The sequence below is a fragment of the Arthrobacter sp. UM1 genome (genome assembly GCF_020483305.1).
Classification (GTDB): domain Bacteria; phylum Actinomycetota; class Actinomycetes; order Actinomycetales; family Micrococcaceae; genus Falsarthrobacter.
Map to the genome: position 1 here is coordinate 567,608 of NZ_JACWAB010000001.1, position 57,047 is coordinate 624,654.

47 protein-coding genes (1 of these 47 cut by a window edge) are annotated in these 57,047 nt (G+C 70.4%); 14 read left to right on the forward strand and 33 right to left on the reverse strand.

Going from position 1 to position 57,047, the window contains the following annotated elements; translation table 11 throughout:
- The first annotated feature begins 266 nt into the window (after nucleotides 1–266).
- Together H9I38_RS02605 and H9I38_RS10910 are read left to right on the forward strand one after the other, a co-directional pair.
- Nucleotides 267–629, forward strand: coding sequence for a BlaI/MecI/CopY family transcriptional regulator (locus tag H9I38_RS02605; protein ID WP_226337059.1), 363 nt, complete (start codon nucleotides 267–269; stop codon nucleotides 627–629).
- A complete protein-coding gene (locus H9I38_RS10910) occupies nucleotides 626–1,498 on the forward strand; it encodes a M56 family metallopeptidase (protein WP_226337060.1) in 873 nt (290 codons plus the stop codon). The genes H9I38_RS02605 and H9I38_RS10910 overlap by 4 nt, the downstream gene beginning before the upstream one ends.
- Before the next feature lie 43 nt (nucleotides 1,499–1,541).
- Here H9I38_RS10910 and H9I38_RS02615 read toward each other — a convergent pair whose 3' ends face one another.
- Complete coding sequence (locus tag H9I38_RS02615) at nucleotides 1,542–3,647, reverse strand: DNA gyrase/topoisomerase IV subunit B (protein WP_226337061.1); 2,106 nt, start codon at nucleotides 3,645–3,647, stop codon at nucleotides 1,542–1,544.
- A gap of 169 nt (nucleotides 3,648–3,816) precedes the next feature.
- Between H9I38_RS02615 and H9I38_RS02620 the strand changes: the two genes are divergently transcribed.
- Nucleotides 3,817–4,035, forward strand: a complete 219-nt coding sequence (locus tag H9I38_RS02620) for a hypothetical protein (RefSeq protein WP_226337062.1) — start codon at nucleotides 3,817–3,819, stop codon at nucleotides 4,033–4,035.
- Between the two features lie 104 nt (nucleotides 4,036–4,139).
- On the opposite strand, the gene H9I38_RS02625 is transcribed toward H9I38_RS02620, so the two are convergent.
- Together H9I38_RS02625 and H9I38_RS02630 are read right to left on the reverse strand one after the other, a co-directional pair.
- Nucleotides 4,140–5,744, reverse strand: a complete 1,605-nt coding sequence (locus tag H9I38_RS02625; protein ID WP_226337063.1) for an RNA polymerase sigma factor — start codon at nucleotides 5,742–5,744, stop codon at nucleotides 4,140–4,142.
- Nucleotides 5,745–5,992: 248 nt separating this feature from the next.
- The gene (locus tag H9I38_RS02630) at nucleotides 5,993–7,411 is read right to left on the reverse strand and encodes a hypothetical protein (RefSeq protein WP_226337064.1); all 1,419 of its coding nucleotides are present in this window, start codon (nucleotides 7,409–7,411) and stop codon (nucleotides 5,993–5,995) included.
- A 186-nt stretch (nucleotides 7,412–7,597) separates the two neighbouring features.
- On the opposite strand from H9I38_RS02630, the gene H9I38_RS02635 reads away from it, so the two are divergent.
- The 3 genes from H9I38_RS02635 to sucB all read left to right on the forward strand — a co-directional run bounded on the left by H9I38_RS02635 (nucleotide 7,598) and on the right by sucB (nucleotide 12,541).
- Nucleotides 7,598–9,112 (forward strand): leucyl aminopeptidase, encoded by a 1,515-nt coding sequence (locus H9I38_RS02635; protein ID WP_226337065.1) that lies wholly within the window; start codon nucleotides 7,598–7,600, stop codon nucleotides 9,110–9,112.
- 174 nt (nucleotides 9,113–9,286) lie between these two features.
- Entirely contained in the window at nucleotides 9,287–10,666 is a 1,380-nt protein-coding gene (lpdA, locus tag H9I38_RS02640; RefSeq protein WP_226337066.1) for a dihydrolipoyl dehydrogenase, read from the forward strand.
- Nucleotides 10,667–10,744: 78 nt separating this feature from the next.
- Entirely contained in the window at nucleotides 10,745–12,541 is a 1,797-nt protein-coding gene (gene sucB, locus H9I38_RS02645) for a 2-oxoglutarate dehydrogenase, E2 component, dihydrolipoamide succinyltransferase (RefSeq protein WP_226337067.1), read from the forward strand.
- Between the two features lie 230 nt (nucleotides 12,542–12,771).
- Here sucB and H9I38_RS11045 read toward each other — a convergent pair whose 3' ends face one another.
- On the reverse strand, nucleotides 12,772–14,454 hold the full coding sequence (locus H9I38_RS11045) for a protein kinase domain-containing protein (RefSeq protein ID WP_226337068.1): 1,683 nt from the start codon (nucleotides 14,452–14,454) through the stop codon (nucleotides 12,772–12,774).
- A gap of 141 nt (nucleotides 14,455–14,595) precedes the next feature.
- On the opposite strand from H9I38_RS11045, the gene lipB reads away from it, so the two are divergent.
- The 3 genes from lipB to H9I38_RS02665 are packed head-to-tail and all read left to right on the forward strand — an operon-like array spanning nucleotide 14,596 to nucleotide 17,198.
- On the forward strand, nucleotides 14,596–15,309 hold the full coding sequence (gene lipB, locus H9I38_RS02655) for a lipoyl(octanoyl) transferase LipB (protein ID WP_226337069.1): 714 nt from the start codon (nucleotides 14,596–14,598) through the stop codon (nucleotides 15,307–15,309).
- Nucleotides 15,306–16,337, forward strand: a complete 1,032-nt coding sequence (lipA, locus tag H9I38_RS02660) for a lipoyl synthase (protein WP_226337070.1) — start codon at nucleotides 15,306–15,308, stop codon at nucleotides 16,335–16,337. The genes lipB and lipA overlap by 4 nt, the downstream gene beginning before the upstream one ends.
- A 12-nt stretch (nucleotides 16,338–16,349) precedes the next feature.
- A complete protein-coding gene (locus H9I38_RS02665) occupies nucleotides 16,350–17,198 on the forward strand; it encodes a DUF4191 domain-containing protein (RefSeq protein WP_226337071.1) in 849 nt (282 codons plus the stop codon).
- 78 nt (nucleotides 17,199–17,276) lie between these two features.
- Here H9I38_RS02665 and H9I38_RS02670 read toward each other — a convergent pair whose 3' ends face one another.
- On the reverse strand, nucleotides 17,277–17,732 hold the full coding sequence (locus H9I38_RS02670; RefSeq protein WP_226337072.1) for an RDD family protein: 456 nt from the start codon (nucleotides 17,730–17,732) through the stop codon (nucleotides 17,277–17,279).
- A 173-nt stretch (nucleotides 17,733–17,905) separates the two neighbouring features.
- Here H9I38_RS02670 and glnA (H9I38_RS02675) point away from each other — a divergent pair, with 173 nt between their 5' ends.
- Nucleotides 17,906–19,330 (forward strand): type I glutamate--ammonia ligase, encoded by a 1,425-nt coding sequence (glnA, locus tag H9I38_RS02675; protein WP_226337073.1) that lies wholly within the window; start codon nucleotides 17,906–17,908, stop codon nucleotides 19,328–19,330.
- 97 nt (nucleotides 19,331–19,427) lie between these two features.
- On the opposite strand, the gene H9I38_RS02680 is transcribed toward glnA (H9I38_RS02675), so the two are convergent.
- Nucleotides 19,428–22,421, reverse strand: a complete 2,994-nt coding sequence (locus tag H9I38_RS02680; protein ID WP_226337074.1) for a bifunctional [glutamine synthetase] adenylyltransferase/[glutamine synthetase]-adenylyl-L-tyrosine phosphorylase — start codon at nucleotides 22,419–22,421, stop codon at nucleotides 19,428–19,430.
- Between the two features lie 38 nt (nucleotides 22,422–22,459).
- Entirely contained in the window at nucleotides 22,460–23,800 is a 1,341-nt protein-coding gene (gene glnA / locus H9I38_RS02685; RefSeq protein ID WP_226337075.1) for a type I glutamate--ammonia ligase, read from the reverse strand.
- A 78-nt stretch (nucleotides 23,801–23,878) separates the two neighbouring features.
- Between glnA (H9I38_RS02685) and panB the strand changes: the two genes are divergently transcribed.
- A complete protein-coding gene (gene panB, locus H9I38_RS02690; protein ID WP_226337076.1) occupies nucleotides 23,879–24,718 on the forward strand; it encodes a 3-methyl-2-oxobutanoate hydroxymethyltransferase in 840 nt (279 codons plus the stop codon).
- A 17-nt stretch (nucleotides 24,719–24,735) separates the two neighbouring features.
- On the opposite strand, the gene H9I38_RS02695 is transcribed toward panB, so the two are convergent.
- A complete protein-coding gene (locus H9I38_RS02695; protein ID WP_226337077.1) occupies nucleotides 24,736–24,918 on the reverse strand; it encodes an SPOR domain-containing protein in 183 nt (60 codons plus the stop codon).
- Between the two features lie 104 nt (nucleotides 24,919–25,022).
- Between H9I38_RS02695 and map the strand changes: the two genes are divergently transcribed.
- Together map and ppgK are read left to right on the forward strand one after the other, a co-directional pair.
- Nucleotides 25,023–25,916, forward strand: a complete 894-nt coding sequence (map, locus tag H9I38_RS02700) for a type I methionyl aminopeptidase (protein WP_226337078.1) — start codon at nucleotides 25,023–25,025, stop codon at nucleotides 25,914–25,916.
- A gap of 44 nt (nucleotides 25,917–25,960) precedes the next feature.
- Nucleotides 25,961–26,800 (forward strand): polyphosphate--glucose phosphotransferase, encoded by an 840-nt coding sequence (gene ppgK / locus H9I38_RS02705; protein WP_226337079.1) that lies wholly within the window; start codon nucleotides 25,961–25,963, stop codon nucleotides 26,798–26,800.
- A 195-nt stretch (nucleotides 26,801–26,995) separates the two neighbouring features.
- Here the strand turns inward: ppgK and nrdR are convergent, their stop codons facing one another.
- Genes nrdR through dnaE form a run of 3 tightly spaced genes read right to left on the reverse strand, consistent with a single transcriptional unit; the run spans nucleotide 26,996 to nucleotide 32,354 of the window.
- Nucleotides 26,996–27,493 (reverse strand): transcriptional regulator NrdR, encoded by a 498-nt coding sequence (nrdR, locus tag H9I38_RS02710; protein WP_226337080.1) that lies wholly within the window; start codon nucleotides 27,491–27,493, stop codon nucleotides 26,996–26,998.
- 2 nt (nucleotides 27,494–27,495) lie between these two features.
- Nucleotides 27,496–28,851, reverse strand: a complete 1,356-nt coding sequence (gene hisD, locus H9I38_RS02715; RefSeq protein WP_226337081.1) for a histidinol dehydrogenase — start codon at nucleotides 28,849–28,851, stop codon at nucleotides 27,496–27,498.
- Nucleotides 28,852–28,874: 23 nt separating this feature from the next.
- Nucleotides 28,875–32,354 carry a DNA polymerase III subunit alpha gene (dnaE, locus tag H9I38_RS02720; protein WP_413463509.1) on the reverse strand — a complete coding sequence of 1,160 codons (3,480 nt, stop codon included), beginning with the start codon at nucleotides 32,352–32,354 and terminating at the stop codon, nucleotides 28,875–28,877.
- A 126-nt stretch (nucleotides 32,355–32,480) separates the two neighbouring features.
- Between dnaE and H9I38_RS02725 the strand changes: the two genes are divergently transcribed.
- Nucleotides 32,481–32,912, forward strand: coding sequence for a pyrimidine dimer DNA glycosylase/endonuclease V (locus tag H9I38_RS02725; RefSeq protein ID WP_226337083.1), 432 nt, complete (start codon nucleotides 32,481–32,483; stop codon nucleotides 32,910–32,912).
- Nucleotides 32,913–32,976: 64 nt separating this feature from the next.
- Here the strand turns inward: H9I38_RS02725 and H9I38_RS02730 are convergent, their stop codons facing one another.
- The 22 genes from H9I38_RS02730 to dinB form a co-directional block, all read right to left on the reverse strand.
- Entirely contained in the window at nucleotides 32,977–33,885 is a 909-nt protein-coding gene (locus H9I38_RS02730) for an RluA family pseudouridine synthase (RefSeq protein WP_226337343.1), read from the reverse strand.
- A gap of 68 nt (nucleotides 33,886–33,953) precedes the next feature.
- Nucleotides 33,954–34,562 (reverse strand): signal peptidase II, encoded by a 609-nt coding sequence (gene lspA / locus H9I38_RS02735; RefSeq protein ID WP_226337084.1) that lies wholly within the window; start codon nucleotides 34,560–34,562, stop codon nucleotides 33,954–33,956.
- A gap of 89 nt (nucleotides 34,563–34,651) precedes the next feature.
- On the reverse strand, nucleotides 34,652–35,383 hold the full coding sequence (locus H9I38_RS02740) for a DivIVA domain-containing protein (RefSeq protein ID WP_226337085.1): 732 nt from the start codon (nucleotides 35,381–35,383) through the stop codon (nucleotides 34,652–34,654).
- A 122-nt stretch (nucleotides 35,384–35,505) separates the two neighbouring features.
- Nucleotides 35,506–35,796, reverse strand: coding sequence for a YggT family protein (locus H9I38_RS02745; protein ID WP_319002164.1), 291 nt, complete (start codon nucleotides 35,794–35,796; stop codon nucleotides 35,506–35,508).
- Between the two features lie 2 nt (nucleotides 35,797–35,798).
- On the reverse strand, nucleotides 35,799–36,458 hold the full coding sequence (locus H9I38_RS02750) for a cell division protein SepF (protein ID WP_226337086.1): 660 nt from the start codon (nucleotides 36,456–36,458) through the stop codon (nucleotides 35,799–35,801).
- A gap of 52 nt (nucleotides 36,459–36,510) precedes the next feature.
- A complete protein-coding gene (locus H9I38_RS02755) occupies nucleotides 36,511–37,287 on the reverse strand; it encodes a YggS family pyridoxal phosphate-dependent enzyme (protein ID WP_226337088.1) in 777 nt (258 codons plus the stop codon).
- Complete coding sequence (locus tag H9I38_RS02760) at nucleotides 37,284–38,063, reverse strand: polyphenol oxidase family protein (RefSeq protein ID WP_226337090.1); 780 nt, start codon at nucleotides 38,061–38,063, stop codon at nucleotides 37,284–37,286. The genes H9I38_RS02755 and H9I38_RS02760 overlap by 4 nt, the downstream gene beginning before the upstream one ends.
- 214 nt (nucleotides 38,064–38,277) lie before the next feature.
- Nucleotides 38,278–39,735 carry a cell division protein FtsZ gene (ftsZ, locus tag H9I38_RS02765; protein ID WP_226337092.1) on the reverse strand — a complete coding sequence of 486 codons (1,458 nt, stop codon included), beginning with the start codon at nucleotides 39,733–39,735 and terminating at the stop codon, nucleotides 38,278–38,280.
- Between the two features lie 192 nt (nucleotides 39,736–39,927).
- Nucleotides 39,928–41,046 (reverse strand): cell division protein FtsQ/DivIB, encoded by a 1,119-nt coding sequence (locus H9I38_RS02770; RefSeq protein ID WP_226337094.1) that lies wholly within the window; start codon nucleotides 41,044–41,046, stop codon nucleotides 39,928–39,930.
- Nucleotides 41,046–42,608: a UDP-N-acetylmuramate--L-alanine ligase gene (gene murC, locus H9I38_RS02775; protein ID WP_319002165.1), complete on the reverse strand. Its 1,563-nt coding sequence runs from the start codon at nucleotides 42,606–42,608 to the stop codon at nucleotides 41,046–41,048. The genes H9I38_RS02770 and murC overlap by 1 nt, the downstream gene beginning before the upstream one ends.
- Nucleotides 42,601–43,761 carry an undecaprenyldiphospho-muramoylpentapeptide beta-N-acetylglucosaminyltransferase gene (murG, locus tag H9I38_RS02780; RefSeq protein ID WP_226337096.1) on the reverse strand — a complete coding sequence of 387 codons (1,161 nt, stop codon included), beginning with the start codon at nucleotides 43,759–43,761 and terminating at the stop codon, nucleotides 42,601–42,603. The genes murC and murG overlap by 8 nt, the downstream gene beginning before the upstream one ends.
- Nucleotides 43,758–45,071, reverse strand: a complete 1,314-nt coding sequence (ftsW, locus tag H9I38_RS02785) for a putative lipid II flippase FtsW (RefSeq protein WP_226337097.1) — start codon at nucleotides 45,069–45,071, stop codon at nucleotides 43,758–43,760. Before ftsW ends, murG begins: the two co-directional genes overlap by 4 nt.
- On the reverse strand, nucleotides 45,064–46,620 hold the full coding sequence (gene murD / locus H9I38_RS02790) for a UDP-N-acetylmuramoyl-L-alanine--D-glutamate ligase (RefSeq protein ID WP_226337099.1): 1,557 nt from the start codon (nucleotides 46,618–46,620) through the stop codon (nucleotides 45,064–45,066). Before murD ends, ftsW begins: the two co-directional genes overlap by 8 nt.
- Nucleotides 46,621–46,637: 17 nt before the next feature.
- On the reverse strand, nucleotides 46,638–47,747 hold the full coding sequence (gene mraY, locus H9I38_RS02795) for a phospho-N-acetylmuramoyl-pentapeptide-transferase (protein ID WP_226337100.1): 1,110 nt from the start codon (nucleotides 47,745–47,747) through the stop codon (nucleotides 46,638–46,640).
- On the reverse strand, nucleotides 47,744–49,234 hold the full coding sequence (locus tag H9I38_RS02800; protein WP_226337101.1) for a UDP-N-acetylmuramoyl-tripeptide--D-alanyl-D-alanine ligase: 1,491 nt from the start codon (nucleotides 49,232–49,234) through the stop codon (nucleotides 47,744–47,746). The genes mraY and H9I38_RS02800 overlap by 4 nt, the downstream gene beginning before the upstream one ends.
- A complete protein-coding gene (locus tag H9I38_RS02805) occupies nucleotides 49,231–50,829 on the reverse strand; it encodes a UDP-N-acetylmuramoyl-L-alanyl-D-glutamate--2,6-diaminopimelate ligase (protein WP_226337102.1) in 1,599 nt (532 codons plus the stop codon). The genes H9I38_RS02800 and H9I38_RS02805 overlap by 4 nt, the downstream gene beginning before the upstream one ends.
- A 68-nt stretch (nucleotides 50,830–50,897) precedes the next feature.
- On the reverse strand, nucleotides 50,898–52,739 hold the full coding sequence (locus H9I38_RS02810) for a peptidoglycan D,D-transpeptidase FtsI family protein (protein WP_226337103.1): 1,842 nt from the start codon (nucleotides 52,737–52,739) through the stop codon (nucleotides 50,898–50,900).
- Nucleotides 52,739–53,365, reverse strand: coding sequence for a hypothetical protein (locus H9I38_RS02815; protein ID WP_226337104.1), 627 nt, complete (start codon nucleotides 53,363–53,365; stop codon nucleotides 52,739–52,741). Before H9I38_RS02815 ends, H9I38_RS02810 begins: the two co-directional genes overlap by 1 nt.
- A gap of 82 nt (nucleotides 53,366–53,447) precedes the next feature.
- Entirely contained in the window at nucleotides 53,448–54,437 is a 990-nt protein-coding gene (gene rsmH, locus H9I38_RS02820) for a 16S rRNA (cytosine(1402)-N(4))-methyltransferase RsmH (RefSeq protein ID WP_226337105.1), read from the reverse strand.
- 138 nt (nucleotides 54,438–54,575) lie between these two features.
- On the reverse strand, nucleotides 54,576–55,007 hold the full coding sequence (mraZ, locus tag H9I38_RS02825; protein WP_226337106.1) for a division/cell wall cluster transcriptional repressor MraZ: 432 nt from the start codon (nucleotides 55,005–55,007) through the stop codon (nucleotides 54,576–54,578).
- A gap of 442 nt (nucleotides 55,008–55,449) precedes the next feature.
- A complete protein-coding gene (locus H9I38_RS02830) occupies nucleotides 55,450–55,905 on the reverse strand; it encodes a DUF3040 domain-containing protein (RefSeq protein ID WP_226337107.1) in 456 nt (151 codons plus the stop codon).
- A gap of 8 nt (nucleotides 55,906–55,913) precedes the next feature.
- Nucleotides 55,914–57,047 carry the 3' portion of a DNA polymerase IV gene (gene dinB, locus H9I38_RS02835; RefSeq protein ID WP_226337108.1) on the reverse strand. 135 nt of this gene lie beyond the right edge of the window, so the window shows 1,134 of its 1,269 coding nt (coding positions 136–1,269); its start codon lies beyond the right edge, outside the window; the stop codon is at nucleotides 55,914–55,916.

Sequence of the window (57,047 nt, forward strand, 5' to 3'; positions counted from 1 at the left end):
GGATTCCTTCAGGGGGACGTGACGGGAGGGGAGACTTCTACAGTCCGTAGAAGTCAGTCGAATTCTACTCGTGTTCTCTGGGACAACCTAACGAGGTGCTGGTAACCGAAACAACCGTTCGCCGAAGGCGGATCGGCAGGCGTCCTCTCTACACCGCGTAGAAGATCGCGTATACTGTCGTGACCCATTGTTTTCCCAGCGGACCGCAGCCGCCCCTGCCGTCGGATTCCCCCGCTGTCGGTTGACCACAGGCAAGGAGCTTGGCCATGGCCGGTCTCGGCGATCTCGAGCGCGACATCATGAACCACCTCTGGGAGGCGGACTCCGCGCGCTCTGCCTCGGAGATCCGCGACGCCCTCGCGGTGGACGCCGTCCGGGACGTCGCCGTCACCACGGTGCTGACGGTCCTCTCCCGCCTGGAGAAGAAGAAGCTCGTGGAGCGGGAGCGGTCCACCCGCCCGCACCGGTATGCCCCCACGCAGTCCCGGGCAGATCACACGGCGTCCCTCATGGCCGAGGCGCTCGACTCCTCGGAGGACCGGGAGGCCGCGCTCGCCCGCTTCGTCGGCAGCGTCTCCGCCGGCGAGGCCGAGCTCCTGCGGCGTCTGCTCGAGCCGAACGGACAGTGACCCCCGCAGCCTGGATTCTCGCCGGGCTCGCCCTCGCCCTCGCCTGGCCGGTCCCCATCGCGCTCTCCCGCGCCGCGTGGCCGCAGCGGCATCCCGTCCGAGCGCTGGTCCTCTGGCAGACGGTCGCCCTCGCCGGCGGACTCGCCATGATCGGATCCCTCGTCTGCTGGGGCCTCGCCCCGTTCGGGTCCAGGCCCGCTGATGCGGCCGCCGCCGTCGTCGGGCTCTTCGCACACGGCGCCTACATCTCCACGAGGGGACTGGCCCACCTCTTCATCCTCAGCTGCGCGCTGCTGCTCTTCGCGCACCTCGTGTCCATTCTCGCGCTCACCGGGGTCCGCATGTCCCGCCGGCGCCGCCGCCACCTCGAGGCGCTCAAGCTCGTGGCCCACGAGGACCCGAGCCGGAGGAACCGGCTCATCCTCGACTCGAACCTGCCGCTCGCCTACTGCCTGCCCTCGACGACGGGCTCGGTCACGGTCGTGACGGAGGGCATCCTGACGGCGCTCTCCCCTGACGAGCTGGACGCCGTGCTCGAGCACGAGCGCGCCCATGTGGCCCAGCGGCACGACATCCTCGTGTGGGCGTTCTCCGCGTGGCGAGCGGCTCTTCCCTGGCTCCCCACCGCCCGTCTGGCGCTCGGCGCCGTGTCCGAGCTCATCGAGTTCCTCGCGGACGACTTCGCCGCGGGCCGGCACGCCCCGAAGACAGTGGCTCGCGCGCTCGTCGTCGTCGCCGAAGCGGGGGCTGCCGGGCAGGCGGGCGAGGAGAACCGGTCGGCGTTCGGTCTGCCCGCGGCCGACGACGAGCGGGAGAGCCCGGGCGGCGGCAGGACGCTGCGGAGGGCGCTGCGGCTCGCGCGCCGCTGACCGTCTCGCTGCTGATCGCCTCGCCGGCGACGGCGGGACCGGGTCAGGCGTCGATCTGCTCGCGGTCCAGCTGCGCGGCCCCGGAGATGATGAAGTCCTTGCGCGGTGCCACGTCCGAGCCCATGAGGAGCTCGAAGGCGCGCTCCGCGGCCTCCGCGTGCTCGATCCGCACGCGGCGCAGAGTCCGGTGCTCGGGGTCCATCGTGGTCTCCGCGAGCTGGTCCGCGTCCATCTCGCCGAGGCCCTTGTAGCGCTGGATCGGCTCCTTGATGGACTCCCCCGCGGCGCGGAGCTCGGCGAGGCGCGCGTGGAGCTCCTTCTCCGAGTAGGTGTACACGTACTCGTTCGGCTTGCCGCGACGGATGACCTCGATGCGGTGCAGCGGCGGAACCGCGGCGTAGACCCTGCCGTCTTCGACCATGGGCCGCATGTAGCGGAAGAACAGGGTCAGGAGCAGCGTGCGGATGTGGGCGCCGTCCACGTCCGCGTCCGTCATGAGGACGATCTTCCCGTAGCGGGCCGCCTCGAGCGCGAAGGAGCGGCCGGATCCCGCGCCGACCACCTGGATGAGGGCCGCGCACTCCGCGTTGGAGAGCATGTCCGCGATGCTGGCCTTCTGGACGTTGAGGATCTTGCCGCGGATGGGCAGCAGCGCCTGGGTGTCCGAGTTGCGGGCATGCCGTGCCGTGCCGAGCGCGGAGTCGCCCTCGACGATGAAGAGCTCGGAGCGCGAGACGTCGTCCGTCCGGCAGTCGAGGAGCTTGGCCGGCAGCGAGCTCGTCTCGAGCGCGTTCTTGCGGCGCTGCGTCTCCTTGTGCTGCCGGGCCGAGATGCGGGACTTCATCTCGGAGACGACCTTCTCGAGCAGCTGCGAGGCCTGTGCCTTCTCCGCCCTCGCCGTCGAGGAGAGCTTGGCCGTCAGCTCCTTCTCGACGACGCGGGAGACGATCTGCCGCACCGCCGGCGTGCCGAGGATCTCCTTGGTCTGGCCTTCGAACTGCGGCTCAGGCAGCCGGACGGTGAGCACGGCGGTGAGTCCGGCGAGGACGTCGTCCTTCTCCACCTTGTCGTTGCCCGCCTTGAGCTTGCGGGCGTTCGCCTCCACTCCCTTGCGGAGGACCTTGAGCAGGGCCTGCTCGAAGCCGGTCAGATGGGTGCCGCCCTTCGGCGTGGCGATGATGTTGGCGAACGAGCGCACCTTGGTGTCGTATCCGACGCCCCAGCGCAGGGCCACGTCCACCTCGCAGTCCCGCTTGACGTCCGTCATGACGGAGCTGCCGTCCTCCCCGAGCACCGGGATGCGCTCGGTGAAGGAGCCGTGCCCCGTGATCCGCCAGACGTCCGTCACGGGGCCGTCATTGGAGAGGTACTCGGCGAACTCGGTGATGCCGCCGTCGTGCTGGAACGTCTCCTCGACGGGACCGCTCTCCCCCGGCGTGCCGGGGATGCGGCGCTCGTCCACGATGGTGAGGCGCAGACCGGGGACGAGGAAAGAGGTCTGGCGGACTCGCGTCACGAGCTCCTCGAACTGGAACTGCGCGTCAGGGGTGAAGACGTGCTCGTCGGCCCAGTACCGCACGCGGGTTCCGGTCACGCCGCGCTTGGCCTTCCCGACGACGTCGAGTCCGCTCCCCTTGGTGTATGGGGAGAAGGGGGCGTCGCTGCGCGGGCGGCCGCCGTCCTCGAACCGGCCCGGCTCGCCGCGCCGGAACGACATCTGGTAGGTCTTGCCGCCGCGGTCCACTTGGACGTCGAGGCGGGAGGAGAGGGCGTTGACCACGGAGGCGCCGACGCCGTGCAGGCCGCCGGAGGCCGCATAGCCGCCTCCGCCGAACTTTCCGCCGGCGTGCAGCTTGGTGAAGACGACTTCCACGCCGCTGAGGCCCGTCCGCGGCTCGATGTCCACGGGGATGCCGCGGCCGTCGTCGTGCACCTCGACGCTGCCGTCCGCGTGGAGGATGACCTTCACGGACTGGGCGTAGCCTCCGAGCGCCTCGTCCACCGAGTTGTCGATGATCTCCCAGAGGCAGTGCATGAGGCCCCGCGAGTCCGTGGACCCGATGTACATGCCCGGGCGTTTCCGGACGGCCTCGAGCCCCTCGAGGACAGCGAGATGCCGAGCGTCGTAGTCAGAGGTCTTGGGGGTCACGTGCACTTTCCTGGTCAGGTCGTCCTCGCGGTCTACGCGATGAGCAAAATGAAGGCACCCGACACGAGAATCGGAGGGCGCCCGTGGTTCCATGGTATCTATTGCATCGGCGTCGGGCCGGAATCCCGGTGCCGGGGCCGCTGATCGAACACGACCCCAGGAGGACAAGATGAGCGTCGCTGTCGCCCCCAAGACCCTGACTGCCGCTGACCGCTGCGATCGCTGCGGGGCCCAGGCCTACGTCCGGGCCGTCCTCGCCTCCACGGGCGGCGTGCTCCTCTTCTGCGCCCACCACGGCCGGGACGTCGAGCCGAAGCTCCGCCCGCAGGCGTCCGAGTGGGTGGACGAGTCCGAGCGCCTCGAGGCCGGCCCCTCCGCTGAGGACTGACCGGCAGAGCCTCTGACCGGCAGCGAAGGAGGGCGGCCACCCGATCGGGTGGCCGCCCTCCTTTCGCGTGCGCCTCCGGACGGAGGCGCAGCCCTTCCCGGGGATCAGTCCAGGTAGTCCCGCAGAACCTGCGAGCGGGACGGGTGCCGGAGCTTGGACATCGTCTTCGACTCGATCTGGCGGATGCGCTCGCGGGTCACCCCGTAGACGCGACCGATCTCGTCTAAAGTCTTCGACTGCCCGTCGGTCAGGCCGAAGCGCATCGCGACGACGCCGGCCTCGCGCTCCGAGAGCGTGTCCAGAACAGAGTGCAGCTGCTCCTGGAGCAGCGTGAAGCTCACGGCATCCGCCGGCACAACGGCCTCCGAGTCCTCGATGAGGTCTCCGAACTCCGAGTCCCCGTCTTCTCCCAGCGGGGTGTGCAGGGAGATCGGCTCGCGGCCGTACTTCTGGACCTCGACGACCTTCTCGGGCGTCATGTCCAGCTCCTGGCCGAGCTCCTCCGGCGTGGGCTCGCGACCCAGGTCCTGGAGCATCTGCCGCTGGACGCGGGCGAGCTTGTTGATGACCTCGACCATGTGGACCGGGATGCGGATGGTGCGGGCCTGGTCAGCCATGGCGCGCGTGATGGCCTGGCGGATCCACCACGTGGCATAGGTGGAGAACTTGAAGCCCTTGGTGTAGTCGAACTTCTCCACCGCGCGGATGAGACCGAGGTTGCCCTCCTGGATGAGGTCCAGGAAGAGCATGCCGCGGCCCGTGTAGCGCTTGGCCAGCGAGACGACGAGACGGAGGTTCGCCTCGAGGAGGTGGTTCTTGGCCCGCTTGCCGTCGTGGACGATCCACATCATCTCGCGCTTGAGCTTCGGATCGATGTCCGACTTCTCCTCGAGCTTCTTGCTCGCGTACAGGCCGGCCTCGATGCGCAGCGCGAGGTCCACCTCCTGCTCCGCGTTGAGGAGGGCCACCTTGCCGATCTGCTTGAGGTAGTCCTTGACCGGGTCGGCCGTGGCGCCGGCCACGAGCACCTGCTGCACCGGAGCGTCGTCGTCATCCGCCTCCGAGTAGCTGAAGCCCGAGCCCTGCTCGGCCTCCTTCTCCTCGGACTTGGCGGCCTTTCCCTCGGCCTTCTCCGCGTCCTCGTCCTCGGCCTCGCGGGCCTCGGCGTCCAGCTCGAGATCCTCAGTCTCGAGCTCGTCCGCCTCGGCTTTGGCCGCCGACTTCCGGGCGGGGGCCTTCTTGGCCGCCGGCTTCTTGGCCGCGGTCTTCTTGGCCCCTGCCGTCTCCGACGAGGCCGCCGGCTTGCGGCGGACGCGCGTGGTCTTGACGGGTGTGGCCTCGGGGGTTCCGTCCGTGGCGCTCACGTCCACGTTGGGCCCGGCCGTGGCGCGCGGCGCGGCGGCGGTCTTCGAGACCGTCGCCTTCGAAGCGGCGGTCTTCGAAGCGGTCGACTTCGGAGCAGTGGACTTCGAAGCTGTGGTCTTGGAAGCGGTGGTCTTCGAAGCGGTCGACTTCGAGGACGGCTTGTCCGCTGCGGACGTGGAGGCACCTGCCTTGGCGCGGGTGCCCGTGGTCTTCCCCGCAGCGCTGGAGGTCTTCGAGGCAGCCGTCTTGCGGGCCGTGGTCTTCTTCGCCGAAGCAGGAGCAGCCGACTCGGCCGACTCGGATTCGGCGGCCGCTGCTGCGCTCTTCTTTGCTGTAGGACTCATGGTTCCCTTTCGTGCCGACGGGCAGCTCACATCGTCTGTCTGTAACGCCAGTATGACCCTGTCAAGTGCGGAGCTGGCGTTCACATCGGGCCGCAGAGCGACCGGAGCCAGCCCCTCCGCAGAATGCAGACAACGGCACGTTGACGGGGTCTTGCACCTCACAACGCGCCGCGGTCCGGATTCATTCCCCGCTGAAGCGGTGTTCAGCGGAAAAGCAGGCGGAGCACGAGACGGGGTCTTCCCCAGAATTATGCCATGCCCCGCCCCGATCCCCGCCATTGCGGGTCCGACTCAGGGGCCGCCATGCCGGACGGATCGCTCACGTCCCAAGCACAGAGCTCGCCGACGAACTCGACGACGGGGTCTTCCGTCAGCAGAGCAGGAGAACGCGTGGAGGCAAGCCGCTCCAGGGCCTCGGCCTCCTGCTCCTCGGCCCAGAGGGTCCACGCTGCAATCCCCCCGAGTCTGCGCGCCAGCCCAGGAGGAGCGAGCTGTGACAGGGCGATGGCCGCGGTGCGGAGACGCCGAATGTCCTCGAGCCGCGTCCGCGGCATCTCACAGTGGAGCGCGTCGAGGAAGCCGGCCGCCGCTGCCGCCGCCCGGGCCTCCGGCTCCTCGTCCAAGCTGACTCCGGCCTGCCTGGCGGCTCGGAGGAGGACCCCTTCCTGCCCCTGAGGGCGTCTCCGGCTCCCCGAGCTCGCAGCCCGCTCGGCCCACGCGAGCGGGTCCTCCGGCCTGCCCGGCGGGTCCAGCAGCTCCTCGGCCAGGCTGAGCGCGTCCGCTCGCATGAAGAGATCGTCCGCTTCAGCCAGGGAGTACCTTCGGTCCACCGCGGCGAGCCCTTCGCTCCGGCCCGCCACCGCCGTCCTGAGAATCAGCTCGACACCGGCAGGGACGGCGGCGGCACGGGCCAGAGAAGACCCCAGTGCCGGCAGCCGCTCGAGCACGTCCCAGACGCTCGACTCGCCTCCCAGGCGGCCGATGAGGAGGTCGACGGCCTCAACCGTCACCACAGCCTGGGACGGGCCCATCACGCTCTCCGGACGAATCAGCGCCCGCGACATAGAAGGGCCGAGGGACGCGAGACACGGCTCGCCGCAGCTGTGCTCGCCGAGGGGCGCGAGGGCCTCGACCCGCGCGTCCGCGGCCTCGAGCGCATCCCCGAGCAGAGAGCGGAGACGGCTCTCCTGCTCCGCCTCGAGCCGGGGAACCTCCGTGTCCGCAGCCCGACTGCCGGAGGCGCCGTCTTCACTCGGCGGCTCGTCCCATCCCGGCTCGGAACTCACCCAGAGGAACTCGTGTGGCCGGGCTCCGGCCCGCTTGAGCGCGCCGCCGACGGCGAGGAAGAGCTCCCGGAACCATTCCGGGCCCCGCTGCGGATCAGACTCGAAGCAGAGGACGACCGCCTCGTCCGAGTGCTCGGCTTCCAGCAGGCGGCGGGAGAGGCCGTGTGACCATTCGCCGAGGTCCTCCTCCCCATAGGGGATGTCAGCACGGATGCACGGTCCCACGTACCGTCCGCGCACGAGCGCGATGACGAGCGAGGATTCCGGCCGCTCCCCGATGAGACGGGGGATGGAGCAGACGATGCGCTCAGCGATCTCGTCGGAGAAGACCTGGCTTGGCTGAGCGGCATGCGTGGCGTGGATGAGATTCTCGTAGTCCATGCCCTCCATGCTCGGCGGCTGCGAGGCGCCCTCTCAGGGCCTTCTGCCGGAACGTGGACAACTTCTCCTCCGCGCGCCAACTTGTCCACAGCCCCGCCCCGAGTACGGCCAGACGTTCGTGAGAGACTGCTCAAAGACTTGTTTCAGATCACACCGGCCGGAAGCGGTCGGAGGAAAGGCAGCGTCATGAACAGCGTTCTCGACAGCATCTCGTCCAAGTCCCGCGTCAAGGTCTCGGCAGTGGACTCGCTTTCCAAGGCGGAGCTCGTCGTCGTCTTCGCGGCCGACGCCGACGGAACGCCGGAGCTCATCGGAACCACGCTGGACAGGAAGACCGCGCAGAGCGCGGTGGACGCCCTGGCCTCCGTCGGGTTCTCGGGCGCGAAGGACGCCCTCGTCCGTCTGCCCAAGGGCACCGCGGGCAAGACTCCCCTCGCGGTCGTCGGTCTCGGCTCCGTCGAGGACGAGACGCCCACCACCGCGATGCTCCGTCACGCGGCCGGCACCGCTGCGCGCTCGCTCTCCGGCGTCGAGCGCATCACCTTCGACGCGGCGGGCTCCGACGCCCTGCTGGGCCAGGCGCTCGTGGAGGGCGCCGTGCTCGGCGCGTACACGTTCACGGCCCACAAGTCGGCCCCGAAGAAGCAGGCTCTCGCCCAGATCGAGTGGAACGCGCCGGGTGTCGGGAAGAAGGAGCGAGCGGCCGTCGTCGACCGCGCTCTCGACGCGACTGCCGGCGTCGAGATGACGCGCGACCTCGTCAACGCCTCTCCCCTGCAGCTCTACCCCGAGTCCTTCGCGGACTTCGCCGTCAAGGCGGCCCGCGGGACCGGCGTCAAGGTGACGGTCCTCGACGACAAGCAGCTGGCGAAGGACGGCTACGGCGGCCTGACGGCCGTCGGCCAGGGCTCGAGCCGCGGACCGCGACTCGTGCGCCTCGAGCACTCGCCGAGGGGCGCACGGCAGACCGTGGCGTTCGTCGGCAAGGGCATCACCTTCGACACCGGCGGAATCTCGCTGAAGCCGGGCGCTGGCATGGAGCAGATGAAGTCCGACATGGCGGGCGCCGCAACCGTGCTGGGCACCGTTCTCTCCGCCGCCCGACTCGGGATTCCGGTCCGCGTCATCGGCTACCTCGCCATCGCGGAGAACATGCCCTCGGGCACCGCCGGCCGCCCGGGCGACATCATCACGATGTACGGCGGCAAGACGGTCGAGGTGCTCAACACCGACGCCGAAGGCCGCCTCGTCATGGCCGACGCGCTCGTGGCCGCGAGCGAGGACAAGCCCGACCTCCTCATCGACATCGCCACCCTGACCGGCGCCCAGCTCGTAGCGCTCGGCAAGCGGACCGCCGGCGTCATGGGCGACGAGTCCGCGGTCTCCGCCGTCGTCGACGCCGCGGACACGGCGGACGAGACGGTCTGGCCGATGCCGATCCCCGAGGAGCTCCGCGCCACCCTCGACTCCACGCAGGCGGATCTCAAGAACATCGGCCAGCGCGAGGGCGGGATGCTCATCGCCGCGGCCTTCCTCCGCGAGTTCGTCGGAGAGGTCGACGGCGCCCGCATCCCGTGGGCCCACATCGACATCGCCGGCCCCTCGTTCAACGACGGAGCCGCCTACGGCTTCGTCGCGAAGGAGGGAACGGGCTTCGCCGTGAGGACCCTGCTCGCCTTCCTCGACGAGCTTGGCAAGTAGGCCGTCCTCACTTCCCGGCGCGGAGACGGGCTCCCCTGTCTCCGTGCCGGGAATCACCTCCGGCGCGTTGTGACCAAACTGCCGGGCTGCCGCTAGTCTGGCTCTAGGACAACCAGCCCTATAAAGCCCCGGCACGTTCAACGACGGCGTGCCACCCGATGCTAGGAGTACGACGTGGCCGATTCGGCAACCACGACAGAATTCGACGTCCTTGTCCTCGGCGGCGGCAGCGCCGGCTACGCCGCTGCCCTCCGCGCAACGAAGCTCGGTCTCTCGGTCGGCCTGATCGAGGGCAACAAGCTGGGCGGCACGTGCCTCCACACGGGCTGCATCCCCACCAAGGCCTACCTCCACGCCGCCGAGCTCGCCGAGAACGCGCGCGAAGGCGCCCAGTACGGCGTGAACACCACGCTCGAGTCGGTGGACATGGGCAAGGTCCGCTCGTACAAGGACGGCGTCGTCGCCGGCAAGTACAAGGGCCTCCAGGGCCTGCTCAAGATGCGCAAGGTCACGGTCATCGAGGGCTGGGGCAAGCTCGTCGGACCGGACTCGATCGAGGTCGACGGCACCGTCTACAAGGGCAAGAACATCATCCTCGCCTCCGGCTCCACGTCGAAGACCTTCGGCGTCGAGATCGGCGGCCGGATCATGACCTCCACCGAGGCCCTCCAGATCGACTTCACGCCGAAGTCCGCGATCATCCTCGGCGGCGGCGTCATCGGCTGCGAGTTCGCCTCCGCCTGGAACTCGTTCGGCACGGACGTCCAGATCATCGAGGGCCTGCCGAGCCTGGTCCCCAACGAGGACCCCTCGGTCATCAAGGTCGTTGAGCGCGCCTTCAAGAAGCGCGGCATCAAGGCCTCCACCGGCAAGTTCTTCAAGTCGGTCGAGCAGAACGACAACGGCGTCGTCGTCACCATGGAGGACGGCAGCACCTACGAGGCCGAGGTGTGCCTCGTCGCCGTCGGCCGCGGCCCGGTCACGGAGGGCCTCGGCTACGAGGACCAGGGCATCACGATGGACCGTGGCTTCGTCATCACGAACGAGCGCCTCCACACCGGCGTGGGCAACATCTACGCCGTCGGCGACATCGTCCCCGGCCTGCAGCTCGCCCACCGCGGCTACCAGCAGGGCATCTTCGTCGCCGAGGAGATCGCCGGCCTGAAGCCGATGGTCGTCGAGGACGTCAACATCCCGAAGGTCACCTTCTGCGATCCGGAGATCGCGTCCGTCGGCTACACGCAGCCGAAGGCGGAGGAGAAGTTCGGCAAGGAGAACGTCGAGGTCCAGGAGTACAACCTCGCCGGCAACGGCAAGTCCTCCATCCTCGGCACGAGCGGCATCGTCAAGCTCGTCCGCCAGAAGGAGGGCCCCATCGTGGGCGTGCACATGGTGGGCGGCCGCATGAGCGAGCAGATCGGAGAGGCCCAGCTCATCGTGAACTGGGAGGCCTACCCGGAGGACGTCGCCTCGCTCATCCACGCGCACCCGACTCAGAACGAGTCCATCGGCGAGGCCGCCATGGCGCTCGCCGGCAAGCCGCTCCACGGCTAGTCACCACTCAGCCGCCCGCCGTTCCTCTCGGCGGGCGGCAGCCCCCACCCGTACTTCGCTACTCCAGGAGTGAGCAACATGTCAGAATTTGTCAATCTTCCGGCCCTCGGCGAGTCGGTGACTGAAGGAACCGTGACCCGCTGGCTGAAGTCCGTCGGCGACACGGTCGAGGTGGACGAGCCCATCGTCGAGGTCTCCACGGACAAGGTGGACACCGAAGTCCCCTCCCCCATCGCAGGCACCATCGAGGAGATCCTCGTGGACGAGGACGAGACCGTCGAGGTCGGCGCCGCCCTCGTCAAGATCGGTGACGGCTCGGGGTCCTCCGACGACTCCGGCGACTCCTCCGCGAGCGAGGAGAAGGCCGAGGAGCCGGCTGAGGAGCCGAAGCAGGAGTCCTCGAAGGAAGAGGCCCCCGCTGAGGAGCCGAAGCAGGAGGAGGCACCGGCCGAGTCCTCCTCGAAGCCGGCGTCCTCCGGCGGCTCCGGCACCGAGGTGACCCTCCCGGCGCTCGGCGAGTCCGTCACCGAGGGCACGGTCACCCGCTGGCTGAAGTCCGTCGGCGACTCCGTCGAGGTGGACGAGCCCCTGCTCGAGGTCTCCACGGACAAGGTCGACACTGAAGTCCCCTCCCCCGTGGCCGGCACCCTCCTCGAGGTCCGCGTCGACGAGGACGAGACGGTCGAGGTCGGCGCAGTCCTCGCCGTCGTCGGCGATTCCGACGGCGGCTCCGAGGCCTCCTCCGCTCAGGACGAAGCGCCCAAGGAAGAGCCGAAGCAGGAGGCTCCCAAGGAGGAGCCGAAGAAGGCTGAAGAGCCGAAGAAGGCGGAGTCCAAGGACGAGGACGCCCAGCAGGCCCAGCCGACGGCCGAGCCGAAGCAGGAGGCTCCGAAGGAGCAGCCGAAGCAGGACTCCTCTGAGGGCGGCCAGGGCGGCTACGTGACGCCGATCGTCCGCAAGCTCGCCAACCAGAAGGGCGTGGACCTCTCCTCGGTCAAGGGCACCGGCGTCGGCGGCCGCATCCGCAAGGAGGACGTGGAAGAGGCCGCCAAGGCCGCCGCTGCCTCCCAGCAGTCGGCCCCGCAGTCCTCGGGCGTCTCCGGCTCCTCGCAGGTCTCCCGCCAGGCCCCGGAGGTCAAGGAGGACACGACGCTGCGCGGCACCACCCAGAAGGCCCCGCGCATCCGCCAGGTCATCGCCCGCCGCATGCGCGAGTCGCTCGACGTCTCGACCCAGCTGACGCAGGTCCAGGAAGTCGACATGACGCGCATCGCGAAGCTCCGCGGCGCTGCCAAGAACAAGTTCCAGCAGGAGAACGGCACCAAGCTGACCTTCCTGCCGTTCATCGCCAAGGCCGTGGCCGAGGCGCTCAAGCAGCACCCGAAGCTCAACGCGGAGTACAACGAGGACTCCCAGGAGATCACGTACCACAACGCCGAGCACCTGGCGATCGCCGTGGACACGGACAAGGGCCTCCTGGTCCCCGTGGTCCAGGACGCGGGCCAGCTGAACCTGGCCGGCCTCTCCGCGAAGATCGCCGACGTCGCCGCCCGCACCCGCTCGGGCAAGATCGGCCCGGACGAGCTCTCCGGCGGCACGTTCTCGATCACGAACATCGGCTCGGTGGGCGCGCTGTTCGACACGCCGATCATCAACCAGCCGCAGGTCGCCATCCTCGGCACCGGCGCGATCGTCAAGCGTCCCGTGGTCATCCAGAACGAGGACGGCGACGACGTGATCGCCATCCGCCACATGATGTACCTCTCGCTGACGTACGACCACCGCCTGGTGGACGGCGCCGACGCCGGTCGCTTCCTGCAGACCCTGAAGGCCCGTCTTGAGGGCGGCGCCTTCGAGGGCGAGCTCGGACTCTGATCCGCCGCTGAGAAGGCAGGGCGCGAACCGCACACGCGGTTCGCGCCCTGCCGCTTTTCCGGCGGCCCCGGCAGCGCCGTGACGACGGCGGGCGCCGTGCCGGCAGCCGCGCCGCGCCCGCCCCTTCGGGACCTCCTCGGACCCGGGGATCACGGCGGAGCAGTTCCGGTCCGTCGCCGACGAAGCGGGGAACCGCTGCCCCGTCTCCGGGGCTCGCTCTGGCGTGACGGTCACACTCCGGGGCTCGCTGGAGAGCTCCGAGCGCGAGGGCTGACAACCGGACCACGCGCTGCGGCACCCGGACGGCTCCTCCCGTGCTCGAGATCCCACCCCGCCGCACGCGGACGCTCCGCAGGGACCTGCGCCTCCCCTGGTGCGCCCTGCGGTGCGTAGCCGACGAGCAGCCACTCGGAGGAGGTCCGTGTGACCGTCACGCGGGCCTCCTCCGTGCGTGCCGGCCTGAGCGCGCCTCGAAAGCGATATGCCGTGTTCTCGGTTCGGACCACGAGCTCCCAGGACTCGGTCCGAATCGCATCATCTGCCGCACGGCCGTCACCTGCATCGTTCCCGGCACCCTCCTCCGACCCGCGGGCCTCCCCCATCGCCGTGACCTTGGACGAAAGGCCCTCGAACGCCTCGCCGGGCCTCAGCGACGCAGCCAGCCTCTCATCCTGTCGACGGGCTGGGCTGCCCGCTGCGCTCACCGCGAGCAGGCCCTGCGCGTCCCCTGCCGCGAGGGCTTCAGACCTGGCCTTGACCAGACGCACCGCGGCCTCGCGGGCAGAGGCCGCCAGCACATGACCGGACTCGCCTCCCGATGCGGCAGGGGAAACCGGCGAGCCAGAGTCGTCCGGAGCAGGATGAGTCGAGGTCCGGCGGGGCCCTTCCCCTTGCTCCTTGGCAGGGGCGCTTCTCCCCGCAGACGGGAGCCCTTCTGCCGCAGCGTTGCGAATGGTGTCCGCCTGGGCGTGCTCCGCGCCCGCAGCGGCGCTGACAAGCCTGACCGGGTTCCCGGCGAGCCCGGAGCAGGAGGCAAGGAGCACAGCGGCCGCGACTCGACGCCGTGACCACGCGCCGCCGACTGCGCCTCCTGCAGACGCAGGCTCGCCCGTGGCCGGGTCTTCCGTGCGCACGATCCCGCCGCCTTCGGGGAGGGTGCGTTCCCGGAGCGTCGGCGCGCGTCCCGGGCCAAGCCGTCTGAGGACCCGCAGCCACGTCCGAACCCGTAGGGCGCGGGCCTGTTCGCGCCGTCTGCCCCGAAACCGAACGGGCGGCTTCAGCCCGCCCCGGTCGGCCGCAGCGGACGCCTCCTCCGCTCCCAGTGCTGTCTCCACCAGTCTCCCGAGTTCCGGCGGCATGCCCGTGAGAAGAGACACAGGAGGCCGCTCTTTCGCAGGCGGCGGGGACGCTCCCGTGGCGCAGAACCACACGGCAGCGGCCATCGCCCTGACATCCTCCGCGAGGTCCGCCTTCCGGCTGGTTCTCCGCGCCTTGCCGAAGTCCGCCAGGACCACCTCCCCGTCACTCGTGAGGAGGACGTTGCCCGGGTGGATGTCCCCGTGGACCAGCCCCTCGCCTGCAAGCCGTGCCACCGCAGCGGCGAGTCCCCGCGCCACATGCAGAACACATTCGGGGCTGAGCCCCCTTCCGGCGCTCAGCGCCTCCAGCGTGCCGCCCTCGGCAGCTCGCGTGAACAGTCCCGCCACGTCGCTGCGCGGCACGACCTCCACGACTCCCGGTCCAGCGGCGGACCTGGTCAGCGACGCTTCCTCGCGGCTCGCCGAGGGCTTGTAGGCCAGCAGAGCGCCGTCGTCCTCAGAGCGCACCAGCCAGACAGTGCCTCCGCGGCCGCGGCCGAGGGGCCGGAGGACCGCGAGCGGCGGGGGCAGTCGAGGAGCGGAGTCAGCTGTCATGTCCACCAGTTGTAGCCGAGCGGGCTCCGCCGCGCCGGCGGTTGTCCACAGGCAGCACCCCTTTCACCCGGCATTCAGCGCAGAGATGATCTCCCCTGCAGAGATTCGGCTGGCCGGTCTCACGGGGATAAGCTGGACTCCATGGCTTTGGCAATGAGGACAGTGGGCTTGGCCCCTGATTTCGTGGACTATCAGGCCGCGTGGGACCTGCAGAAGGAGACCCACGCTGAGGTCCTGTCGGGCCGCACTCCGAGCACGGTCCTCATGCTGGAGCACGCCCCCACCTACACCGCTGGACGGCGGACGGAAGAGGCGGAGCGCCCCACGTCCGGCGCCACGCCCGTGGTGGACGTGGACCGCGGCGGGAAGCTCACGTGGCACGGCCCGGGCCAGCTCGTGGTGTATCCCATCGTGAAGCTCCCGGATCCCTCCAAGGTCCGCCAGTACGTCTGGGACATCGAGCAGATCATCATCGACCTCCTCGCCCGCCACGGAGTCGCGGGCCAGCGCATCGACGGCTGGGAGGGGGTGTGGGTCCCGGCAGACGAGCGCGGTCCGGCCCGCAAGATCGCGGCCATCGGCATGCGCGTCAAGGAAGGCGTGACCATGCACGGCTTCGCGCTCAACGCAGACAACAGCCTCGATCCGTACAGCATCATCATCCCGTGCGGGATCACGACGGCGGGGGTCACGAGCATCAAGGCCGAGACGGGCCGCGATGTCTCCCCCGCTGAACTGGCCCGCGAGGTCGCCGAGCTCTTCCAGGAGCGGGCGGCTCTCTTTGACGCAGACTCACAGGCACCTGGGACACTGGAGACGTCCGCCCAGGGCTCGTCGAAAGGAATCACCCCATGACCCTCGCGCCTGAAGGCCGCAAGCTTCTTCGCATCGAGCAGCGGAACAAGGCCGTGCCGGTCGAGCGCAAGCCCGACTGGATCAAGGCCAAGGTCAACGTGGGCCCCGAGTACGTGGACCTCAAGAGCCTGGTCAAGAAGGAGGGGCTGCACACGGTCTGCGAGGAGGCCGGCTGCCCCAACATCTTCGAATGCTGGGAGGACCGCGAGGCCACCTTCCTCATCGGCGGCTCGGAGTGCACCCGCCGCTGCGACTTCTGCCAGATCCACACCGGCAAGCCCAGCCCCCTCGACCGGTTCGAGCCCACCAAGGTCGCCCGGAGCGTCCAGCAGATGGAGCTCCGCTACGCCACGGTCACGGGTGTGGCGCGCGACGATCTCGAGGACGAGGGCACCTGGCTCTACGCCGAGACGGTCCGCAAGATCCACGAGCTGAACCCGGGCACGGGCGTGGAGCTGCTCATCCCGGACTTCTCCGGCAAGAAGGAGTACATCGACGAGATCTGCGCGTCGAAGCCGGAGGTGTTCGCCCACAACGTCGAGACCGTGCCGCGCATCTTCAAGCGCATCCGCCCGGCCTTCCGCTACGAGCGCTCCATGGACGTCATCAGCCAGGGCCGGGACCACGGCATGGTGACCAAGTCGAACCTCATCCTCGGCATGGGAGAGACGCGCGAGGAGATCACGCAGGCCCTCCAGGACCTGCATGACGCCGGCTGCGATCTCATCACCATCACCCAGTACCTGCGCCCCTCCGAGCTCCACCTGCCCGTGGACCGGTGGGTCAAGCCGCAGGAGTTCGTGGAGATCTCCCAGGAGGCGGAGGAGATCGGCTTCCTCGGCGTCATGTCCGGGCCGCTCGTCCGCTCCTCCTACCGTGCCGGCCGCCTCTGGGCCACGGCCATGCGCAAGAAGGGCCGCGAGCTCCCTCCGGAGCTGGCGCACATCGAGGACTCGGGCTCCACGCACCAGGAGGCGAGCAGCGTCCTAGCCCGCCACCAGGCGAAGCTTCAGGAAACCGCACAGTAAACTGGGAGCATCATGGCCAAGAAAACCTCCCCGTCCGGCTCCCACACGGCGTCCTCGCGAGCGCAGGCCGCCTCGCCTGAGACCACGCAGGGCAAGAAGACGCGAAGCCGGGACACGCTGAACAAGGACTCGCAGAACAAGGTCGCGCAGACCAGGGACAAGAAGTCCAGGGACAAGCAGAACAGGTCCGGCCAGCCAGGTCGTCTGGCGCAGATGCGCCAGGCGTTCGACCTGACGCGCCGGAACGACTCCAAGCTCGTTCCGTACATGCTCATCGCGTTCCTCGGCGCGGTGCTCGTGTTCCTCGCGCTCGGCCTGCTGCTGCACAACTGGATCACGTTCCTCATCCTGGGCATCCTCGTAGGCGTCCTCGCCGCGATGCTCATCCTCTCCATGAGGGCGCAGAACGCCGCCCTCTCGCAGCTCGAGGGACAGCCGGGCGGCTCCCGTGCGGCCATGTCCCTGCTGCGCCGCGGCTGGAGCATGCCCGAGGAGCCGGTGGCGATGAACCCGAAGTCCAAGGACCTCGTGTTCCGCGCCGTCGGCCGCCCCGGCGTCGTCCTCGTGACGGAGGGCCCGAACAGCCGTGTGAAGCAGCTGGTCAACGCCGAGAAGCTCAAGATGCGCCGCATCCTGCCGGACGTCCCCGTCCACGTCATCAACTCGGGGACGCAGGAGGGCCAGGTCCGCCTCCAGGACATCGTCAAGACCATGCGGAAGCTCCCGCCGTCGATCACGAAGGACGAGGTCTACGTCGTCGACCGCCGCCTCGCCTCGATGGGCCAGAACAGCGCCCCGATCCCCAAGGGGATCGACCCGACCAAGGTCCGCGCCAACCGCAAGGGCATGCGCGGCCGCTGATCGCCGACCCACCTCTTGTGACAGAGAAGGGCCGGGCTCCCCTCCGCGGGGAGCCCGGCCCTTCCCTGTGTCCGCTCTTCAGCGGCGGACGACGACGGTGCCCGCGGCCTGGTCGTTGAGCCCGCGGAGATCCGTGTTCATGACGAGGGCGGGGATGAAGAGAGCCAGCATGGTGCTGCGCACGAGGGAGCGGACAAGGAACGGAGCCCGGGCGAGCGCCGTCGGCGCCCCCTCGAGCGGCTCGACGCGCACGCCGACGATCCTGTGTCCGAGGCTCGTGCCGAGGAGACCGACGAGGAGCGTCTGCTCGGCCCAGAACACGAGCAGAGTCGCGATCTGGTTCCCGTGGAAGAAGAGCGCCGAGATGGCGAGGCAGGCGACCCAGTCGATGATGAGGCCCGCGGCCCTGCGGCCGAACGAGGCCACCGAGCCCCTCCCCTCCTTGGGGAATCCGAGCCGCTTGCCCGGCCAGCTGTCCTCGGGCATGCGGGGCCCCTCAAGCCAGCTGCCCACATCGGATCGGTCAAAGCTCACGGCGCTCCTCCACACTCGGCTGCGCCTTCGGCCGGACTGCCGGGGCGCGCCTTCCCACGTTACCTGCCCGAAACACGGACGACACGGCGCTTTCACGGGTGGTTTCGTAGACTGGCAGAAGTCGGGCGGGATACGTCCGCTCCACGATGTTCCTGATTGAGGAGACAGCACACATGTTCAAGTCGCCTGAGGAAGTCCTCGCCTATATCAAGGACGAGGACGTGAAGTTCGTCGACATCCGGTTCACGGACCTCCCCGGAGTCCAGCAGCACTTCAACGTGCCGGCCAAGACCGTGGACGAGGACTTCTTCGTCAACGGGCAGCTGTTCGACGGCTCGTCGATCCGCGGTTTCCAGGGCATCGCCGAGTCTGACATGCAGCTGATCCCCGACGTGCAGACGGCGTACATCGACCCGTTCCGCGTGGAGAAGACGCTCACGATGAGCTTCTCCATCGTCAACCCGCGCACGGGCGAGCCCTACCACCGCGATCCGCGCGGCGTCGCCGAGCGCGCCGAGCAGTACCTCGCCTCCACGGGCATCGCGGACACCGCGTTCTTCGCTCCCGAGGCCGAGTTCTTCATCTTCGACGACATCCGCTACGAGTCGAAGCCGCAGGGCGCCTTCTACTCGATCGACTCCATCGAGGCCCCCTGGAACTCCGGCACCAAGGAAGAGGGCGGCAACCTCGGCTACAAGACGCCGATGAAGGGGGGCTACTTCCCGGTGTCGCCGATCGACAAGCAGGCGGATCTGCGTGACGCGATCTGCGTGGCGCTCGACGAGGTGGGCCTCGAGGTCGAGCGCTCCCACCACGAGGTCGGCGCCGCGGGCCAGGCGGAGATCAACTACAAGTTCGACACGCTGGTCCACTCCGCGGACGACCTGCTCAAGTTCAAGTACATCGTCAAGGGCGTCTCGGAGGAGTTCGGCAAGTCCGCCACGTTCATGCCGAAGCCGGTCTTCGGGGACAACGGCTCGGGTATGCACTGCCACCAGTCGCTGTGGCTCGGCGGCGAGCCGCTCTTCTACGACGAGAAGGGCTACGCGGGCCTCTCCGACACGGCGCGCTGGTACATCGGCGGCCTGCTCAAGCACGCCTCGGCGGTCCTCGCCTTCACGAACCCGACGGTCAACTCCTACCGCCGCCTCGTCAAGGGCTTCGAGGCTCCCGTGAACATGGTGTACTCGCAGGGCAACCGCTCCGCCGGCATCCGCATCCCGATCACGGGCAGCAACCCGAAGGCGAAGCGCATCGAGTTCCGCGCCCCGGACGCCTCGAGCAACCCGTACCTCGCGTTCGCCGCCCAGCTCATGGCGGGCCTCGACGGCATCAAGAACCGCATCGAGCCGGCCGAGCCAATCGACAAGGACCTGTACGAGCTCCCGCCGGAGGAGGCCAAGGACATCCAGAAGGCTCCGGGCTCGCTCGAGGAGGCGCTGGACGCCCTGGAGCAGGACAACGAGTTCCTCCAGGAGGGCGGCGTCTTCACGCAGGACCTCATCGACACCTGGATCGCCTACAAGCGCGAGTACGAGATCGCGCCGCTGCAGCTGCGCCCGAACCCCTACGAGTTCGAGCTCTACTACAGCTGCTGATCCGCCGCTCCGGCCTGGCCGGACGCGCAGACGCCACGGGCCGCCGTCGGACTGATCCGACGGCGGCCCGTGTGCGTCTCAGGCGCAGAATCGAGTCTCAGGCGTAGAACCGGGACTCGAACACGGCACGGGCCCGTCGGGTGAGGCGCAGATACTCTTCCTCGAGCGCGTGTCCGGAGCCTGCAGGGCGTCCGGTCCACCGGGCCACGGCCTCGAGCTCGACGCTCTTCGAGGGGAGCACGTCCGTGGCCCTGCCGTTGTAGACCATCGTGGCCGAGCGGACGTCGGAGGCGATGTTCCAGGCCGCAGACAGGGCCTCCCCTTCGGCGGAGGTGAGCCGGCCGGACTCGACGAGCGCGGCGAGCGCCTGCAGCGTGGACGTGGTCCGCAGCGACTCGGTCTCGGACGCCCACCGCAGCTGGCCCAGCTGGACAAGCCATTCGACGTCGCTCAGCGAGCCGCGGCCGAGCTTGAGATGACGTGCCGGGTCCGCACCGCGCGGAAGCCGCTCCCCCTCGACGCGGGCCTTGATGCGCCGGATCGAGCTGATCTGTCCGGCGTCGAGCCCTCCCTCCGGGTAGCGGAAGCGGTCCGCGAGCTGCATGAAGCGCTCGGCGACGCCGTCGTCGCCCGCCATGGGGCGGGCGCGCAGCAGGGCCTGGAACTCCCAGAGGTCGCCCCAGCGCTCGTAGTACTCGGCGTACGAGTCGAGGGAGCGCACGAGCGGTCCCTGCTTGCCCTCAGGGCGGAGGGCGGCGTCCACCTTGAGGACGAGCTCCGCCGGAATCGCAGGCTTGAGCGGCTGTGTGAGGAGCTGCTGAAGCCGCTGGACCACGCGCAGCGCCTGGGCGGAGGCCTCGGACTCGGAGGTCTCGGGCTCGGGCTCGAACACGTAGAGGACGTCCGCGTCCGAGCCGTAGGTGGTCTCGCGCCCGCCCTGGCGGCCCATCGCGATGACGGCGAGCCGCATGAGACGCCCGTGCTCGGCGAACTCGGCGTTCTCCGCCGCGTGGAGGACACCAAGGACGCAGGCGCGGTCGACGTCGGCGAGGGCGGCCCGGACACGCGCTGCGTCGATGAGGTCGGCGGCGTCCGCGAGGGCCACCCGCATGATCTCCCGCCGGCGCAGCAGCCGAACGAACCGCGCGGCGGCCTCCGGGCTCGACTCCCGCTTGAGCTTGGACCGGATCTCCTGCCAGAGCCCCTCATAGCTGCGCGGCTCCAGGTTCGCGTCCTCGCCGAGCCACTTGACGGACTCCGGCGTGAACTCGAGCCAGTCCGCGATGAGCCTCGACGTGGAGAGGACGCGGCAGAGGCGCTGCGCGCCCGCGTTGGAGTCCCTCAGCATCCGGAGGTACCACGGGGACTCCCCCAGAGACTCGGAGAGCTTCCGGAAGGCCAGCAGTCCGCCGTCCGGGCTCACGCCCTCCGCAAGCCAGCCGAGGAGAACGGGAAGGAGCTGGCGCTGCAGGCCGGCCCGGCGGCTCACGCCCTGCGTGAGCGCCTCGATGTGGCGCATGGCCCCGGCCGGGTCCAGATAGCCGAGCGCCGCGAGGCGGGCCTTGGCCTCGTCCGGGCTGAGGCGCACCTCCCCCTGGGAGAGGGCCGCCGTGGACGCGAGGATCGGACGGAAGAAGATCTGCTCGTGGAGGCTGCGCACCCTCCGCTTGGTCTCCAGCCACCGCGCGGTGAGCGCCTGCGCCCCGCCGTGGATGCGCAGGGAGCGGGCGATCTCCTGGCGGTCCTCCTCGGCCTCGGGCATGATGTGCGTCCGCCGCAGCTTGGCGAGCTGGATCCGGTGCTCCAGGGTGCGGAGGAAGCGGTAGCTCGCCGCGAGCTCGGCTCCGTCCTCGCGGCCGATGAACCCCGTCTCGGTCAGCGCCTCCACGGCGCCGAGCGTGTCCTTGACCATGATGCCGGGCTCCATCCGCCCGTGGACCAGCTGGAGGAGCTGCACGGTGAACTCGACGTCCCGCAGCCCGCCCTCGCCGAGCTTGATCTGCCGCGAGGCCTCGGAGGCGGGGATGTTGTTGGTGACGCGGGCGCGCATGCCCTGGACGCCCGCCACGAAGCCGTCCCGCTCGGAGGACCCCAGCACGAGCGGCGCTGTCAGCTCCTCGAACCGCTGCCCGAGGTCCTCGTCACCGGCGATGGCGGTGGCCTTGAGGAGCGCCTGGAACTCCCAGTTGTGCGCCCACTTCTCGTAGTAGGTCCGGTAGGAGTCCAGGGTGCGCACGAGGGCGCCGTCCTTGCCCTCGGGGCGCAGGTTGGCGTCCACCTCCCACAGGCCGGGCTCGATGCCCGTCGAGTGGAGGACGTGGCCGAGCCGCGTGGCGAGGAACGAGCCGATGGTCGTGAGCCAGGAGGAGTCGCGCCCCTCGCTCTCCGCGGCTCCCTCGGAGCCCGAGGCCGCCTCGACCACGTACATGACGTCGACGTCGGAGATGTAGTTGAGCTCCCGCGCACCGCACTTGCCCATGCCGATGAAGGCGAGCCGGACGTCGTCCACGGCGTCCCCGTAGCGCTCCCTGGCCTGCTCCCGGGCGATCGCGAGCGCGCCGGAGAACGCGGCGGAGGCGAGATCGGCGAGGTCCCGGGCCACGAGGTGCACGTGCGCCGAGGGGTCCTCCCCCTCGAGGTCGAAGAGCGCGGTCTCGACGAGATGGCGGCGGTAGCGGACGCGCAGAGCGGAAACGGGGTCCTCCTCCGCGGTCTCCACGGCCTCGGTCAGCGAGGAGGTCAGGGCCTCCGCCCGCTCGCCGATCCCCCGCGGCACGCGGGAGAAGTCGAGGGCCGCGAACTCGGCCGGACGCCGGTAGAGGAAGTCCGCGAGCGCGCTCGAGGAGCCGAGCAGGCGGACGAGCCGCCGTCCGTGCGGACCGGCTGCGGTCTTCGCGGCCTCGGGGACCCGCTCGATGAGGCGCACGACCCCCGTCAGGGCGGCGTCGGGACGGGCCCCCGCGGCGAGGAGCTCCACGGTCTGCTGCGGCTCGAGGCCGAGCTTCCCGATCTCGGGCGAGGCGAGCCAGCTCCGGGCCTGGGCGACGTCCCGGAACCCGGCGGCGATGAGTGCTCTGCTCCTGATCTCCACGGGCTTCTCCTGCCTCCTCGTCTCGTGGTGCGGCCGGCTCAGAGGATGCCGAGGCTGCGCTTGAGCTCGAACGGCGTCACCTCGGTGCGGTAGGCGTCCCACTCCTCCTGCTTGTTCTTGAGGAAGCTGCGGAAGACCTGCTCGCCGAGGACGTCGGCCACGAACTCGCTGTCCTCCATGGTCCGGATCGCGTCGTGGAGGGAGGTGGGAAGCGGGTCGTGGCCGAGCTGGCGGCGCTCGGCGGACGTGAGGGACCAGATGTCGTCCTCGGTGGGCTCGGGAAGCTCGTACCCCTCCTCGATGCCTTTGAGCCCTGCGGAGAGCAGCACGGCGTAGGCGAGGTACGGGTTTGCCGCGGAGTCGATGCCGCGGTACTCGATCCGCGCGGACTGCCCCTTGTTCGGCTTGTAGAGGGGCACGCGGACCAGGGCAGAGCGGTTGTTGTGGCCCCAGGACAGGTAGCTGGGCGCCTCGCCTCCGCCCCAGAGCCGCTTGTAGGAGTTGACGAACTGGTTGGTCACGGCCGTGAACTCCGGGGCGTGCTTGAGGATGCCGGCGATGAACTGCTGGGCGGTCCGGGAGAGCTGGTACTCGGCGCCGGCCTCGAAGAAGGCGTTGGTGTCCCCCTCGAAGAGGGAGAAGTGGGTGTGCATGCCGGAGCCCGGCTGATCGCCGAAGGGCTTGGGCATGAAGGTGGCGTAGGCGCCCTCGAGCAGGGCCACCTCCTTGACCACGGTGCGGAACGTCATGATGTTGTCCGCCGTCTGGAGCGCGTCCGCGTAGCGCAGGTCGATCTCGTTCTGGCCCGGCCCGCCCTCGTGGTGGCTGAACTCGACGGAGATGCCGACGCTCTCCAGCATGGTCACGGCCGTGCGGCGGAAGTCCTGGGCGACGCCGCCCGGGACGTGGTCGAAGTAGCCCGCGTTGTCGACGGGCACCGGGCGGCCCTCGGGGTCCAGCGAGTCCGACTTGAGGAGGTAGAACTCGATCTCGGGATGGGTGTAGCACGTGAACCCCATGTCCGCGGCCTTCGCGAGCGTCCGCTTGAGCACATTGCGAGGGTCCGCCGAGGAGGGCTCGCCGTCCGGGGTGAGGATGTCGCAGAACATGCGGGACGTGGCCTCGGTCTCGCCGCGCCACGGGAGGATCTGGAACGTGGAGGGGTCCGGCTGCACGAGCATGTCCGACTCGTGGACGCGGGCCAGCCCCTCGATGGAGGAGCCGTCGAACCCGAGCCCCTCCTCGAACGCTCCCTCGACCTCGGCCGGGGCGAGCGCTACGGACTTCAGGGTGCCGACGACGTCCGTGAACCAGAGTCGCACGAAGCGGACGTCCCGCTCCTCGATGGTGCGCAAGACGAATTCCTGCTGACGGTCCACGGCACTCCTTCCGTTGCGTGCTGCGCACGCGAGATCGGGTCTTGATCACCAGCCTAGCCGCGCCGCTACGCTGAGAGGATGACCGAAGAGACCTCCCCGTACGGCGCCGCGCCCGCGACGCCCCCGGCCCGGGTGCGCACGCGCACCCTGCGGCTCGCCAAGGAGCGCGGCGAGCGGATCGCCATGCTCACCTCCTACGACTCCCTCACGGCCTCGCTCTTCGACGAGGCGGGGGCCGACGTCCTGCTCGTGGGCGACTCGGCGGGCAACAACGTCATGGGCCTCGACTCGACCCTTCCCGTGACCGTCGACGACATGCTCGTCTTCACGCGCGCGGTGGTGCGCGGCGCCCGCAGGGCGCTCGTCGTCGCCGACCTCCCCTTCGGCTCCTACGAGAACTCGCCGGAACAGGCCTTCGGGACGGCGGCCCGCCTCATGAAGGAGGGCGGGGCGCAGGCCGTCAAGCTCGAGGGCGGAGCCGAGATGGCCCCCACGATCCGCCATCTCGCCCGGCGGGGCGTGCCCGTCATGGCGCACATCGGGTTCACTCCCCAGTCCGAGCACCAGCTGGGCGGCTACCGGGTCCAGGGCCGGGGCGAGGACGCGGATCGCGTGCTCGCGGACGCGAGGGCTGTCGAGGAGGCGGGCGCGTTCGCCGTCGTGCTCGAGATGGTCCCGGCGCAGGCGGCCGCGAGGATCGAGGAGGCGCTCGGCATCCCCACGATCGGCATCGGCGCCGGACCCTCGACCACGGGCCAGGTCCTCGTCTGGCAGGACGCCTTCGGGCTGCGGGAGGGGCGGATGCCCCGGTTCGTGAAACAGTACGCCCGCCTCGCAGACGATCTGCGGGCGGGCGTGAGGGGCTACCTCGAGGACGTGCGCAGCGGGGCCTTCCCGGGGCCCGAGCACACCTTCTGAGGGCGGCACTGGGGCGGCTAGCGCTCCAGGTCGTCCTCCTCCTCCTCGGCGTCCCAGCGGCGGGTGTTCTCCGCGGCGTGGGCGAGCGCCTGGGCGGCCGCCTCGTGGGTCGGGTAGGGGCCCATGAGGTGGGGGACGTTGCTGCCGTCGCCCTCCTCGACCTCGCGCGTGTCGAGGTTGTACCAGAATTCCTTCGGCATCTGCCGTGCTCCTCACGTGGTCGGGAACGCTTCTCCCGGCCAGTCTAGGACAGAGAGCGGGCCTGCCCGGATCTGCGCCGGTCCCCCGACTAGACTTGAGGACCATGTCCCACAATCTCGCCGCCGAGTCCCCGTCCGCCGCGCCCGTGGGCGCCCTGACCCCGGGCACCGTCTCGCCCCGCCTCAGCGTCCCCGCCGGCATCGAGCGCCCGGAGTACGTCGGCCGGACCACCGCGAACGAGGGCCACGACTCCAACCAGTACACGGCCGAGGAGGCCGAACGGGCCCGCGAGGCGAGCCGCATCGCGGCCCGCGCCCTGCAGGAGGCGGGCAGGGCGTGCGTGCCGGGGACGACGACGGACCGGCTGGACCGGATCGCCCACGAGTACATGCTGGACCACGGCGCCTACCCCTCGACCCTCGGCTACAAGGGTTACCCGAAGTCCTGCTGCACCTCCCTCAACGAGGTCATCTGCCACGGCATCCCGGACTCGACCGTCCTCGAGGACGGTGACCTCGTCAACATCGACGTGACGGCCTACAAGGACGGCATGCACGGGGACACGAACGCGACCTTCCTCGTGGGCGAGGCGGACGAGGAGTCCCGCCTCCTCGTGGAGCGGACCGAGGAGGCGCTCGCCCGCGCGATCAAGGCCGTCAAGCCGGGCCGGCAGATCAACGTCATCGGCCGCGTCATCGAGACCTACGCCAAGCGCTTCGGCTACGGCGTGGTGCGGGACTTCACGGGGCACGGCGTGGGGCGCGAGTTCCACTCGGGCCTCATCGTGCCGCACTACGACGCGGCGCCGGCGCATGCCGAGGAGATCCGCCCGGGCATGGTGTTCACCATCGAGCCCATGCTCACGCTCGGTACCATCGAGTGGGACATGTGGGAGGACGACTGGACGGTCGTCACCCGCGACCGCCGCCGCACCGCGCAGTTCGAGCACACCCTGCTCGTCACCGAGGACGGCGCGGAGATCCTCACCCTGCCCTAGCGCGAGACCAGGCCACGTTCACCGACGAAAGCGATCCCTCTGACATGAGCAAGGAATCCCACCGCAAGCAGCCCCGCCTCGCCATCGGCATCGACATCGGCGGCACCGGCATGAAGGGCGGCATCGTCGACCTCAAGAAGGGCAAGCTCGTCGGCGAGCGCTTCCGCATCCCCACGCCGAAGCCCGCCACCCCCGAGGCCGTCGCCGACGTCCTCGCCCAGATCGTCTCCGAGCTCGAGTCCCGCGGCGAGGACCTCGACCCGACGACGCCGGTCGGCGTGGACTTCCCCGCCATCATCAAGAACGGCGTGGCCCTCTCCGCCGCGAACATCGACAAGTCCTGGATCGGCACGGACGTGGACGCGGTCTTCACCGAGAAGCTGGGGCGCGAGGTCAAGGTGTTCAACGACGCGGACGCGGCCGGCGTGGCCGAGGCCGCCTACGGTGCCGGCGTGGGCCAGGACGGCACCGTCCTCGTCATCACCCTCGGCACGGGCATCGGCTCCGCCTTCATCCACGACGGCATCCTCGTCCCGAACGCCGAGCTCGGCCACCTCGAGATCGACGGGCACGACGCCGAGACCCAGGCCTCCGCCGTGGCCCGCGAGAAGCTGGACATGCCGTTCAAGGAGTACGCCGAGACCCGGCTGCAGCGCTACTTCGAGCACGTGGAGTTCCTCTTCTCCCCCGAGCTCTTCATCGTGGGCGGCGGCATCTCCAAGCGGGCGGACGAGTTCCTCCCGTACCTGAGGCTGCGCACGCCGATCGTCCCCGCGAAGCTCAAGAACAACGCGGGCATCGTGGGCTCGGCCCTCCAGGCCAACCGCGTCTCGGACACGGTGGACCCCGTCGAGCCGAAGCACGGGCACAAGCGCAAGCACTGAGCCCGGACAGGCACAGGCCCCGGACACGGAAAGGCCCGGTGCCGCACAGGGCTTCCCCTCCCCGTGCGTCACCGGGCATGTCTTTACAGTGCCCCACTCCGGGACCCCCGTCAAGACCGAGTCTGAACCTCGGATTGAACGCGGGCTGTGGGCCGGGGACGTGCAACGGCTCCTCACCGCGCGCCCGCGGGCGGGTCAGCGGGCCGTGAGCGGGCGCTGGTCCCCCTCCGGCGGCACGTCTCTGCCGGCGGGGCGGGAGCGCAGGTCCTCGATGGCGGACTCGAAGTCCTCGAGCGAGTCGAACCCCTGGTAGACGCTCGCGAAGCGCAGGTAGGCCACCTGGTCCAGGCGGCGCAGCGGCGCGAGGATCGCGAGGCCCACCTCGTTCGCGTCGATCTCCGCCACGCCCTTGGCGCGGATGGCCTCCTCCACCTCCTGGGCGATCTTGTTGAGGTCGTCCTCCGTCACCGGGCGCCCCTGGCAGGCCTTCCCCACGCCGGAGATCACCTTGGAGCGGGAGAAGGGCTCGGCCACGCCGGAGCGCTTGACCACGTTGAGGCTCGTGGTCTCCACCGTGGTGAAGCGGCGGTTGCAGCTGGGGCAGAGGCGACGGCGCCGGATGGCGGTGCCGTCCTCCACGAGGCGGGAGTCCACCACGCGGGAGTCCTCGTTGCGGCAGTACGGGCAGTACACGGCTACCTCCGGTCTCCGGCGAACCGCGCGTCCACCGCGTCGCCGTGGGCGGGGAGGTCCTCGGCGTCGGAGAGCACGCGGATGCGGCCCGCGACCGCCTCGAGGGCCTCGGCCGGGTACTCGACCACCTGGACGAGCTTCATGAAGCTGAGGACGTTGAGGCCGGACGCCCGGCGGGCGGTGCCGGACGTCGGGAGGACGTGGTTGGAGCCCGCGGTGTAGTCGCCAAGGCTCACGGGCGAGTGCGGACCCACGAACACGGCACCGGCGTGGCGCACGCGGGCGGCCGCCTCATGAGGGCGGACCGTGTGGATCTCCAGGTGCTCGGCGGCGTAGGCGTCCGCCGTCTCGAGCGCCTGGTTCAGGTCCCGCACGAGCACGATCGCCGACTGCTCCCCGCCGAGCGCCGCGAGGACGCGCTCCCGGTGCTTGGTCCGCTCCGTCTGACGCGCGAGGGCTGCGCGGACGCGGTCCGCGAGGTCCTCCGAGTCGGTGATGAGCACGGATCCCGCCAGGGAGTCGTGCTCCGCCTGGGAGACGAGGTCGGCCGCGACCAGCTCCGCGTCCGCGGACTCGTCCGCCACGACGGCGATCTCCGTGGGGCCGGCCTCGGCGTCGATCCCCACGTCCGTGCGGACGAGGGACTTGGCCGCCGCCACGAACGCGTTGCCGGGGCCGGTGACGACGTCCACCGGCTCGAGGGCCGGCTCCCCGCCCTCCCCCGGGACGCCGTAGGCGAGCGCCGCCACGGCCTGCGCTCCTCCGACCGCGATGACCTCGTCCACGCCGAGCAGCTCGGCGGCGGCGAGGACCGTGGGGTGCGGCCAGCTGCCGAACTCCTTCTGCGGCGGGCTCGCGAGGACGAGCGACTCCACCCCCGCCGCCTGGGCGGGGACGGCGTTCATGACCACGGAGGAGGGGTACACGGCCAGTCCGCCCGGGACGTAGAGGCCCACGCGGTCCACCGGGGTGTACCGGGCGGTGACCCGCGCTCCGCCCTCGAACTCGACGCTCTTCTCCTCCGGCACCTGGACAGCCGCGAAGGCGCGGGCGCGGCGGATCGACTCCTCGAGCGCTTCCCGGACCTCGGGGTCCAGGGAGGCGAGGGCCTCGCGGCGCACCTCCTCCGGCACGCGGAGGGAGGCGGGAGCCCCGCCGTCGAACCGCTCGGCGAGCTCGTCCAGCGCCGCCCGGCCGCGCGTGCGGACGTCCTCGACCAGACGGGCCACGGTGGCCCGGACGTCCGGACCGTCACCGCCCGTGCGCGGCATGGCGGACCGCAGCGCGGCGCCGTGGAGACTCCCCTCCCGCAGGTCGAGGGTCCGGATGATCGGCTCGGAAGCGGGTGTGGCGGGCATGGGACTCATTTTAGGCCAGCGCCTCAGTCCATGCAGTGCGGGCCGAGGAGCACCTTGAGGTCCCCGTAGAGCGCGGACGAGGGCGTGACGCGCAGGTCCACGCCGAGCCGGTAGAGCGCCGTCGCCCTCGGCTCCACGAGCCGCACCTTCACCTCCGTGGTGCCGCGGTGCATCCGCAGGATGTCCCGCAGCTGGGTGACGGTGCGCTCCGACGCCTTGTGCACGGGCAGGGAGATGGTGACCGGGCCCGTGACGCCCGCGTCCGAGACCTCCGGGACGGTGAGCTCCATGGCGCTCATCGAGACGGAGCCGTCGTCCCGGCGCTGGAGCCGGCCCTTGACGGAGACGATGAGGTCCTCCGCGAGCACGTCCGCGATGGGACCGTAGGCCTGGCCGAAGAACATGACGTCCATCGAGCCGAGCAGGTCCTCGACCACGATCCTCGCGTACTGGTTGCCGCTCGACTTCGCGATGCGCCGTTCCACCGTGGTGATCATGCCGGCGATGGTGATGATGGCGCCGTCGCGCGGGCCGTCCTCCGAGACGAGGTGCGGGATCGAGCCGTCGGCGAGCTGCCCGAGGACGTCGTCGAGCCCCTTGAGCGGGTGGTCCGAGACGTAGAGCCCCAGCATCTGGCGCTCGAAGGTCAGCTTCTCCTTCTTCTCCCACTCGGGGATCTCGGGGACGTCGACGTCGAGCCCGCCGGGGGCCTCCGCCCCGCCGTCGAACGCGCTGAAGAGGTCGAACTGGTTGTTCGCCTCGTTGCGCTTGCGGACCACGACGGCGTCGACCGCCTCCTCGTGCACCGCCGAGAGCGAGCGCCGCGTGTTGCCGAGCGAGTCGAACGCGCCCGCGCGGATGAGGGAGTCGATGGTCCGCTTGTTGCAGACCACGGCCGGAACCTTGTTGAGGAAGTCCGCGAAGGACTCGTAGAGGCCCTTCTCCTGGCGCGTCTCCACCATGGCCTTGACCACGTTCGCGCCGACGTTGCGGATGGCCCCCATGCCGAAGCGGATGTCCGTGCCGACCGGGGTGAAGTTGAGCGCGGACTCGTTGACGTCCGGCGGCAGCACGGTGATGCCCATCCGGCGGCACTCGTTGAGGTAGAGCGCGAGCTTGTCCCGGTCGTCGCCCACCGAGGTGAGGAGTGCCGCCATGTACTCGGCCGCGTAGTTCGCCTTGAGGTACGCCGTCCAGTAGGAGACGAGGCCGTAGGCGGCCGTGTGGGCCTTGTTGAACGCGTAGTCCGAGAACGGGAGCAGGATGTCCCAGAGCGCCTTGACCGCGGCCTCCGAGTATCCGTTGTCCAGCATGCCCTGGTGGAACGTGGCGTACTGGCGGTCCAGCTCCTCCTTCTTCTTCTTGCCCATCGCGCGGCGGAGGATGTCCGCCTCGCCGAGCGAGTAGCCCGCCACCTTCTGCGCGATGGCCATGACCTGCTCCTGGTACACGATGAGGCCGTACGTCGTGTCCAGGATGTCCGCGAGCGGCTCCTCCAGCTCCGGGTGGATGGCGACGACGTCCTGCTGCCCGTTCTTGCGCAGCGCGTAGTTCGTGTGGGAGTTGGCGCCCATCGGGCCCGGGCGGTAGAGGGCGAGAACGGCGGAGATGTCCTCGAAGTTGTCCGGGCGCATGAGCTTGAGGAGGGAGCGCATCGGGCCGCCGTCGAGCTGGAAGACGCCGAGCGTGTCGCCGCGCTGGAGCAGCTCGTAGGAGGGCTTGTCGTCGATCTCGAGGGTCTCGAGGTCCAGCTTCTCGTTCCGGTTCAGCTCGATGTTCTCGAGCGCGTCCGAGATGATCGTCAGGTTGCGCAGCCCGAGGAAGTCCATCTTGATGAGGCCGAGGCCCTCGCAGGTCGGATAGTCGAACTGCGTGATGACCTGGCCGTCCTGCTCGCGGCGCATGATCGGGATGATGTCGATGAGCGGGTGCGAGGACATGATGACGCCGGCCGCGTGGACGCCCCACTGGCGCTTGAGCCCCTCGAGGCCGAGCGCCGTGTCGAACACGCCCTTCGCCTCGGAGTCCGTCGCGAGGAGCTGCCGCAGCTCGTCCGCCTCGGAGTAGCGCTTGGCCTCCTCGTTGTAGACGTCCGCGAGGGCGATGCCCTTGCCCATGACGTCCGGCGGCATGGCCTTGGTCAGCCGCTCGCCCATCGAGAACGGGTAGCCCATGACGCGCGAGGCGTCCTTGAGGGCCTGCTTGCCCTTGATGGTGCCGTACGTGACGATCATGGCCACACGCTCGTCGCCGTACTTCTCCGTCACGTACTTGATCACTTCGCCGCGGCGGCGGTCGTCGAAGTCGACGTCGAAGTCGGGCATCGAGACGCGGTCCGGGTTGAGGAAGCGCTCGAAGATGAGGCCGTGGTTGAGCGGGTTGAGGTCCGTGATGCGCATGGCGTACGCCACCATCGAGCCCGCGCCCGAGCCGCGGCCCGGGCCGACGCGGATGCCGTTGTCCTTGGCCCAGTTGATGAAGTCCGCGACGACGAGGAAGTAGCCGGGGAAGCCCATCTGGGTGATGATCCCGATCTCGTACTCCGCCTGCTTGCGGACCTCGTCCGGGACGCCGCCCGGGAAGCGGTAGAGCAGGCCCGCCTCGACCTCCTTGACGAACCAGGACTCCTCCGACTCCCCCTCGGGCACCGGGAAGTTCGGCATGTAGCTCGCCTTGGTGTTGAACTCCACGTTGCATCGCTCGGCGATGAGCAGCGTGTTGTCGCAGGCCTCCGGGATCTCGTTCCAGATGCTGCGCATCTCCGCCGGGGACTTGAGGTAGAACTCGTTCGCGTCGAACTTGAAGCGCTTGGGGTCCTGCAGCGTGGAGCCGGACTGGACGCAGAGGAGGGCCGCGTGCGCGTCCGCGTCGTGCTCATGCGTGTAGTGGAGGTCGTTCGTGGCCACGAACGGCAGGTCCAGCTCCTTCGCGAGCCGGATGAGGTCCTTCTGCACGTTCCGCTCGATGTCGAGCCCGTGGTCCATGACCTCGCAGAAGAAGTTGTCCTTGCCGAAGATGTCCCGGAAGTCCGAGGCGGCCTGCTTGGCCTCGTTGTACATGCCGAGCCGGAGCTTCGTCTGGACCTCGCCGGACGGGCAGCCCGTCGTCGCGATGACCCCCTTGCCGTAGGTCTCCAGCAGCTCGCGGTCCATGCGGGGCTTGTAGAGGAAGCCCTCGAGCGAGGCGAGGGAGGACATCCGGAAGAGGTTGTGCATGCCGGGCGTGTCCTCCGCCCACATGGTCATGTGCGTGTAGGAGCCGGCGCCGGAGACGTCGTCGCGGCCGCCGTCTCCCCACTTGACGCGGGTCTTGTCCTGGCGGGCGGTGCCCGGCGTCAGGTAGGCCTCGACGCCGATGATGGGCTTGACCCCGTGCTTCTTGGCCTTGCTCCAGAAGTCGAAGGCGCCGAAGATGAAGCCGTGGTCCGTGGTGGCCAGCGAGTCCATGCCGAGCGTCTGCGCGTGCGCGAAGAGGTCGTCGAGCCGGGCGGCGCCGTCCAGCATCGAGTACTCGGTGTGGTTGTGAAGATGGACAAAGGAATCAGTCTCGCGAGCCACCCGACCAGTCTAGTCCTCCTGGCCGTCCGCCTCCGCTTTGCGCCCCGACGCCGAATGTGGCTTGATGCTCGCATGCGCCTCTGGAGCCTTGACCCTCGCTTGCTGGACCGCCGAGCCCTCGTCGCCGGGTGGAGAGAGGCGCTTCTGGCCCAGAAGGTGCTCGCGGGCGAGACCCGCGGGTACCGCAGCCATCCGCAGCTCGTGCGCTTCCGCGCGGCCCCCGATCCGGCGGCGGCCATCGCCGCCTTCCTCTGGGGGCTCGCGGCCGAGGCGGAGCGCCGGGGCTACTCGTTCGACTCGTCCAAGATCTCCCGTTCCCTCGACCCCGGCCTGCAGATCACCGTGACCCGCGGCCAGCTCGATCACGAGTGGGAGCACCTGCTGCGCAAGGTCAGGCAGCGGGATCCCGAGTGGCTCCGGACGCAGCTCCGGGACGCCGCGCCCGCGCCGCATCCGATGATGACGGAGGTCCCCGGAGACGTGGAGGACTGGGAGGTCCTCTAAGGGGCCGGTCCGCGCTCCTGGACGGCTCTCTGACTACTTCCGGGTGCGGCCCTCGCGCGCTCGGCTAGTGGGAGACCTCGCCGCGCAGGTGCCGGAGCGCGTACTCGAGGTCCTGCGGGTAGGGGCTCGTCACGCTGACCTGCTCGCCGCTCACCGGGTGGGCGAAGGAGAGACGGCGGGCGTGCAGCCACTGCCGCGTCAGCCCGAGCTCGGCGGCGAGCGCCGGGTCCGCCCCGTACATGAGGTCGCCCGCGCAGGGGTGCCGCAGGGCGGAGAAGTGGACGCGGATCTGGTGCGTGCGGCCGGTCTCCAGGTGGATCTCGAGCAGGCTCGCCGGGCCGAAGGCCTCGACCACCTCGTAGTGGGTCACCGAGTTCCGCCCTCCCTCGAGGACGGCGAACTTCCACTCGTGCCCCGGATGGCGTCCGATCGGCGCATCAACGGTGCCCTTGAGCGGGTCCGGCAGTCCCTGGACGACGGCGTGGTAGACCTTCTCCACCGTCCGCTCCTTGAAGGCCGCCTTGAGCGCGGTGTAGGCCCGCTCGGTCTTGGCCACGACCATGGCTCCCGAGGTCCCGACATCGAGCCGGTGCACGATCCCCGCGCGCTCTGCTGCGCCGGACGTGGAGATCTCGTACCCCTCCCCCGCCAGAGCGCCGACGACGGTGGCCCCGTGCCACCCCGGGCTGGGGTGCGCGGCCACGCCCACGGGCTTGTCGACGACGACGATGTCCTCGTCGTCGTACAGGACGCCGAGCCCCTCGACCTTCTCCCGCCGGACCGTCCGGCTCTCGTCCACGGGGACGTCCACGGCGAGCGACTGCCCCTCCGCCACCTTGGCCGAGGCGCGGGCCACGGTCTGCCCGTCCACGCTCACGCGCGCCTCGGAGATCCACCGCGCGGCCTGGGCCCGTGAGGAGCCGAGGGCGTGGGCCAGGACGGCGTCGAGCCGTCCGGCGGTGGTGCAGGTCAGGGTGTGGACGCCGGGCTCGGGACGCTGCTCGGTAGCCTGTTCGGAGCTGCCTTCGGGGGTCTGCGCGCTCACGCGTCCTCCGTCCTCTCTGCGGTGCCGGGCGTGCTGGCCTCGTCGTCGGTCCGGCGGGCGGCGTCACCGCCCTTCCTCGGCGGCCACGGGTCGATGCCCCGCAGCAGGAAGAGGACCGCGAGGGCCACCCCGGTGCAGACCGCGGAGTCCGCCACGTTGAAGCGGGGGAAGGAGCCCACGCCGATGAAGTCCACCACGTGGCCGCGCCCGACCCCCGGCTCGCGGAAGAGACGGTCCACGAGGTTGCCCACCGCCCCGCCGAGCACGAGTCCGGCCGCGAAGGACCACACACGCTGCCGGGAGCGCAGCGCGATGACGAGGACGAGCACGGTGATGCAGGCAGCCACCGCCGTCGCAAGCAGGGTGCTGTTCTCCCCAAGGCTGAACGCGACGCCGGAGTTCTTGATGAAGTGCCACTGGACTGCGGAGCCGATCACGTCGATCCGCTCCCCCAGGGTCATCTGCGACTCCACGAGGTGCTTGGTCAGCTGGTCGAGGAGGAGGACGAGGGCGGCCGGAACAGCAGTCAGGCAGAGGAGGACGGCTCGCCTGGGCGCGGGGCGCGCGGGAGCCGCAGGCTGCGGGCGGTGAGAGGTCTCTGGCACGGTTCTAAGCCTATCGGGTGGACGCGAAAGCGCCCCGGGACCCGGGTCCCGGGGCGCTCCAGGCGGTCAGCCGTCGAGCTGCGCTGCGGTCAGCGCGACTTCTCGATCGGGGTGGTGCTCGAGAGCTCCTTGAGCTGCGCCTCGATGTACGCCTTCAGACGCGAGCGGTAGTCCCGCTCGAACGTCCGGAGCTCGCTGATCTTGCCCTCGAGGGCGGACTTGTCGTCATTGAGCTTCGTGAGCGTGGTGTTGCGCTGCTTGTCCAGATCGGCGAGAGCCGTGGCTCGCTTGTTCTCCAGGTCCTTGGCCTGCGCGGTCTTCCGCGCGTCCAGGTCCTCGAGCGTGGTGCGCTTGGTCTTCTCCGCCTCGGAGACGAGGGACTCGGCCTTCGTCTTGGCCTCCTCGATGAGGCGCTTCTTGGTGGACTCGCCCTCGGAGACGAGGTCGTCATGCAGCTGCTGGGCCCGAGCGAGCACGGCCGCGGCGGACTTGCCCGCGGTGACCTGGTTCTCGTTCGGTCCGGCGGCGGCCTTCTCCGCCTCGGCCTTCTCCGCCTGGACGGCGGAGAGGGAGGATCCGGACGCGGAGGACTGCTGCCCCTGAGCGCCGGAGCCGGCGGCGGGAGCGGCTTTCTCGGCAGCCTGGGCCGCCTCGCGGGCCTCGTCACGCTCGGCCTCGAGGCGCTTGATCTCCTCGCGCAGACGGCGGAACTCGACGACGATCTCGTCGATGAAGTCGTCGACCTCGCTCGGCTCATAGCCGCCGACTTCATCACTCGTGTTGAACCGCTTGTTGTCTACATCCTCTGGCGTCAAAGCCATGACGGACCACCTCTTTACGACGTATCTAGGATCACGAGAGCGCGGAGCGCTCGCCGCCCCGCAGGGCTCGTGCATTTCAATATAGACCGGACGGATAACCCCGGCCAATTCTCGGGCTCCCTCTACGCGGGAAGCGGAAGGAAGCCGCGGGCGAAGACCACCACGAAGTACAGGATCACGAACCCGACGTCGATGGAGATGCCGCCGAGGCTCACCGGCGGGATGACCCGGCGGATCCAGGCGAGCGGCTTGTCCGTGACGGCGTAGACGGCGGAGGCGAAGAGCAGGACGAAGCCGCGCGGACGCCACCCCGGCGCGAAGCTCACGATGAAGTCGAGGACGATCCGGCTCAGAAGCGCGTAGCTGAAGATCCCCAGGGCGACGTTGAGGATCCCCGTGACAACGGTCAGCACCGTCAGTGGGCGGTGGGCAGCGGATCGTCGTCCGACTGCGGCTTGGTCTCGCCCTCGGCCTTGACGTCGACCTCTTCCGGAGTGAGGAGGAAGACCTTGTTGGTCACGCGGCTGATCCGCCCCCCGAGGCCGAACACGAGCCCGGCCGAGAAGTCCACGAGGCGCTTGGCCTCGGACTCCTGGATGTCCGTCACGTTCATGATGACGGGGATGCCCTGACGGAACGAGTCGCCGATGAGCTTGGCCTCGTTGTAGGACGTCGGGTGGATGGTCGTGATCTGGTGCACTGCGGATTCCTCGTCGTGGTACTCAACGGTCGGCTTGATGGGGGTGACCGTGGCCTCCTGGCGCTGCTCGGACGCAGAGGCGGGACGGCGGCGGGGTGCCTCCTCAGCGGGAGCGGTCTGGGAGCGCGGCGCCTCTCGGGGCTCGGTGCGCGCCTCAGGCCGGCGCTCCGGCGCGGGCGTCTGACGCGGCTCGGGCTCTCGCGGCTCCGGCCGACGCTCGCGCGGCTGCGCCTCGTAGCGGTCCTCGCGGGCGGCGTAGGACCCGGCGGGCTCGCGCGAGGGAGCGGACTGGGCTGCGCGGCGCTCGTCCTCGAGAGCCGAGTCGTCGTCGGCCAGGCCCAGGTAGATCATGGTCTTCTTGAAAGTTCCGGCCATCGTTTCCTCACACTCCTCATGCGGCTGCCGAGCAGCCGCCGCGTCTTCCAAACTATCCGACCGCGGCCCGGGGGCCGAGGACATCGGAGCCGATCCTGACGTGTGTCGCCCCCGCAGCCACGGCGGCCTCGAGGTCCTGGCTCATGCCGGCCGAAAGCCACGTGGCCCGGGGACATTCAGAGACAAGACTGCCACGGATCTCTGAGAGCCTCCCGAAGGCCTCCACGGGGTCCGCGCCGAGCGGGGCCACCGCCATGAGGCCGCGCAGCTCGAGGTGGTCCGCGGCCTCGAGGGCCTCGGCCACCTCGCCGAGGCGCTCCGGCTGGACGCCGCCTCGGCCGGACTCCGCGTCCGGGTCGAGGGAGACCTGGATGAGGCACGGCAGGACGGGCAGAAGCCCCTGCCGCTCACCGGCTTCCAGTGCGCGAGCCATGGCCTTGTCCAGCGCAGGGGCGAGCGAGGCCCGGTCCACGGAGTGCACGGCGTCCGCATAGCGCACCGCTGACTTGGCCTTGTTGGACTGGAGCTGGCCGATGAAGTGCCAGCTCGGCCTCATCGCCTCGGGGAGCGCTTCCGCGACGGCCCTCGCCTTGGGCGCGGCCTCCTGGTCCCGGTTCTCGCCCATGAGGCGCACCCCGAGGTCGGCGAGGGCACAGGCGTCCGAGGCGGGAAAGCGCTTGGTCACGACGATCAGGTCCGGTGAATCGACCCGACCGGCCTCCGCCGCGGCGGCGTCGATCCTGGCGCGCACCGCCTCCAGGCGCTCCGCCAGCTCGGCGCGGCGCTCCGGGGCGTACCGGGTCTCCGTCGGGTCGTGGCTCTCCGTCATGCTCTCTCCTCGGTCGGGTTCTCGGCGTCGGCATGCCAGGCACGGGCAGCGGCGGCGGACGGCCCGGCGGGCGGGACGATGAGCCCCGCGATCCGTCCTGACCCCGGATCCCGGCGGTGCGACGAGTGCGCCGAGGACGCCACCGTGCAGACGCCCACGTCTGTCACCTCGACGCCGAGGCGCTCCAGCTGCCTGCGTGCCGCTCCCTTCAGGTCGAGGGACGGACTCCCCCACCGGGTGCGAGCGCGGATGCCCGGCTCCGCGTGCTCGGCGTCGGCGGCCATCTCCTCCGGGACCTCGTAGCATCCGGCGCAGACGGCCGGGCCGATGACCGCCCGGATCTGCGCCTCGGGCTCTGCGCTCCGCAGCGCCTCGACAGTCTTGCCGAGAATGCCGTTGAGGACGCCGGCGCGCCCGGCGTGGGCGGCCGCCACGCGCACCGCTTCTCCCCGCGGGCCGACGGCGATGAACAGGACGGGCAGACAGTCCGCCACGAGGACGCCGAGCGGCGTGCTCGAGGACGTCATCGCATCGGCGGACACGGGGTCCCTGGGCGTCCCCGTCTCGGGGCTGATCGACGGAGCCTCCCCCTCCACGCCGACGACGACGTCCGAGTGGGTCTGGTCCATGAAGCGGAATCCCGCGCATCCGGCGGACTCGGCCAGGCGGACACGGCGCGTGAGAACGTCTGCGGGCTCGTCGCCCACGTGGAGCGCCAGGTTGCCCTCCGCTCTGCGCGTGAACGCCCAGCGGGCGCCGGCCGTCTCCGTCCACACGAGAGCCGGAGTATCACCGTGTGCCTCAGGGGATGCTGCCTCTGTCCTCACCGCCACTCCTGTCTCAGTTCTCAGCCCTCGGGGCCCTCTGCCGGTGACGCTCGCTGTGAGACGGTCCACCCCGTCCAAGGCCCCAGCACATCGCCCCGGGAATCGCAGAGGGTGCGGGACCCTGCGGCCCCGCACCCTCTGCGGCTCAGAGCGTCGTCGCGCTCTACTTCAGGAAGTCCGGGACGTCCAGGTCGTCCGGGCGGCCGCCCTGCTCGGACTCGACGGTCTCCGGAACCGGAGCACCGTAGCCGTTGCCCTGCTGGCCGCCGGGCTGGTTCTGCCCGGTCTGGCCGCCCACGCCGTGCGAGGGCACGGACTGGGCGGACGAGCCGGAGCCCGAGCTGCGCTGCGAGGACGGCTGCATCCAGGCGGAGAGCCCCTGGCCCTCCGTCACCGGCACGGTGCCGCGGACCTGCTGCGGCGCCTGGCCGCCCTGCTGCCCGCCGCCCGACTGCGGACGCTGCTGCGGCTGGGCCGGAACAGGCTGCTGCTCCTGCTGGCCGCTCTGGCCGTAGGCCGGCTGCTGCTGCGCGGCGGGCTGGGCCTGCTGAGGCTGGCGTCCGCCCTGGGGCGCGCGCTGCTGGCCGAATCCGCCCTGGGCGCCCTGGCCGCCCTGCGAGCGGTTCTGCTGGCCGTAGCCCTGGTTCTGCTGCTGGGCCGGCTGGCTCGTCACGTTGAGCTGGTCGAACCCGGCGGCGATGACGGTCACGCGGGCCTCGTCCCCGAGGGCGTCGTCGATGACCGCGCCGAAGATGATGTTGGCCTCCGGGTGCGCGACCTCCTGGACGAGGCGAGCGGCCTCGTTGATCTCGAAGAGGCCGAGGTCCGAGCCGCCCTGGATCGAGAGGAGGACGCCGTGGGCGCCGTCGATCGAGGCCTCGAGGAGCGGCGAGGCGATCGCGAGCTCGGCGGCCTTGATGGCGCGGTCCTCACCCTGCGCCGAGCCGATGCCCATGAGGGCCGAGCCCGCGCCCTGCATCACGGACTTCACGTCCGCGAAGTCGAGGTTGATGAGGCCCGGAGTGGTGATGAGGTCCGTGATGCCCTGGACGCCGGACAGGAGGACCTGGTCCGCCTGGCGGAAGGAGTCCATGAGGGAGACGTCGCGGTCCGAGATCGAGAGGAGGCGGTCGTTCGGGATGACGATGAGCGTGTCGACCTCGTCCCGGAGCGCGTCGATGCCGGCCTCGGCCGAGTTGGCGCGGCGGCGGCCCTCGAACGTGAACGGGCGGGTGACGACGCCGATGGTGAGGGCGCCGAGGGAGCGCGCGATGCGGGCGACGACGGGCGCGCCGCCCGTGCCGGTTCCGCCGCCCTCGCCGGCGGTCACGAAGACCATGTCAGCGCCCTTGAGGACCTCCTCGATCTCCTCGGCATGGTCCTCTGCCGCCTGGCGGCCGACCTCCGGGTTGGCTCCGGCGCCGAGGCCGCGCGTGAGTTCGCGTCCGACATCGAGCTTGACGTCAGCATCCGACATGAGGAGCGCCTGAGCGTCCGTGTTGATCGCGACGAACTCGACGCCCCGCAGGCCAACCTCGATCATCCGGTTGATTGCGTTGACGCCGCCGCCGCCGATGCCGACGACCTTGATGACGGCCAAGTAGTTCTGCGGTGCTGCCACGTTAATGATCCCTCGTTTGCAAAATGTATGCGCTGTCCACGGGCCGAACCCTGCGATTCGCGACGCCCGAAAAGCGTCTTGCCTGATCCAAATCTAGTGGAACCAGATCTGTGTTTGGTGAAAATACTGGTGAGCCGCGCCAAACCCTCAACCGCTCCCTGAAGGTTTGTCCGCGGACTCCTGAAGGCGACTCTAGCGGGTCACGGGCCGCTCGGGCACGGACACGTCCACGAGAGTCGGCTGTGCCGGGACGGCGCCCGTCGTCGGATCCGGTTTGGCGCCCTTCACACCCTTGAGCACGGCCTCCAGGACCGCCGCCTTCTGCGCCGGACGGCTCTCGTCTCCCCAGACGATCCTCAGGCCCGAGTTCATGAGGAGCTCGACCGAGTCTCGGCTGAAGGCCCGGGCCTCGCGCATGTCCTGCAGGATCGAGTCCGGGACGTTGCTGAGCGCCGTCGTGAGGGCTCGGAACACGCTCGGGTTCTTCGAGGTGGACTCGGAGATGATCGGGAGCTTGTACTTCGAGGCGTCCTGAACCGTGGTGATGGTCCGGCCGCTGCTGTCGATGAGGTCCGTGCCGCCCCGGCGCTGGACCTGGGCGACGGGCGAGCGCTCGTTGACCGTGACCATCAGCCCGTGCGGCGGCCGACCCGAGATCTGGGCCTTGTCGATGCCCGGGATCGCTTCCAGCCGGCGCTCCAGGCCCTGCACGTCCACCTGCGGCAGAGGCCGGCCCTCCGCCTCCTTGACGGCCGAGCGGATCGCGTCGGAGCTCACGAACTTGTTGCCGGAGACCTGGACCTCGTCCACCCGCATCCACGGCGTGACGTTCGCCGCCAGGACGGCGGCGAGCGAGAGGAGGACGGCGACGACGGCGGTGAGCAGCACTCGCCGTCCCCAGCGAGGACGGCGGCGCCGGTCGAGGGAGACGACGTCCGCGTGCGCGCCGGAGGGCTCGGGTGCAGCGTCCGGCCGGGGGCGTCGCGCGGAGACGACTCCCTCCGCGGCGTCCGCCTCCGGGCGTGCGCGGTCCCGGCCGCTGCCGTACGAACGGTCGGCGTCCGGGCGGACGCGGTCCGGACGGACGGCCTGCGGGCCGTCGTCGTCTGGGCGGTTCCGGTCCTCGCGGTTTTCGTCCGCGGGTCGCCCGTCCCGACGGCTCTCCTCGGCCGGCTCCGCGCCTGCGCGCTCGGCCCGGGGACGGTCGGCGTGCGGTCCGTCGTCGTCGGGGCGCTGGGCGCGGGGGCGGTCGGCGGTCGGCTCTTCCGCCGCGGGTCCGTCCTCGCTGGGCAGTCTCGGAATACGGGCCATCAGGCCTGGTCCTCTCGGGGCCCCTCGCCGGAGCCCGTCTCGTCTGCGGGAGTGCTGGCACCGGGCCGCGCGCCGCCGCGGCCGAGGGCCTCGACGATCTGCGGTCCGAGTCGGGTGACGTCGCCCGCGCCGATGGTCATGACGATGTCGCCGGGCTGTGCTTCGGCGGCGATGCGGCGCACGGCCTCCTCGGGCGTGTCGACCGGCTCCTGCGAGGCGCCGCCGAGGTCCGTCACGGTGGAGGCCGTCACGTCGTCCCGCTCGTCTTCCCGCGCGCGGTACACGGGCAGCACGAGCGCGAGGTCGGCGCCGTCGAGCGCCTCCGCGAACTCCTGCGCGAACGCGAGGGTGCGGGAGTAGAGGTGCGGCTGGAACACCGCCAGCACGCGGCCGCCCTGCGCCACGTTCCGGGCGCCGGCGACGGCGGCGACGACCTCGGTGGGGTGGTGGGCGTAGTCGTCGTACACGCGGACGCCGCCGGCCTCGCCCTTCAGCTCGAAGCGCCGGCTCGCGCCCCGGAAGGCCGCGAGGCCCTCGGCGCACTGCTCCGGGTCGAGGCCGAGCTCGAGCCCGGCCGCGAAGGCGGCGGCGGCGTTGAGCACATTGTGCCGCCCGGGCACGGCGAGGCGCAGCTCCTGCTCGGATTCGAAGCCGTCCACCGTGAACGCGAGGATCGAGCGGGTTCCCCCGCCTTCAGGCTCGGTGGAGAGAACGCGGACGTCCGCGTCCTCGGCATAGCCGTAGGTCCGGACGCGCGTCCCCTCGCGGTGGCGCTCGGCGAGGGCCGCCGAGCCGGGGTCGTCCGCACACGCCACGAGGGCGCTCTCCGGCTCGAGCAGCTCCACGAAGGCGTCGAAGCTGCGCGTCACGCCCTCGGCGTCCCCGTAGAAGTCGAGGTGGTCCGGCTCGAGGTTGGTCACGATCGCCACGCGGGGCACGTAGTTGACGTACGAGCCGTCCGACTCGTCCGCCTCGAGGACGAACCGGCGGCCGCTGCCCGCCCGGGCGTTGGCTCCGAGACCGGCCACGGCGCCGCCGACGGCGAAGCTCGGGTCCTCCCCCGCCTCGGTCAGCATGACGGCGGCCATGCTCGTCGTCGTCGTCTTCCCGTGCGTGCCGGCCACGGCGATCGTCTCCAGGCCGTCCGCGCCCGCGGCGAGGGCCATCGAGCGGTGGACGATCCGCAGGCCCAGCCTTCGGGCCGCCGCGAATTCGGGGTTCGAGGGGCGGATGGCCGTGGAGACCACCACGGTGTCCACGCCGGCGAGGTGGGCGGCGTCGTGGCCCACGAACGTGCGGATGCCGAGCGGCTGGAGCCCCCGGAGGCTCTCCGAGTCCTGGGCGTCCGAGCCGGAGACGGTCACGCCGCGCGCGGCCAGGATGCGGGCCACGGCGCTCATGCCGGCTCCGCCGATCCCCACGAAGTGGACCGCGCCAAGGTCTTCCAGGGCCACGCGGGTCACGCCGTGGACGAAGGCGGCGTCCTCGGCGGGCCGGGGCAGACCTCGCTCGACGATCCGGGCCCGCTCCTGCGGGCTGAGCGGCTCTCGACGGTCACGCACGGCTTCGGCCCTCCCCTCGGCCGGCCTCGGCGGCGGCGATGACGCGAGCGGCCATCTGCTCGTCGGCGTCCCGAACCCCGCTCGTCAGCGCGGCGCGGCTCATCTCGGCAAGGCGGTCCTCGTCCCGGGCCAGCGGGGCGACCGTCTGGGCGAGGAAGTCCGCGGTGAACTCGTCGTCGGGCACGAGGATCGCTCCGCCGGCGGACACGAGGTCATGGGCGTTGAGCGCCTGCTCGCCGTTGCCGTGCGGCAGCGGCACGAGCACCGCGGGGGTTCCCGTGGCGGCGAGCTCGGACACGGTGCCGGCGCCCGAGCGGGCCACGAGGAGGTCTGCGGCGGCGTAGGCGGTCTCCATGCCGTCCACGTAGTCCCTCTGCGCGTAGCCGGGGGCCGAGAGCGGCGACCCCGCGGGGTCCAGCACCTCCTTGCCCCGTCCCGTGATGTGGATGAGGCGCACGCCGGCCTCGGCGGCGCGGCCGCTCGACGCGAACTCCGCCACGGCGCGGTTGATGCTCGCGGCGCCGGACGAGCCGCCCGTCACGACGATGAGCCGCTCCTGGGGATCGGCGCCCAGCGCGGCGCGAGCCTCGGCCCGGCGTCCTGCGCGGTCCAGCTGGGAGATCTCCCGGCGCATCGGCATGCCGACGTGGTCGGCTCCGCCCAGCGGGGTGGAGGCGAAGGCCACGGCCACGCTGCCGCCGAGGGCCCGGCCCACTCGGTTGGCGAGGCCGGGCCTCGCGTTGGCCTCGTGGATGACGATCGGCACGCGGAGGCGCCGGGCCGCCGCGTACATCGGGGTGCAGACGTATCCGCCCACGCCGACGACGACGTCGGCCTCCGCCGCCCGGATGATCTCCGCCGCCTGGCGCACCGCCCGGGAGAAGCGTCCCGGCAGCTTGGCGAGGTCCGCGCTGAGGCGGCGGGGCATGGGGACGCGGTCGATGGTCTCGAGGGCGTAGCCCGCCGCCGGCACAAGGCGCGTCTCCATGCCGGAGGGGGTCCCCACCATCGTGATCCGGGCGTCGGGGCGGCTGCGGCGCACGGCGTCGGCGATCGCGATCATCGGGGAGATGTGTCCGGCCGTTCCGCCGCCCGCGAGGACGACGGAGAGGGGACGCGCGCGGTCCTCCGGTGCGGTCTGGCCGTGGTTCATGGCCGGGATGTCCTCTCTGTGCGACGGCGGGTGCCTCGGTCGTGGCGGGCGAAGGAGAGCAGGATACCCATCGCCGCCAGGGTGAAGGTGAGGGCGGAGCCGCCGTAGGAGATGAAGGGCAGGGGGATGCCGATGACGGGGATGACGCCGAGCACCATGGCGATGTTGACCATGGCCTGCAGGGCGATCCAGACGATGATGCAGGAGCCCGCGACGCGGATGAAGACATCGTCATAGCGCAGGACCACGCACAGCGAGACGAGCGTGAGCACCGCGAACGCCGCGACGATGACCGCCGTGCCGACGAAGCCGAGCTCCTCGCCGATGATGGCGAAGACGAAGTCGTTGTGCGCCTCCGGGAGCCAGGACCACTTCACCTGGGACTGTCCGAGGCCCACCCCGAACCAGTTTCCGCGGGCAAGCGCCGTGAGGCCGGCCTGGGCCTGGTCGCAGAGTCCCGAGGTGTCGCAGCCGTGGCCGAGCCAGGCCTGGATCCGGTCTGAGCGGTTGCTGCTCGTGAGGGCGAGGATGACGCCGATGAACCCGACGGCGCCGACGGTGATCCCGACCAGCCGCTTCTGCACGCCCGAGGCCCAGAGGGCCGTGAGCAGAACCGATCCGAGGATCATCGAGGTTCCGAGGTCGTGGCCCGCGAGGACGAGCCCGATGACGAGCGCTCCCAGGCCGAACACCGGGGCTGCGGTCTGCTTCCAGTCTCCCAGGTGCCGCTGCTTGCGCTCGAGGATGAACGCAGTCCAGAGCGCGAGCGCGAGCTTCGCCGGCTCGGACGGCTGCATCGAGAGCGGGCCGAGGGAGAGCCAGTTCCGGTTTCCGTTGACCTCGACGCCGAGGGGGCTGAGCACCAGGACGAGGAGGACGATCGCGATGAAGTACCCCGGCCATGCGAGCTTCCGCAGGAACGCCACGGGCACACGCGAGAGGCCGAACATGAACGCGAAGCCCACCACGGCCCACACCGCCTGCTTCGTGAAGAGCGAGATGGGGCTCATGTCCTTCGAGATGGACTCCACGGCCGAGGCCGAGAGGACCATCGTCAGGCCCGTGGCCGTGAGGAAGATGACGCAGGCGAGGATGACGTAGTACGCCCAGCCGGACTCGGGCCGCCCCGTGCCGTCCAGCGAGGACCACACCGACGAGGCGCGGTCGCGCGCCTGCCGCATGGACTCGCGGGCGCGGGCCGGGTCCGTGACCGAGACGACCCGCTGGCGCCGGGAGATCGACTCCCAGCGGGACTCAGCGGTCGCACCGCCTTGCCGGCGGCGGGTGCGGGGTTCAGCGGTCTCAGGCACCAGAGAGGTCCTTGATCGTGTCGGCTTCGGAGCGGATGAGGCCCTCCACGGCGCGCGCGAAGGCCTCGCCGCGGTGGGCGTAGGAGCGGAACTGGTCCATGGACGCGGCGGCCGGCGCCATGAGGACGGTGTCGCCCTGCTGCGCCGCGCTGTGGGCGAGCCGGACGGCCTCGGCCATGACCGCGTCTCCGACCCCGTCCGCCGGCTCACCGCGCTCGGCCGCGGCCGAGCGGGAGTCGAGCAGGGCGTCCGTGCGGAGCACGGGAGTCTCCGGCGCGTGCTCTGCGAGAGCCGCCAGGAGCGGCTCGACGTCCGTCCCGAGGACGACGGCGGCCGCGAGCCGGTCCTTGTTCGCCTTCACGAGCTCCTCGTACGAGACGCCCTTGGAGAGGCCTCCCGCGATCCACACGACGCGCTCGAACGCGCCGAGCGACGCCGCGGCCGCATGGGGGTTCGTGGCCTTGGAGTCGTTGACGAACACCACGGAGCCGAGCGCCCCCACGGGCTCGATCCGGTGCGAGCCGGGCGAGTAGTCCCTCAGGCCCTGCCGGACGGCCTCGGGAGACACGCCGACGGCACGGCACAGGGCCGCCGCCGCCAGCGCGTCCTGGACGATGTGCAGCGGCGCGATCTCCCCCAGGTCCTTGAGCGTGGCCAGCTCGAGCGCGGACGTGGCGCGCTCCTCGAGGAACGCCCGGTCCACGAGGACGTCCTCGACGACGCCCAGCATCGAGCGGGCGGGCGTGCCGACCGTGAACCCGACGGCGCGGGCCCCCTCGACGACGTCCGCCTCCTCGACCATCCGCTCGGTGACGGGGTCCTCGACGTTGTAGACGCAGGCCACCCGCGTGCGCTCGTAGATCTTCGCCTTCGCATCCCGGTAGGCCTCAAAGCCGCCGTGCCAGTCCACGTGGTCCTCGGCGAGGTTGAGCACGGCGGAGGCCGCCGGGGAGATCGAGTGCGTGAAGTGCAGCTGGAAGCTGGACAGCTCCACCGCGATGACGTCGAAGCCCTCGGGGTCCCGGACCGCGTCGAGCAGCGGCGTGCCCACGTTCCCGGCCGCGACGGCCCTCAGACCCGCGGCGCGGAGCATCGACTCGGCCATGGTCACCGTGGTGGTCTTGCCGTTGGTGCCGGTCAGGACGATCCACTCGGCGGTGCGGCGGCCTTCGCGCTCGCGCACGCGCCAGGCGAGCTCGACCTCGCTCCAGACGGGGATTCCGGCCTCGAGCGCGGCCTGGATGAGCGGCTGGTCCGGGCGCCAGCCCGGGCTGGCCACGACGAGATCGGGCGCCTCGCCGTCGAACTCCGGGAGCGCGCGCGTGACCTCCTCCCCGAGGCGGACGTCCTCGACGCCCACGATCTTCAGGGTGTCCGCCTTCTGGCGCGCCTCCGGGGAGTCCCCGCCGTCCACGACGACGACGCGCGCCTCGAGCTCGGCGAGGGTGTCGGCCGCGGCGAACCCGGAGAGCCCGAGTCCGGTCACCACGACCTTGAGCCCGGAGAAGTCCGAGTCCCAGCTCGTCAGTGCGTCCAATCGGCTGTTCACGCTGTCCTCCTGAGCCACTAGAGCTTGACCACCCAGTCGAAGTAGAAGATGCCGAGTCCCACGGCCACGAAGAGCCCCGCGAGGATCCAGAAGCGGACGACGACGGTGACCTCAGCCCAGCCGAGGAGCTCGAAGTGGTGCTGCAGCGGGGCCATCTTGAAGATGCGCTTGCCGCCCGAGATCTTGAAGTAGCCCACCTGCAGGATCACCGAGAGGGTGATGAGGACGAACAGGCCGGCGATGATCGGGAGCATGAGCTCCGTCCGCGTGAGGATGGCGAACCCCGCGACAGCGCCGCCGAGGGCGAGCGAGCCGGTGTCCCCCATGAAGATCTTGGCGGGCGAGGCGTTCCACCAGAGGAACCCGACGAGGGACCCGCAGAGCATGGCGGCGATGGCGGCCAGGTCCATGGGGTCTCGCGTCTGATAGCAGGCGGCCTCGATGGCGCGGGCTCCCCCGCACGCCTGGCTCGACTGCCAGATCCCGATGAGCAGGTAGGCCGAGAACACCATGATGGCCGCGCCGCCGGCGAGCCCGTCCAGCCCGTCCGTCAGGTTCACTCCGTTGGAGGCCGCGGTGACGATGAGGTTGGACCAGATGATGAAGAGGATGGTTCCCAGCAGCGTCCCGCCGAAGGCGAGGTTGAGCACCGGGATGTCCCGCTGGAACGAGATGAAGAAGGAGGCGGGCGTCAGTCCCCGCTCGTTGGGGAACTGGAGCGCGAGGAAGGCGAAGACGATGCCGATGGCCGCCTGCAGGATGATCTTGCCCATCGGCGAGAGCCCCAGGCTGCGCTGGTTGGAGATCTTCTTGAAGTCGTCCACAAAGCCCACGAAGCCCATGCCCGCCATGAGGAAGAGCAGGAGCATGCCCGAAGCGGTCGGGTGGAAGCCCCCGCCGCGCACGAGGACCATGAGGAGGTGGGTGGCGAAGTAGGAGAAGACCACGGAGAGCACGATGAGCGCCCCGCCCATGGTCGGCGTTCCGCGCTTGGTGTGGTGCTCCTGGGGGCCGTCATCCCGGACGAACTGCCCGTAGCTCTTCTTCACGAGGTAGTTGATGAAGTACTTCATCCCCACGATCGTGATGAGCAGGGACATCCCCGCGCCGATCAAGAGAGTAATCACTTCTGCTGATCTCCTTGGTGATCGACGGACGCCGGGGTTGTGCCCGACTGACATGCTATCCGATCGCCCAGTTCCCGGAGGCGGGAGTCCCGCGAGCTCTTGAACAGGACCAGGTCGCCGGGCTGCAGCTGCTCCGCGAGCACGCGCTCGGCCTCGTCGATGTCGGCCACGTGCTGGGCCTCGTCGCCCCACGAGCCCTCCATCACCGCGCCGTTGAAGAGCGGGCGCGCGAGGGGGCCCACGGCGAGCACCTTGGAGACGTTGAGCCGGACGGCGTACCGGCCGATCGCGTCGTGCTCCTCGATGCTCGTGTCGCCGAGCTCCAGCATCCCGCCGAGCACGGCCCACGTGCGCCGTCCCTCCGCCATGTCGGCGAGGGCCCGCAGAGCGGCCCGCATGGACTCCGGGTTGGCGTTGTAGGCGTCGTTGACCACGGTCACGCCGTCGGGCCGCTCGGTCCGCTCCATCCGCCAGCGGCTCGCGGCCTTCTGGGAGGAGAGGGACGCGGCGACGTCCTCGAGCGGGACGCCGAAGGAGAGGCCGACGGCGGCGGCGGCGAGGAGGTTGGTCACATGATGGGCGCCGATCAGCTGCGCGTCGACGCGCGCGGTGGAGCCGTCCGGGCCGACGAGCTCGAAGCTCGGCATCCCGCCCGGGCGCATCGAGACGCCGCGGGCTCGGAGCACGCGGGCGCCGGGATGCTGCGCGGAGACCTCCTCGTCGGAGAGCGAGTCGTCCGCCGTGAGGGCGAGGACCTGGGCGCGGGTGCGGGAGCGCATGGCCCAGACCCGGGCGTCGTCGGCGTTGAGGACGGCCACGCCCTCGGGCTCGAGGGCCTCGACCATCTCGCCCTTGGTCTTGGCGATGTTCTCGACGCCGCCGAACTCCCCGGCGTGGGCCGAGCCGACGCCGAGGACCACCCCGACGTCCGGCCGCGCGATCGAGGTCAGGTACTCGATGTTGCCGAGCCCGTTCGCACCCATCTCCAGCGCCATGTACCGGGTGTCCTCCTCGGCGGTGAAGATCGTGAGAGGGACGCCGACCTCGCCGTTGTACGAGCCGATCGGCGAGACCGTCGGGCCGAGCGGCCGCAGCAGGCCGGCGACGAGGTCCTTCGTCGTCGTCTTGCCCGCGGAGCCGGTGATGCCCGCGATCCGCACCTGTCCCCCGGCCCGGAGGCGGTCCACGACCCGCCGGGCCACGGCGCCCATGCCGAGCACCGCGTCCTCGACGAGCACGCCCGGGACCGGGCGGCCGCCCGCCTCGCACTCCCGCTCGAGCAGGACGAGGGCCGCGCCCTGATCCAGCGCGGCGGGGATGAAGTCGTGGCCGTCGGCGTGCTCGCCCGGCTTCGCGATGAAGAGGAAGCCCGGGGAGACCTCGCGGGAGTCCGTCGTCGCGCCGCGGACCACGGCGTCCGGGGCGGCGCCCCCGACGAGCCGTCCGCCCGTGGCGTCGGCGATCTCCTGGGCAGTCAGCGGGATCATGCGCGCTCCTCCGAGGGGATGTGTGCGGCGGTCTCGGCAGCCTGGTCCGCCACGCGGAATCCGCGTGCGGTGAGCGCGGCGGCGAGCTCCACGCGGTCGTCGAGCGGGACGTCCACTCCGGCGACCTCCTGAACGGTCTCGTGCCCGCGGCCCGCGACGACGATCGTGTCCTCGCGGCTCGCAAGCGCGACGGCGCGGCGGATCGCCTCGTCGCGGGGGAACACCTCGAGCACCTCCGCGTCGGAGTCCGCCGAGCGGGCGCCCTCGAGGACGGCGGCACGGATCCGGGCGGGGTCCTCCCCGTGCGGATCGTCGTCGGTCACGATGACCACGTCGGCGAGCTCCGCAGCGATGCGGCCCATGGTCCCCCGCTTCGTCGCGTCGCGGTCGCCCGTGGCTCCCACGACGAGGATCGTCCGGCGGCCGGCCACCGACGTGAGGGCGCGCACGAGCGCGTCCGGGTTGTGGGCGAAGTCCACGATCGCAGCGGGCTCAGTGCCGATGACCTGCATCCGCCCGGGGACCGTGACGCTGAGCGCCGAGCCGTCCGCCAGGGGGCCGCGGAGGTCCTCCGCGGGCACGCCGGACGCCAGGACCATGCCGATGGCGAGGGCGGCGTTGGCCACGTTGAAATCGCCGGGCAGGGGCAGGCTCGCCTCGAGCCGATCGCCGCGGAAAGCCACGGTGAAGCGGAAGCCGAGGCCCACCTGCTCGATGTCCGTCACCTCGATGTCAGCGTTCTCCGCGCCATCGAGGGAGAGCGTCAGGGTCTCCACGCCGTGGGAGCGGGCGTGCTCGGCCATGCGGCGCCCCCAGTCCTCGTCCGCGAGCACGACGGCCCGCCGGGTCCGGCGCTCCGTGAAGAGGTCCGCCTTGGAGGCGAAATAGGCGTCCATCGTCCCGTGCAGGTCGAGGTGGTCCTGCGTGAGGTTCGTGAAGCCCGCGACGTCGAAGCGGATGCCGTCCACGCGGCGGTAGTCGATCGCGTGGGAGGAGACCTCCATCGCGGCGCCGGTGACGCCGTTCTCCCCCATCCGGGCGAGGATGCCGTGCACGTTCGTGGACTCCGGCGTGGTGAGGACCGAGGGGATCGGCTCTCCGCCAGCGTCGATCTCGATCGTCCCGATGATGCCCGTGCGGCGGCCCAGCGCACGCTGGATCCCGTTGAGCATGTAGGTCGTCGTCGTCTTCCCGTTCGTGCCCGTCACCGCGAAGAGGGGGAAGGACCGCTCCTGCGTCCCGTAGACCTCCGCGGCCAGGGGGCCCACCCAGGCGCGGACAGGGTCCTCGACGGTGAACACCGCGGCCTCGGCCCCGGCTGAGTCGACCGCTGCGCGCACGGCGGCCTCTCCGGCCGCGTCCGTCACGACCGCGCTCGCGCCGGCCGCGAGGACCTGGGCGGTGAACTCCGCCCCGTGGCGGCGGGCGCCGGGCACCGCGCAGTAGAGGTCGCCCGCGCAGACGTCCCGCGAGTCCATCGTGACGCCGGTGACCCGAGCCGATGTCTCAGAGTGCTCCGCCGCGAGGCCGAGCCGGCGCGCGACCGCGTCGACGGCCTCGGCCGCACTCCGCTCGCGGGCGGAGCGAGGCCTCATGGTGGGCTCCTGTGGTGGGTTCATCGGCTTCTCTCGTTCGCAGTGAAGGGGGATGTCTCTGACGGGGCTCAGTGCGGAAGCAGGCTGCCCTCGTTCGGCGTTCCGTCGGAGAACGTCGGGTAGAGGCTCGGCTTCGAGGAGGACGGCGGGACGTTGTTCATCGTCAGCGCCCTCTCCATGATCTTCCCGAAGACGGGGCCCGTCTCCGTGGACGTGATCTCCTGCGTTCTGCTGATCGTGATGACGACGACGAAGCGGGGGTTCTCCGCCGGCGCGAAGCCCGCGTAGGAGATCGTATAGGCGTCATAGGTGCCGTCCGGGCCCACCGACTGCGCGGTGCCCGTCTTGGAGGCGACGCGGTAGTTCTTGAGCTGTCCCGTCTGGCCGGAGCCGTCCACCGTGACGTTCTCCATCATGTGGGTGAGCTCCTGCGCGGTGTTGTGGGAGATGACCCTCTCCCCCGGCGCGGGCTCGTGCTTGTGGACGGTCCCGTCCGGGCCGGTCGTGGAGTCGATGAGCTGCGGCGTCACCTTGACGCCGTCGTTCGCGATCGTCTGGTAGATCTGCGCGGTGTGGAGGGCGGTCTGCGTGAAGCCCTGGCCGAAGGACACCGTGTACGCCTGGCGCTTGTCCCACTTGTCCGGGGTCCGGAGCAGGCCGGCCTGCTCGCCGGGGAAGCCCGTGCCGACCTTCTGACCGACTCCGAACTTCCGCAGCCAGTCGTAGCGCTCCTGCGGCGAGAGCTTCTGGGCCACCTGGACGGTGCCCGTGTTGAGCGAGCGGGCGAGGACGCCGGCCGCGGTGCGGTGCCAGGTCGGGTGGTCCTCGTAGTCCTTGAACTCCTCGCCGTCCACGGAATACCGGTTCGGGGTGGTGATCGGCGTCTTCGGGGAGATCTTGCCCTTCTCCAGGGCCGCTGCGAAGGTGACCACCTTCGCCGTCGAGCCCGGCTCGAAGCCGTCCACGATGCCGATCGGCTGCAGGCCGAACTGGCCCTTGTGCCGCGCGATGTCGTTGGGGTCCACGGAGGTGCTGTCCGCCGAGGCGACGATCCGGCCCGTCTTCGCGTCGAGGACCGTGGCGTTGCCCCACTCGCCGTTGAGGCGGGATGTGGCCTCCGCGATCTGCTGCTGGGCGTACCACTGGAGATCGGAGTCGATCGTCAGCTTGACGTTCTCGCCGTTGACGGCGGGCGTGACGTTGTTGGCGCCGTACGGGTTGCGGATTCCGTCTCGGCCGATCTCGAAGATGCGCTTGCCGTCCTTGCCCTCGAGCGCCGTGTCCTCCATGAGCTCGACGCCGGCGAGGGACTGGTCCTGGTTGCGGTAGCCGACGAGCGAGCCGGCGACCTGCCCCATCGGGTACTGCCGCACATAGCGGTCGTCCGTGTAGACGCCCGGCATGCCGACCTTCATGACCTTCTCCTTCTGGGCGCTCGTGGCGCCCTGGAAGATGTAGGCGAAGGGACGGGTGCCGGTCACGGCGCGGAGGACCTGCTGCTTCTGCAGGCCGAGGATCGAGGCGATCTCCTGAGACGCCTGGGAGACGCTCACCTGTTCCTGGGCCTCGCCGCCGCCTGGGCGGTCGACCTTCCTCTCGAACTCGGTGATGCGCTGTCCCTGGCGGTCGATCAGCATCGTCTGGTCCACCACGATGTCGAACCGCGGAACGGAGTGGGCCAGCACCTTGCCGTTGGCGTCCTGGATCTCGCCGCGCGTCGCGGGGACCTTCTGGGAGAGCATGCTCTTAGCGAGCAGCTTGTCCCTGTTGCCGCCCGGGTCCAGCACCTGGAGGTAGAAGAGGCGCCCGGCGATGAGCACCATGACCGCCAGGAAGACGGCCACGGTGGTGCGCATGCGCCGGCGCGACGCCCGGGCGTAGGCCGCGGGAAGCTTGACTCCCCGCGCCATCAGTTCTTCTTGGACTGGCCGGGAGCGGACGAGGCGGGCTTCTTCTCAGCCTTCTTGGGCTCCGGCGCCTTCTTCTGGCTCGGCGCGGGGACCGTGCCTCCGTTCAGGTCCCGTCCCTCCATGGAGGACTGGGACTCCTTGACGCGCTTGACCTCGACGGTCGGCGCCACGGCTGCGCGCGTCTTCGGGGCGAGCGGGGCCGGGACGTCCGGCCCGATGTTCTCATTCCCGGTGGTCGGCTTCGGGTTTCCGGAGATCTTTCCCGTGTTCACGTCCACCACGCCGAAGCTCGAGGAGTAGACCATTCCGAGCTTGCGCGCCTTCGCCGCGAGTGTCTGCGGGGCCTCGTTGTTTTCAATGCTCTCGTTGAGAGCGCCGTTCTTGGACTCGAGATCCGCCTGCTGGGCGCGAAGCGAAACGACGCTGTACTGCTGGCGGGAAACGGAGATGTTGATCGCCAGAATCGAGGCGACGGCGACGACGACGAGCAGGACCAGCGAGACGAGGGCACCGGTGAAGCGCCGCCGCTTGAGCCCTGGAACAAGGGTCAGCCGACGCCGACGGCGCTCGGGGCGGGGAGCCGCCGGCGCGAGACTGTCGGTGACGGCGAGGGCTGCGTTGGTCATCTCTGTGTGTGCTCTCTCGACTCGGGGGAAGTTTTCGCGGGAATGGTGAGCCGAATTCAGTCCGGCTCTTTGAGTCGTGTTTCTAGGTTCTCAGCTTGATGCGCTCGGCGGCGCGAAGACGTGCCGACGCGGCCCGAGAATTTTCAGATATTTCCTGTGAACTCGGCTTCTCGGTTCCGCGGGTGATCCTGGCGAACTGCGGCTTGTGCTCCTCCAGCTCGACGGGAAGCCCTTTCGGCGCCGTCGAGACGGAGCGGGCCGTGATCTCCCGCTTGACGATCGCGTCCTCGAGCGAGTGGTAGCTCATGGCCGCGAACCGCCCTCCGAGCGAGATCGAGTCGAGGGCGTTGGGCACCGCCGCCTCCAGCACGGAGAGCTCACGGTTCACCTCGATGCGCAGGGCCTGGAAGGTCCGCTTGGCCGGGTGCCCGCCCGTCTTGCCGTAAGCCGCAGGGACGGCGTCCCGTATCACCTCGACGAGGTCTCCGCTGCGCTCGAACGGGCGCTTCTCCCGGCGGGCGACGACGGCGCGGACGATGCGGGGCGCGAACTTCTCCTCCCCGTACCGCCGGATGATGCGCACGAGGTCCTCGAAGCTGTAGGTGTTGGCGATCTCCGCCGCCGTGACCGGGTCCTCCCCGTTCATGCGCATGTCCAGAGGCGCATCGAAGGAGTAGGCGAAGCCACGCTCGTGCTCGTCCAGCTGCAGAGAGGAGACCCCGAGATCCATGAGGACGGCGTCCGCGGACTCGATGCCGAGGTCCTCGAGGACCTCCGGGATCTCGTCGTACACGGCGTGGACCAGATCCGTCCGCGCCGCGAAGGGCTGCAGCCGCCTCCCGGCGAGCTCGAGGGCCTGGGTGTCCCTGTCGATCCCGACGAGGTGCAGGTCCGGGAAGCGGGAGAGGAGGGCCTCGGAGTGGCCGCCCATGCCGAGCGTGGCGTCCACGGCCACCGGCGTCCGTCCGCCCTTCCGGGCCGCTTCGATGCCGGGCTCGAGGAGGCCGACGCAGCGCTCGAGGAGCACCGGCACGTGGCGCTCGCTCGTCGGCCGCACGGCGTCCTCTGCCATGACCGCTCCTCGCTTTCTCTCTCCGGGTGGCCGCTCTCGCGGCCGTCGTCGTCCGCTGACTCTGATCCCCCGTCGCTGCGGGCCTGGCTCAGGGGAAGTGAGTCAGGACCGCCGCGACAAGAGATCACGGCCAGCGGTCTAGAGGATGCCGGGAAGGACGTCCTCGTCGGTCTCAGAGAAGGCGGTCTCCTGTGCGGCGAGGTACTCCTCCCACGCGGCAGCAGACCAGATCTCGGCTCGGGTGCCAGCGCCGATGACGGCGATGTCCCGCTCCAGGCCCGCGTACTCCCGCAGATTCGCGGGAATGGTGATGCGGCCCTGCTTGTCCGGAGTCTCGTCCGAGGCCCCGGAGAGGAACACGCGGATGTAGTCGCGTGCCTGCCGATTCGAGATGGGCGCCTGGCGCATCTGCTCGTGGACCCGGGCGAACTCCTCCGCCGAGAACACGTACAGGCACCGCTCCTGCCCCCGAGTGAGGACGAGCCCGTCTGCGAGCTCCTCCCTGTACTTCGCGGGAAGGATCAGGCGGCCTTTCTCATCGAGACGCGGCGTATAGGTTCCGAGGAACATGCACACCGCCTCTCCTTGCGAACTGCCTCCTGGCACCTCCTCTGCCCTCCACTTTACTCCACTTGCCCCCACCTTCAAGACGACGACCCTCCGAATCGCCGAAGAAATGTGCAGAGATCCCTGAGAAATCGGGCGTGGAGGAAAGTGGAGGCCCGGTGGAGGACGAGGAGTCCCACGGCATCCAGACGAGGGCGGGGCCCCCGTTTCACGCCCCCGAACCGCCTCGGACGCCCCGCCGAGGAGGGCTGTGGAGGACGGTGGGGAGGAAAGTGGGGAGGAAAGTGGGGAGGAAAGTGGAGGGCCTCGAGTCCCGGCGGTCCCGAACCGGTGGAGGAGAGTGGAGCACCCCGGTTCAGGGCTCAGACAGAGAGCGGGCCGCAGTCAGACGACTGCGGCCCGCTCTCGCTCTGGGTCAACGCGCTCGGCCGGAGCGCGCACGGCGTCAGCGCTCCCGGCGCTGGTCCCACTTGTCTTCGAGGCTCTTCATGAATCCGCTGCTCGGACGGCCGCGGCCTCCCCGGCCCTCGCGGCGCGAGCCCTCATGGCGGGTCCGGGAGCCGGCATCCTGGCGCGGGCCTGCGAACGGTCCGGAGCGGGACGCGGTCGGCTGACCGTTCCGGCGAGGACGCGCGCCCTCTCCGCGGCCGAAGACGAGGTAGAGGCTGAGGGCGAGGACGAGGAATCCCACGGCCCCGAGAACAGGGCTCTTGACGAGCACGCCGGCGAGGACGGTTCCGAGCCCCGCCGCGCCGCCGGCGACGGCTGCGGCCCACTGCCGCGCTGTCGGCGGCTCGGGCTGCGCCGTCCCCGACATGGACGCCGAGAGATGGGGCTCCTCGCTGCTCAGCTGCTTCTCCAGCTCGGCGAGAACCTTCTGCTCGTGCTCTGAGAGTGCCATCGGGGTCCTTACGGTCTGTCCGGTCTCGTCTGACCAGGATATCCCGCACGTCCAGCCCCCGTCTCGGCGCGCCCGCGGCCGTCCCGGCTTCCGGACGAGCGCTCGTCGTCACCGGCGCGCATGACGCCCGCAACGCGGATGGAGGACTCGCCGAACCGGTCTCGGACGGCGTCCATGGCCCCCTCCGCAGAGCGCGCCTGCTCCTCCACGTCGAACACGTCGAACTGCTGTCCGGCGTCGGCTCTCGCGAGGCGGTCCACCCGGATCGAGAGGAGGCGGATCCCCGACTTCGCCGGGAGCTGCTCTGCGGCCACCGGCTCGGCCAGACGGAACGCGGCCTCGAAGAGGGCGCTGCTCGCATCCGTGGGGTGCTCGAGCTGCCGGGACCTCTGCACGTCCGTGAAGTCCGCCCAGCGGATCTTGACGCTGACGCCCTGACCGCTGATCCCCTGCCTCCTCAACCGCGCACCGAGGCGGTGGGCGATGTCGAGGAGCTCCGCGCGGACCTCCTCCACCGTGGTCAGGTCCTCTGCGAAGGTCCGGTCTGCGCTGACGGACTTCTCCTGCCGCCGGGGCTCCACCGGCCGCGGGTCATGCCCCCGGGCGAGCTCGCCGAGCTTGGCCCCGTTCTCGCCGAGGAGCCTCCTCAGCAGCGCGGGAGGGGCGTCGGCGACGTCTCCGATCGTCTCCATGCCGTGCCCCACGAGCCTCGACCTCGTCTTCTCCCCCACTCCCCAGAGGGCGCTCACCGGCAGGGGCCTCAGGAACTCGTCCGCGCGGTCCTCGGGGACGAAGAACAGGCCGTCCGGCTTGGACTGGGTCGAGGCCACCTTGGCCACGAACTTGCTCGAGGCCACGCCGACGCTCGCGGTCAGCCCCATCTCCTCCCGGATGCGGCGTCGGATGTCGCGGGCGATCGCCAGGGGCGAGCCGAAGATGCGCACCGATCCCGTCACGTCGAGGAACGCCTCGTCCACCGAGATCGGCTCGACCAGGGGCGTGTACGAGGAGAAGACCTCCATGACCCTCGCCGAGTACTCCCGGTAGAGCTCGTGCCGGGGCTCGACGACGACGACGCCCGGGTCCAGTGCCCGCGCCCGGGCCAGCGGCATGGCCGACCGGATCCCCTTGGCCCGCGCCTC

Excerpts from the sequence above, each read along its gene's own strand:
- H9I38_RS02605 (WP_226337059.1), top strand. The coding sequence starts at position 267 with ATGGCCGGTCTCGGCGATCTCGAGCGCGACATCATGAACCACCTCTGG.
- H9I38_RS02620 (WP_226337062.1), top strand. The coding sequence starts at position 3,817 with ATGAGCGTCGCTGTCGCCCCCAAGACCCTGACTGCCGCTGACCGCTGC.
- H9I38_RS02625 (WP_226337063.1), bottom strand. The coding sequence starts at position 5,744 with ATGAGTCCTACAGCAAAGAAGAGCGCAGCAGCGGCCGCCGAATCCGAG.
- H9I38_RS02630 (WP_226337064.1), bottom strand. The coding sequence starts at position 7,411 with ATGGACTACGAGAATCTCATCCACGCCACGCATGCCGCTCAGCCAAGC.
- H9I38_RS02635 (WP_226337065.1), top strand. The coding sequence starts at position 7,598 with ATGAACAGCGTTCTCGACAGCATCTCGTCCAAGTCCCGCGTCAAGGTC.
- sucB (WP_226337067.1), top strand. The coding sequence starts at position 10,745 with ATGTCAGAATTTGTCAATCTTCCGGCCCTCGGCGAGTCGGTGACTGAA.
- H9I38_RS11045 (WP_226337068.1), bottom strand. The coding sequence starts at position 14,454 with ATGACAGCTGACTCCGCTCCTCGACTGCCCCCGCCGCTCGCGGTCCTC.
- lipB (WP_226337069.1), top strand. The coding sequence starts at position 14,596 with ATGGCTTTGGCAATGAGGACAGTGGGCTTGGCCCCTGATTTCGTGGAC.
- lipA (WP_226337070.1), top strand. The coding sequence starts at position 15,306 with ATGACCCTCGCGCCTGAAGGCCGCAAGCTTCTTCGCATCGAGCAGCGG.
- H9I38_RS02665 (WP_226337071.1), top strand. The coding sequence starts at position 16,350 with ATGGCCAAGAAAACCTCCCCGTCCGGCTCCCACACGGCGTCCTCGCGA.
- glnA (WP_226337073.1), top strand. The coding sequence starts at position 17,906 with ATGTTCAAGTCGCCTGAGGAAGTCCTCGCCTATATCAAGGACGAGGAC.
- panB (WP_226337076.1), top strand. The coding sequence starts at position 23,879 with ATGACCGAAGAGACCTCCCCGTACGGCGCCGCGCCCGCGACGCCCCCG.
- H9I38_RS02695 (WP_226337077.1), bottom strand. The coding sequence starts at position 24,918 with ATGCCGAAGGAATTCTGGTACAACCTCGACACGCGCGAGGTCGAGGAG.
- map (WP_226337078.1), top strand. The coding sequence starts at position 25,023 with ATGTCCCACAATCTCGCCGCCGAGTCCCCGTCCGCCGCGCCCGTGGGC.
- ppgK (WP_226337079.1), top strand. The coding sequence starts at position 25,961 with ATGAGCAAGGAATCCCACCGCAAGCAGCCCCGCCTCGCCATCGGCATC.
- hisD (WP_226337081.1), bottom strand. The coding sequence starts at position 28,851 with ATGCCCGCCACACCCGCTTCCGAGCCGATCATCCGGACCCTCGACCTG.
- dnaE (WP_413463509.1), bottom strand. The coding sequence starts at position 32,354 with ATGCTGGACGGCGCCGCCCGGCTCGACGACCTCTTCGCGCACGCGCAG.
- H9I38_RS02725 (WP_226337083.1), top strand. The coding sequence starts at position 32,481 with ATGCGCCTCTGGAGCCTTGACCCTCGCTTGCTGGACCGCCGAGCCCTC.
- H9I38_RS02740 (WP_226337085.1), bottom strand. The coding sequence starts at position 35,383 with ATGGCTTTGACGCCAGAGGATGTAGACAACAAGCGGTTCAACACGAGT.
- H9I38_RS02750 (WP_226337086.1), bottom strand. The coding sequence starts at position 36,458 with ATGGCCGGAACTTTCAAGAAGACCATGATCTACCTGGGCCTGGCCGAC.
- H9I38_RS02755 (WP_226337088.1), bottom strand. The coding sequence starts at position 37,287 with ATGACGGAGAGCCACGACCCGACGGAGACCCGGTACGCCCCGGAGCGC.
- H9I38_RS02770 (WP_226337094.1), bottom strand. The coding sequence starts at position 41,046 with ATGGCCCGTATTCCGAGACTGCCCAGCGAGGACGGACCCGCGGCGGAA.
- murG (WP_226337096.1), bottom strand. The coding sequence starts at position 43,761 with ATGAACCACGGCCAGACCGCACCGGAGGACCGCGCGCGTCCCCTCTCC.
- H9I38_RS02800 (WP_226337101.1), bottom strand. The coding sequence starts at position 49,234 with ATGATCCCGCTGACTGCCCAGGAGATCGCCGACGCCACGGGCGGACGG.
- H9I38_RS02805 (WP_226337102.1), bottom strand. The coding sequence starts at position 50,829 with ATGAGGCCTCGCTCCGCCCGCGAGCGGAGTGCGGCCGAGGCCGTCGAC.
- H9I38_RS02810 (WP_226337103.1), bottom strand. The coding sequence starts at position 52,739 with ATGGCGCGGGGAGTCAAGCTTCCCGCGGCCTACGCCCGGGCGTCGCGC.
- H9I38_RS02815 (WP_226337104.1), bottom strand. The coding sequence starts at position 53,365 with ATGACCAACGCAGCCCTCGCCGTCACCGACAGTCTCGCGCCGGCGGCT.
- rsmH (WP_226337105.1), bottom strand. The coding sequence starts at position 54,437 with ATGGCAGAGGACGCCGTGCGGCCGACGAGCGAGCGCCACGTGCCGGTG.
- mraZ (WP_226337106.1), bottom strand. The coding sequence starts at position 55,007 with ATGTTCCTCGGAACCTATACGCCGCGTCTCGATGAGAAAGGCCGCCTG.
- H9I38_RS02830 (WP_226337107.1), bottom strand. The coding sequence starts at position 55,905 with ATGGCACTCTCAGAGCACGAGCAGAAGGTTCTCGCCGAGCTGGAGAAG.